Origin of the sequence: Acinetobacter sp. NIPH 284 (genome assembly GCF_000369425.1) — a bacterium.
Taxonomy (GTDB): Bacteria; Pseudomonadota; Gammaproteobacteria; order Pseudomonadales; family Moraxellaceae; genus Acinetobacter.
Map to the genome: position 1 here is coordinate 283,640 of NZ_KB850011.1, position 57,671 is coordinate 341,310.

At 37.4% G+C, this 57,671-nt stretch carries 62 protein-coding genes and 2 pseudogenes (1 of these 64 cut by a window edge); 43 read left to right on the forward strand and 21 right to left on the reverse strand.

Going from position 1 to position 57,671, the window contains the following annotated elements:
- A pseudogene (locus tag F908_RS15525) lies at window positions 1-305 on the reverse strand (IS4 family transposase); the annotation flags it as partial.
- Between the two features lie 194 nt (window positions 306-499).
- Here F908_RS15525 and F908_RS07285 point away from each other — a divergent pair.
- The 5 genes and pseudogenes from F908_RS07285 (at window position 500) to tnpC (ending at window position 4,614) form a co-directional block, all read left to right on the forward strand.
- Entirely contained in the window at window positions 500-1,420 is a 921-nt protein-coding gene (locus tag F908_RS07285) for a LysR family transcriptional regulator (RefSeq protein WP_162620833.1), read from the forward strand.
- A 194-nt stretch (window positions 1,421-1,614) separates the two neighbouring features.
- Window positions 1,615-1,862, forward strand: a pseudogene (locus tag F908_RS15530) (IS3 family transposase); the annotation flags it as partial.
- Between the two features lie 330 nt (window positions 1,863-2,192).
- Window positions 2,193-2,621, forward strand: a complete 429-nt coding sequence (tnpA, locus tag F908_RS07290; protein ID WP_005157149.1) for an IS66-like element accessory protein TnpA — start codon at window positions 2,193-2,195, stop codon at window positions 2,619-2,621.
- Window positions 2,618-2,953 carry an IS66 family insertion sequence element accessory protein TnpB gene (tnpB, locus tag F908_RS07295; RefSeq protein WP_005157151.1) on the forward strand — a complete coding sequence of 112 codons (336 nt, stop codon included), beginning with the start codon at window positions 2,618-2,620 and terminating at the stop codon, window positions 2,951-2,953. The genes tnpA and tnpB overlap by 4 nt, the downstream gene beginning before the upstream one ends.
- Before the next feature lie 74 nt (window positions 2,954-3,027).
- Entirely contained in the window at window positions 3,028-4,614 is a 1,587-nt protein-coding gene (gene tnpC / locus F908_RS07300) for an IS66 family transposase (RefSeq protein WP_005158297.1), read from the forward strand.
- Between the two features lie 24 nt (window positions 4,615-4,638).
- Here tnpC and F908_RS07305 read toward each other — a convergent pair whose 3' ends face one another.
- The 9 genes from F908_RS07305 to F908_RS07345 form a co-directional block, all read right to left on the reverse strand.
- Window positions 4,639-5,859 carry a mechanosensitive ion channel family protein gene (locus F908_RS07305; protein WP_005159840.1) on the reverse strand — a complete coding sequence of 407 codons (1,221 nt, stop codon included), beginning with the start codon at window positions 5,857-5,859 and terminating at the stop codon, window positions 4,639-4,641.
- 117 nt (window positions 5,860-5,976) lie between these two features.
- The gene (locus tag F908_RS07310) at window positions 5,977-6,516 is read right to left on the reverse strand and encodes a DUF2058 domain-containing protein (protein ID WP_005159842.1); all 540 of its coding nucleotides are present in this window, start codon (window positions 6,514-6,516) and stop codon (window positions 5,977-5,979) included.
- Between the two features lie 3 nt (window positions 6,517-6,519).
- Window positions 6,520-7,200 (reverse strand): YoaK family protein, encoded by a 681-nt coding sequence (locus F908_RS07315; RefSeq protein WP_005159845.1) that lies wholly within the window; start codon window positions 7,198-7,200, stop codon window positions 6,520-6,522.
- A gap of 9 nt (window positions 7,201-7,209) precedes the next feature.
- Window positions 7,210-8,409, reverse strand: coding sequence for a serine/threonine transporter SstT (gene sstT / locus F908_RS07320; RefSeq protein ID WP_005159847.1), 1,200 nt, complete (start codon window positions 8,407-8,409; stop codon window positions 7,210-7,212).
- A 424-nt stretch (window positions 8,410-8,833) separates the two neighbouring features.
- Complete coding sequence (locus F908_RS07325) at window positions 8,834-9,619, reverse strand: thiazole synthase (RefSeq protein ID WP_004639328.1); 786 nt, start codon at window positions 9,617-9,619, stop codon at window positions 8,834-8,836.
- Between the two features lie 23 nt (window positions 9,620-9,642).
- Window positions 9,643-9,840 (reverse strand): sulfur carrier protein ThiS, encoded by a 198-nt coding sequence (gene thiS / locus F908_RS07330; protein WP_005159852.1) that lies wholly within the window; start codon window positions 9,838-9,840, stop codon window positions 9,643-9,645.
- A gap of 9 nt (window positions 9,841-9,849) precedes the next feature.
- On the reverse strand, window positions 9,850-10,215 hold the full coding sequence (locus F908_RS07335; protein WP_005159854.1) for a DUF423 domain-containing protein: 366 nt from the start codon (window positions 10,213-10,215) through the stop codon (window positions 9,850-9,852).
- Window positions 10,216-10,322: 107 nt separating this feature from the next.
- A complete protein-coding gene (gene rpoH, locus F908_RS07340) occupies window positions 10,323-11,192 on the reverse strand; it encodes an RNA polymerase sigma factor RpoH (RefSeq protein ID WP_004662417.1) in 870 nt (289 codons plus the stop codon).
- Between the two features lie 131 nt (window positions 11,193-11,323).
- Window positions 11,324-11,563, reverse strand: coding sequence for a sulfurtransferase TusA family protein (locus F908_RS07345; protein ID WP_005159855.1), 240 nt, complete (start codon window positions 11,561-11,563; stop codon window positions 11,324-11,326).
- A 564-nt stretch (window positions 11,564-12,127) separates the two neighbouring features.
- Between F908_RS07345 and F908_RS07350 the strand changes: the two genes are divergently transcribed.
- The 3 genes from F908_RS07350 to fba all read left to right on the forward strand — a co-directional run bounded on the left by F908_RS07350 (window position 12,128) and on the right by fba (window position 14,829).
- Window positions 12,128-12,340, forward strand: coding sequence for a cold-shock protein (locus F908_RS07350; RefSeq protein WP_004653893.1), 213 nt, complete (start codon window positions 12,128-12,130; stop codon window positions 12,338-12,340).
- A gap of 100 nt (window positions 12,341-12,440) precedes the next feature.
- Entirely contained in the window at window positions 12,441-13,592 is a 1,152-nt protein-coding gene (rhlB, locus tag F908_RS07355) for an ATP-dependent RNA helicase RhlB (protein WP_005159857.1), read from the forward strand.
- A gap of 199 nt (window positions 13,593-13,791) precedes the next feature.
- Window positions 13,792-14,829: a class II fructose-bisphosphate aldolase gene (gene fba / locus F908_RS07360; RefSeq protein ID WP_004662410.1), complete on the forward strand. Its 1,038-nt coding sequence runs from the start codon at window positions 13,792-13,794 to the stop codon at window positions 14,827-14,829.
- Between the two features lie 99 nt (window positions 14,830-14,928).
- On the opposite strand, the gene F908_RS07365 is transcribed toward fba, so the two are convergent.
- The gene (locus F908_RS07365; RefSeq protein ID WP_005159859.1) at window positions 14,929-16,239 is read right to left on the reverse strand and encodes a peptidylprolyl isomerase; all 1,311 of its coding nucleotides are present in this window, start codon (window positions 16,237-16,239) and stop codon (window positions 14,929-14,931) included.
- On the reverse strand, window positions 16,239-18,704 hold the full coding sequence (locus tag F908_RS07370; RefSeq protein ID WP_005159861.1) for an LPS-assembly protein LptD: 2,466 nt from the start codon (window positions 18,702-18,704) through the stop codon (window positions 16,239-16,241). The genes F908_RS07365 and F908_RS07370 overlap by 1 nt, the downstream gene beginning before the upstream one ends.
- A gap of 118 nt (window positions 18,705-18,822) precedes the next feature.
- On the opposite strand from F908_RS07370, the gene F908_RS07375 reads away from it, so the two are divergent.
- The 28 genes from F908_RS07375 to pyrF all read left to right on the forward strand — a co-directional run bounded on the left by F908_RS07375 (window position 18,823) and on the right by pyrF (window position 41,656).
- On the forward strand, window positions 18,823-19,836 hold the full coding sequence (locus F908_RS07375) for an aminoglycoside phosphotransferase family protein (RefSeq protein ID WP_005159863.1): 1,014 nt from the start codon (window positions 18,823-18,825) through the stop codon (window positions 19,834-19,836).
- A complete protein-coding gene (gene murU, locus F908_RS07380; RefSeq protein ID WP_005159865.1) occupies window positions 19,836-20,525 on the forward strand; it encodes an N-acetylmuramate alpha-1-phosphate uridylyltransferase MurU in 690 nt (229 codons plus the stop codon). Before F908_RS07375 ends, murU begins: the two co-directional genes overlap by 1 nt.
- Before the next feature lie 176 nt (window positions 20,526-20,701).
- A complete protein-coding gene (gene rsmG / locus F908_RS07385) occupies window positions 20,702-21,337 on the forward strand; it encodes a 16S rRNA (guanine(527)-N(7))-methyltransferase RsmG (protein ID WP_005159868.1) in 636 nt (211 codons plus the stop codon).
- An 18-nt stretch (window positions 21,338-21,355) separates the two neighbouring features.
- Window positions 21,356-22,138: a ParA family protein gene (locus F908_RS07390; protein ID WP_005159877.1), complete on the forward strand. Its 783-nt coding sequence runs from the start codon at window positions 21,356-21,358 to the stop codon at window positions 22,136-22,138.
- Entirely contained in the window at window positions 22,135-23,022 is an 888-nt protein-coding gene (locus F908_RS07395) for a ParB/RepB/Spo0J family partition protein (RefSeq protein ID WP_005159879.1), read from the forward strand. The genes F908_RS07390 and F908_RS07395 overlap by 4 nt, the downstream gene beginning before the upstream one ends.
- Window positions 23,023-23,069: 47 nt before the next feature.
- The gene (locus F908_RS07400) at window positions 23,070-23,699 is read left to right on the forward strand and encodes a MotA/TolQ/ExbB proton channel family protein (RefSeq protein ID WP_005159881.1); all 630 of its coding nucleotides are present in this window, start codon (window positions 23,070-23,072) and stop codon (window positions 23,697-23,699) included.
- Between the two features lie 14 nt (window positions 23,700-23,713).
- Window positions 23,714-24,142 carry an ExbD/TolR family protein gene (locus F908_RS07405; protein ID WP_005159883.1) on the forward strand — a complete coding sequence of 143 codons (429 nt, stop codon included), beginning with the start codon at window positions 23,714-23,716 and terminating at the stop codon, window positions 24,140-24,142.
- On the forward strand, window positions 24,139-25,866 hold the full coding sequence (gene msbA / locus F908_RS07410; RefSeq protein ID WP_005159885.1) for a lipid A export permease/ATP-binding protein MsbA: 1,728 nt from the start codon (window positions 24,139-24,141) through the stop codon (window positions 25,864-25,866). The genes F908_RS07405 and msbA overlap by 4 nt, the downstream gene beginning before the upstream one ends.
- Window positions 25,867-25,868: 2 nt before the next feature.
- A complete protein-coding gene (gene lpxK, locus F908_RS07415; RefSeq protein ID WP_005159886.1) occupies window positions 25,869-26,876 on the forward strand; it encodes a tetraacyldisaccharide 4'-kinase in 1,008 nt (335 codons plus the stop codon).
- 9 nt (window positions 26,877-26,885) lie between these two features.
- Window positions 26,886-27,647: a 3-deoxy-manno-octulosonate cytidylyltransferase gene (gene kdsB, locus F908_RS07420; protein ID WP_005159889.1), complete on the forward strand. Its 762-nt coding sequence runs from the start codon at window positions 26,886-26,888 to the stop codon at window positions 27,645-27,647.
- Between the two features lie 2 nt (window positions 27,648-27,649).
- On the forward strand, window positions 27,650-28,633 hold the full coding sequence (locus tag F908_RS07425) for a DNA polymerase III, delta' subunit (RefSeq protein ID WP_005159891.1): 984 nt from the start codon (window positions 27,650-27,652) through the stop codon (window positions 28,631-28,633).
- A gap of 338 nt (window positions 28,634-28,971) precedes the next feature.
- Entirely contained in the window at window positions 28,972-29,316 is a 345-nt protein-coding gene (locus F908_RS07430; RefSeq protein WP_005159897.1) for a PilZ domain-containing protein, read from the forward strand.
- Between the two features lie 17 nt (window positions 29,317-29,333).
- Entirely contained in the window at window positions 29,334-30,107 is a 774-nt protein-coding gene (locus F908_RS07435; RefSeq protein WP_005159901.1) for a TatD family hydrolase, read from the forward strand.
- Window positions 30,108-30,147: 40 nt separating this feature from the next.
- Complete coding sequence (locus F908_RS07440; protein ID WP_034601445.1) at window positions 30,148-30,759, forward strand: TetR/AcrR family transcriptional regulator; 612 nt, start codon at window positions 30,148-30,150, stop codon at window positions 30,757-30,759.
- 8 nt (window positions 30,760-30,767) lie between these two features.
- Entirely contained in the window at window positions 30,768-31,319 is a 552-nt protein-coding gene (locus tag F908_RS07445) for a prepilin-type N-terminal cleavage/methylation domain-containing protein (RefSeq protein ID WP_005159908.1), read from the forward strand.
- Window positions 31,306-31,692, forward strand: coding sequence for a type II secretion system minor pseudopilin GspI (gspI, locus tag F908_RS07450; RefSeq protein ID WP_034602687.1), 387 nt, complete (start codon window positions 31,306-31,308; stop codon window positions 31,690-31,692). Before F908_RS07445 ends, gspI begins: the two co-directional genes overlap by 14 nt.
- Window positions 31,692-32,321: a type II secretion system minor pseudopilin GspJ gene (gene gspJ, locus F908_RS07455; RefSeq protein ID WP_034602826.1), complete on the forward strand. Its 630-nt coding sequence runs from the start codon at window positions 31,692-31,694 to the stop codon at window positions 32,319-32,321. The genes gspI and gspJ overlap by 1 nt, the downstream gene beginning before the upstream one ends.
- Window positions 32,318-33,274, forward strand: coding sequence for a type II secretion system minor pseudopilin GspK (gene gspK, locus F908_RS07460; RefSeq protein ID WP_005159915.1), 957 nt, complete (start codon window positions 32,318-32,320; stop codon window positions 33,272-33,274). Before gspJ ends, gspK begins: the two co-directional genes overlap by 4 nt.
- 110 nt (window positions 33,275-33,384) lie before the next feature.
- Window positions 33,385-33,981, forward strand: a complete 597-nt coding sequence (locus tag F908_RS07465) for a 6-pyruvoyl trahydropterin synthase family protein (RefSeq protein WP_005159917.1) — start codon at window positions 33,385-33,387, stop codon at window positions 33,979-33,981.
- A 45-nt stretch (window positions 33,982-34,026) separates the two neighbouring features.
- On the forward strand, window positions 34,027-34,740 hold the full coding sequence (gene ung, locus F908_RS07470; RefSeq protein WP_005159919.1) for a uracil-DNA glycosylase: 714 nt from the start codon (window positions 34,027-34,029) through the stop codon (window positions 34,738-34,740).
- Entirely contained in the window at window positions 34,737-35,861 is a 1,125-nt protein-coding gene (locus F908_RS07475; protein ID WP_171063574.1) for an enoyl-CoA hydratase/isomerase family protein, read from the forward strand. Before ung ends, F908_RS07475 begins: the two co-directional genes overlap by 4 nt.
- A gap of 5 nt (window positions 35,862-35,866) precedes the next feature.
- The gene (tadA, locus tag F908_RS07480; RefSeq protein WP_005159927.1) at window positions 35,867-36,391 is read left to right on the forward strand and encodes a tRNA adenosine(34) deaminase TadA; all 525 of its coding nucleotides are present in this window, start codon (window positions 35,867-35,869) and stop codon (window positions 36,389-36,391) included.
- Window positions 36,392-36,457: 66 nt separating this feature from the next.
- On the forward strand, window positions 36,458-36,898 hold the full coding sequence (locus F908_RS07485) for an SRPBCC family protein (protein ID WP_005159930.1): 441 nt from the start codon (window positions 36,458-36,460) through the stop codon (window positions 36,896-36,898).
- Between the two features lie 9 nt (window positions 36,899-36,907).
- Entirely contained in the window at window positions 36,908-37,588 is a 681-nt protein-coding gene (gene cmk / locus F908_RS07490; protein WP_005159932.1) for a (d)CMP kinase, read from the forward strand.
- Between the two features lie 115 nt (window positions 37,589-37,703).
- Complete coding sequence (gene rpsA, locus F908_RS07495; protein ID WP_005159935.1) at window positions 37,704-39,386, forward strand: 30S ribosomal protein S1; 1,683 nt, start codon at window positions 37,704-37,706, stop codon at window positions 39,384-39,386.
- Window positions 39,387-39,542: 156 nt separating this feature from the next.
- Window positions 39,543-39,845, forward strand: a complete 303-nt coding sequence (locus tag F908_RS07500) for an integration host factor subunit beta (RefSeq protein ID WP_005159938.1) — start codon at window positions 39,543-39,545, stop codon at window positions 39,843-39,845.
- Between the two features lie 18 nt (window positions 39,846-39,863).
- Window positions 39,864-40,217, forward strand: coding sequence for a lipopolysaccharide assembly protein LapA domain-containing protein (locus F908_RS07505; RefSeq protein ID WP_005159942.1), 354 nt, complete (start codon window positions 39,864-39,866; stop codon window positions 40,215-40,217).
- Between the two features lie 758 nt (window positions 40,218-40,975).
- Window positions 40,976-41,656, forward strand: a complete 681-nt coding sequence (gene pyrF / locus F908_RS07515) for an orotidine-5'-phosphate decarboxylase (RefSeq protein ID WP_005159948.1) — start codon at window positions 40,976-40,978, stop codon at window positions 41,654-41,656.
- A 22-nt stretch (window positions 41,657-41,678) separates the two neighbouring features.
- Here pyrF and F908_RS07520 read toward each other — a convergent pair whose 3' ends face one another.
- A complete protein-coding gene (locus F908_RS07520) occupies window positions 41,679-42,596 on the reverse strand; it encodes a LysO family transporter (RefSeq protein ID WP_005159951.1) in 918 nt (305 codons plus the stop codon).
- Window positions 42,597-42,643: 47 nt separating this feature from the next.
- Window positions 42,644-44,158: a flavin-containing monooxygenase gene (locus F908_RS07525; RefSeq protein WP_005159954.1), complete on the reverse strand. Its 1,515-nt coding sequence runs from the start codon at window positions 44,156-44,158 to the stop codon at window positions 42,644-42,646.
- A 155-nt stretch (window positions 44,159-44,313) separates the two neighbouring features.
- Here F908_RS07525 and F908_RS07530 point away from each other — a divergent pair, with 155 nt between their 5' ends.
- From F908_RS07530 to F908_RS07545, 4 genes are all read left to right on the forward strand, one after another.
- A complete protein-coding gene (locus F908_RS07530) occupies window positions 44,314-45,333 on the forward strand; it encodes a helix-turn-helix transcriptional regulator (protein WP_005159957.1) in 1,020 nt (339 codons plus the stop codon).
- Window positions 45,334-45,453: 120 nt separating this feature from the next.
- A complete protein-coding gene (zapE, locus tag F908_RS07535) occupies window positions 45,454-46,599 on the forward strand; it encodes a cell division protein ZapE (RefSeq protein ID WP_005159962.1) in 1,146 nt (381 codons plus the stop codon).
- A gap of 285 nt (window positions 46,600-46,884) precedes the next feature.
- Window positions 46,885-49,047, forward strand: coding sequence for a malate synthase G (locus F908_RS07540; RefSeq protein WP_005159964.1), 2,163 nt, complete (start codon window positions 46,885-46,887; stop codon window positions 49,045-49,047).
- A 61-nt stretch (window positions 49,048-49,108) separates the two neighbouring features.
- Window positions 49,109-49,777 carry an SOS response-associated peptidase gene (locus F908_RS07545; protein ID WP_005159978.1) on the forward strand — a complete coding sequence of 223 codons (669 nt, stop codon included), beginning with the start codon at window positions 49,109-49,111 and terminating at the stop codon, window positions 49,775-49,777.
- Between the two features lie 45 nt (window positions 49,778-49,822).
- On the opposite strand, the gene F908_RS07550 is transcribed toward F908_RS07545, so the two are convergent.
- A complete protein-coding gene (locus tag F908_RS07550; RefSeq protein WP_004662340.1) occupies window positions 49,823-50,287 on the reverse strand; it encodes a MarR family winged helix-turn-helix transcriptional regulator in 465 nt (154 codons plus the stop codon).
- 699 nt (window positions 50,288-50,986) lie between these two features.
- Entirely contained in the window at window positions 50,987-51,844 is an 858-nt protein-coding gene (locus F908_RS07555; protein ID WP_005159979.1) for an alpha/beta hydrolase family protein, read from the reverse strand.
- Window positions 51,845-51,977: 133 nt separating this feature from the next.
- Between F908_RS07555 and F908_RS07560 the strand changes: the two genes are divergently transcribed.
- The gene (locus F908_RS07560; RefSeq protein WP_005159981.1) at window positions 51,978-52,433 is read left to right on the forward strand and encodes a hypothetical protein; all 456 of its coding nucleotides are present in this window, start codon (window positions 51,978-51,980) and stop codon (window positions 52,431-52,433) included.
- Between the two features lie 32 nt (window positions 52,434-52,465).
- Here F908_RS07560 and F908_RS07565 read toward each other — a convergent pair whose 3' ends face one another.
- Window positions 52,466-52,708, reverse strand: coding sequence for a hypothetical protein (locus F908_RS07565; RefSeq protein ID WP_005159983.1), 243 nt, complete (start codon window positions 52,706-52,708; stop codon window positions 52,466-52,468).
- Window positions 52,709-53,110: 402 nt separating this feature from the next.
- The gene (brnQ, locus tag F908_RS07570) at window positions 53,111-54,421 is read right to left on the reverse strand and encodes a branched-chain amino acid transport system II carrier protein (RefSeq protein WP_005159986.1); all 1,311 of its coding nucleotides are present in this window, start codon (window positions 54,419-54,421) and stop codon (window positions 53,111-53,113) included.
- A gap of 351 nt (window positions 54,422-54,772) precedes the next feature.
- Here brnQ and map point away from each other — a divergent pair, with 351 nt between their 5' ends.
- Window positions 54,773-55,567 (forward strand): type I methionyl aminopeptidase, encoded by a 795-nt coding sequence (gene map / locus F908_RS07575; protein WP_005159988.1) that lies wholly within the window; start codon window positions 54,773-54,775, stop codon window positions 55,565-55,567.
- A gap of 26 nt (window positions 55,568-55,593) precedes the next feature.
- Here the strand turns inward: map and F908_RS07580 are convergent, their stop codons facing one another.
- The gene (locus F908_RS07580) at window positions 55,594-56,511 is read right to left on the reverse strand and encodes a LysR family transcriptional regulator (RefSeq protein ID WP_005159989.1); all 918 of its coding nucleotides are present in this window, start codon (window positions 56,509-56,511) and stop codon (window positions 55,594-55,596) included.
- A 54-nt stretch (window positions 56,512-56,565) separates the two neighbouring features.
- Entirely contained in the window at window positions 56,566-56,994 is a 429-nt protein-coding gene (locus F908_RS07585; protein ID WP_004662331.1) for an HD domain-containing protein, read from the reverse strand.
- An 81-nt stretch (window positions 56,995-57,075) separates the two neighbouring features.
- Here F908_RS07585 and F908_RS07590 point away from each other — a divergent pair, with 81 nt between their 5' ends.
- Window positions 57,076-57,399, forward strand: a complete 324-nt coding sequence (locus F908_RS07590) for a hypothetical protein (protein WP_005159991.1) — start codon at window positions 57,076-57,078, stop codon at window positions 57,397-57,399.
- Between the two features lie 51 nt (window positions 57,400-57,450).
- Here the strand turns inward: F908_RS07590 and grxD are convergent, their stop codons facing one another.
- A protein-coding gene (gene grxD / locus F908_RS07595; RefSeq protein ID WP_004662328.1) for a Grx4 family monothiol glutaredoxin crosses the window boundary here: on the reverse strand, window positions 57,451-57,671 show its 3' portion. 121 nt of this gene lie beyond the right edge of the window; the window shows 221 of its 342 coding nt (coding positions 122-342); its start codon lies off the right edge, out of view; it ends in the stop codon at window positions 57,451-57,453.

Sequence of the window (57,671 nt, forward strand, 5' to 3'; positions counted from 1 at the left end):
TCTCGTTTTCCCCATTTCCAGTTGGTTCTATCCAAAGTTAATTGGACTTTATCGAATGAAAATATATTGAAAATTAACTGAGAAATTTGACGATAATCGAAGTACTGATCTGCAAAGAAGCGTTGTATACGTCGATAAAATGATTGTGGTAAGCACTTGATGGGTAAGGCTTTAGATGCAGAAGAAAGATTACATGTCTGTTTTACAATTAATGCAAGCATAATCAGTGTAAAACATTTTACACGTGACTTGTTCCACTTTAGATATTTGTTTAAGATGAGATGTAACTCATTGAAATGTGTCATCATATTCGTCGTCAGAAAACAAGTATTATGCCATTATTTCAATGAGTTGTCTTTTTTTGTCGTGTACAAAGAGCCTTGAGTTAAATCGAATCGAGATGGTATGGAAGCATAAACAATAATAAAATAAAATTCATAGTGAGACACACTCATGAATAACATGATAAGATGAATTAAATTCAATTGTGGTGATCGTTGTGTTAGAACTTCGTCATTTAAAAACATTAATTGCACTACGTGAGCATGGTTCATTGGTTGCTGCTGCGACAGATCTATGCCTAACTCCTTCAGCAATTTCGCATCAATTAAAAGAACTTGATCATTGGTATGGTGTAGAAGTTGTTAATCGCCGTAGTCGTCCAGTAAGTTTTTCCAATGTCGGCGAGCGATTGCTTCGACTAGCAGATGATGTGTTGCCTCAGGTTCAGATAGCACAAACGGATATTACTCGTATCGTGCATGGACAAACGGGGAGAATTATTTTTTCATCTGAATGTCATAGTTGTTTTGACTGGCTGATGCCTTTATTAAATCAATATCGCCAGCAATATCCAGATGTCGATTTAGATTTTGCAGCGGGTTTTGAGTCTAATCCGCATGAATTATTGCAAAATGCCGAGTTTGATTTATTAATCACTGCTGATCCAATTGCACTCAAAGGGATTGAATACTTTCCGATTTTTGAATACGAGTCACGGTTAGTACTCTCAACGACACATCCATTGGTGCGTAAAGAAATAATCCTAGTTGAAGATTTGGCTGAACAAACGTTGATTACTTATCCAGTTGATAAACATCGTTTAGATATCATGGCGCATTTATTCATTCCAGCAAATATTCAACCTAAGCATATTCGAACGACTGATTTAACGCAGATGTTAATTCAGTTGGTTGCCAGTGGGCGTGGTATTGCTGCTTTACCTGATTGGGTCGTTAATGAATATGAACAAAAGGGATGGGTTGTCAGCCGTCGTTTAGACTGTGTGTCGCCGCAAGGATTGAGACGCACATTATATGCAGGCTACCGTACTGAAGATAAGGAGAAGAATTACTTTGAAGGTTTTCTGAAGCAACTTGAGAAATTTTCAAAGAAGCGTGCGATGTATTATGAAGATTGAATAACTTCGTTATCTAGGTTGTAAAGGGAGATACACATTCTGTTTGAACGGCTTATATACTCTTATTTGCATATATAGAATGATTAACCAAGATGCCAATCCATAAGTGACCCTAGCCAAAATAATGTACACATAGTCCCTCTAAAGCTAACTTCATGCTAACTTTGGAGATGTAAAAATGGCTAAATGCTTTTTTAACGAATAACTGTATTCAAAGTATGTCACGCAGCTTTGCGCAGTGCACTGCTCATGTTGGGATAATGCAGTGACAGAAAGCTTCTATCATACTCTGAAAGGTCATGTGATACATGGTAGTGTGTTTGCCACTCGAAAAGAGGCGAATGCTGTCTTGTTTGACTATATTGAGATTTATTACAATCGGGTCAAAAGGCATTCCGCAAACGGCTGGTTAACCCTAGAAGCCTTTAAACAGAAACATTAATTAGGTGTGACTTATTCAACCATAGATAAAGCGCATGTGTACTTTCTGATTCCTTATCTTAGTTTATTGCAAAAATTTTTTAGATACTCAACCGATAAGAATAAAACTGCATTATCTACACATTTTAAGGTTTCATAGAAAATTTTGGGAAATTAGGTTTAAGGCTTTAGTATTGAAAAAAGCAAAGCCTTAAAGCTTAGTTCACATTAGATTTGAGCATCTTTAACAGGTAAATAGTTTTTAAAATCGTAAGCCTCCAGTGAATCACCACTATTTTTAGTGGATCAATCCCCCGATAGTGTCCACTAACCAATAAGTGGACACCTATTTATGGATTTAAAGACAGTTATAGACAGTGCACCAACGCAAAAAAAGCCTCGCCGAACTTTCACAGCCGAATTCAAACATCAGCTTATTCAACAATGCCAGCAGCCAGACACATCAGTGGCTAACGTGGCAATGCAACATCAGATCAATGCTAATCTACTGCATAAATGGATTCGCCAGTCCGAATCAATGCCCCCTCCATTAAAAAACCTGCCTATCCCACAGACCGACTTTCTTCCTGTCATTGTTCACTCGATGCCAGTCAAACAAGAGACATCTCCATCACCTGTGCCTGAGAAGAAAGCTCCTGCTCATATCAGGATTCCACTGCATGAGGGACCAGGTTCCGAAAGAGATCAAATGATTGAAATCGAATGGCCTGTGGAATCAACAACTGAATTACTATTTCTGCTGCAAGGTTTGATCAAATGATCCGCATTGATGAAATCTGGCTCTCTACCCAACCCATGGATATGCGAGCAGGTACAGATACTGCACTTGCTCAAGTCCTGAAAGCCTTTGGTGGTGTTAAACCCCATTGCGCCTATCTGTTCTGTAATAAACGAGGCCATCGTATGAAAGTGTTGGTACATGATGGTCTAGGGATTTGGCTGTGTGCCCGACGATTGGAACAAGGGAAGTTCCACTGGGCGCAGGTTCATCAGGGTGAAACAATGAGTATCAATGCGGAACAATTACAGGCATTAATTCAAGGTTTAGCTTGGCAGAGAATTGGGCAACAGCACGTGGTCACAATGATCTAAACCAGATACCTTTATTTTACCATCCTCCAAACGACCTATTTCATCCCTAACCTGATCTCAGGCATACTGCGGTCATGAATATGCTGCCTCATTTAAGCCAACTGACCCATGAACAATTGCTGGAATTTACCCAGCAGTTGGCAATGCAGAATCAGCAACTTGTAGAAGATAAACAACAACTCGAACAATCCAATCAACACCTCGATGCCAAAGTTCAGCACCTATCTGTACTCACACAAAAATACGAGCATGAACTTGCGCTGTTTAAACGGCATAAATTTGCTCAGAAGAATGAACACCTCACTGCCAAACAAATCAGCTTGTTAGATGAAGCAGTTGAAGAAGATATCGCAGCCGTTGATTTAGAACTGGAACGACTGAATGCGGATCAACCCAAATCGGCTGAAACCAAAGCAATAAAACCGAAACGCCGACCGCTGCCAGATCATCTAGCCATCATTCGTATAGAGCATGAGCCTGCATCGACACAATGCAGTTGTGGCTGCACGCTTCGTCGTATTGGTGAAGACCTGAGCGAGAAACTCAATTTCAGACCAGCACAGTTCTACAAGGAACAGCATATCCGTGGCAAATGGGTCTGTGATCAGTGTAATACCTTGATTCAAGAACCGATGCCTGCTTATGTGATTGATAAAGGCATTGCTACACCTGAATTGCTCAGCCATGTGCTGGTTTCAAAATATGCGGATCATTTACCTTTATATCGTCAACGTCTGATCTATCAGCGTGTCGGGGTTGATCTTGCTTGCTCAACCTTATCGGAATGGGTTGGTCAATGTGGTGTACAGTTAGAACCACTAGCAGAAGCCTTAAAACAGATCATATTACAACAACAGGTGATTCATGCAGATGAAACACCAGTGACCGTGATGCAGATTGCCGAGAAGAAACCCAAGAAAGGTTATGTCTGGGCCTATGCCACCACACAGTACAACTCTATTCAGGCGGTGATCTATGACTTTCAACCGAGTCGATCAGGTCAACATGCCGAAGATTTCCTAAAAGGCTGGCAAGGTCAACTGATCTGTGATGATTACAGTGGTTATAAGGCACGTTTTGCCTCAGGTCAGATGATTGAAGTGGGTTGTATGGCCCATGCCCGTCGTAAATTCCATGAGCTGCATGTGACGGGTAAAAGTCTCATTGCCGAACAAGCTCTGCAATTGATTCAACAGCTTTACCAAATTGAGGCAGAATTACGAGAGATACCAGACTGTAGTGCCGAACAACGCCACCAGCGAAGGCAGCAGGACAGTCAACCGATCATGCGTCAACTGTATGTCTGGCTGAAAGAATATCAAGATAAAGTACCAAAGAGTTCGCCTACAGCGAAAGCAATCAATTACAGCCTAAAACGCTGGTCTGCCTTAAGCCGTTATCTGGATGATGGCAATTTGCCAATAGACAATAATTGGATAGAAAACCAGATGCGTCCGTGGGCATTAGGCAGAAAAAACTGGCTATTTGCAGGATCACTGCGTAGTGGTCAACGGGCAGCGAACATCATGACTTTAATCCAGTCAGCCAAGCTGAATGGTCTTGATCCGTATGCCTATCTCAGTGATGTGTTGAAAAGGCTGCCAACACATAAAATGAAAGATATCGAAGCGCTGCTGCCGCATAACTGGAAGCCTGCTTGAGTTCAAGTGGGCTTCACTGGATGCTTACTTAAAATCATATCCTGACGGTGCTTGATAAATTCTCAAACCAAATTCAGGAATAATTGCAATCAAATGATCGAAGATATCAGATTGAATTGCTTCGTAAGATGCCCATGCTGTCGTATTTGTAAATGCATAAATTTCTAAAGGTAGACCTTCACTAGTGGGTTGTAGTTGACGAACTAAAATAGTTTGATTCTGCGCAATACCTTGATGTTGGCGTAAATAGAACTCTACATAAGCACGGAATGTTCCCACATTGGTTAAACGACGTTGGTTGCATTCTGATTGATTGCTTAAATGATCATTAAACTTATTAATTTCATCTTGTTTTGCATCAAGATAATGGTCTAAAAGTAAAAAGTCTTTTAATTTTCGCTGTTCACTATCAGTCATAAAGTGAACACTACTTTGATCAAGAAATATTGAACGTTTAATACGACGGCAGCCTGAATTACTCATACCACGCCAGTTTCTAAATGTATCAGTGACAAGTTTGTTGGTCGGAATGGTGGTCAGTGTTTTATCGAAATTTTGTACGGTCACTGTATGCAGAGATATATCAATCACATCGCCATCCGCATTTAAAGAGGGCATCTCAATCCAGTCTCCAATGCGAACCATATCATAAGAGGCAATTTGTACACTTGCGACTAAAGAGAGGATCGTATTTTGGAAGACCAGCATGAGAACTGCTGCCATTGCACCGAAGCCTGCGAGTAAAGTAAACACATCTTTTTTAAGAAAAGTACCTAAAATCATAAGACCACAGACAACGAATAAAATCAGTTTGATCAGCTGTAAATAACCTTTGATGGGTTTATTTCTCGATTTTGGATTGCGTTGATACAATAAGTTAAAAATATTCAGTGCTTCACTAATTGATAAAGCAAGCGTGAGAAAAATAAATGCCTGCGCTCCCATTTGTATTAATGTAATTACTTTTAATGGAAGATGGGGAACTGCACTGATTCCATTCATGATGACTATCGCAGGAACGATATTTGCAAATCGACGTGTAACGCTGTGTTGGGCAAAAATTGATTGATGGGGTGACTTAAGCTTTGTAATGATATGGCGGATACCACGCACAATAATTCTTTTGGCAATAAAATTTGCTAAAGCCGCTAGAAAAATCAAAATTGCGAATGAAATGAGCATTTCTAACCAAGGGTATTGGCTTAATTCACTTCTAATTTCGCTAATAAAACTTAAATAATTCAAATCATAACACCTTACAATTTTCACTTTGTTAATTGTAAGGTGTTAAAAGATATTATGATGAGTTGATCACATTTTGAATACGATCTGTAAGATTGTATTACATTAATGAGGTGTGATTTACCACATTAAATCATCTGGAATGACATAAGCCGCGTATGGATCTTCTTCATCAGTTGCTTGATCATTTTTCTCAGTATTATTGTTAACCAGAATAAATCCTTGCATTTTCTGATCAATTTTTTCTGCAAGAGCTTTAGGGAGATAAGCATATTTATCTTGATCTTTAGCAATAAATAAAGAACCCGTCACTAACGCATTATAAACTTGTTGTGAAAGATAAACCTTTTTAATTTTCCCCTCATCAATAAATTGATAGGTAACATCACCTTCTGTTTGCAAAATTTTATGTTGCTTGATCATTTGAATAATTGAAGCTTTAAGCGCTTTTTCTTCTAAAACCTTTTGTTTTTCTAAATTCAGTGCTTGGTCTTTGGCTAATTTCTCTTGATTCACTCGATCGATTTCAGCTTTTAATGAGGCATCATCATGTTGTCCAGTGCGTTGCTCATGTTGCACCTGTTTGGTTAATTTTTTGGCTTTTTTATTGTCGACCAAACCCGCTTTGAGTAACTGAGCTTGTAATGCATTTTTAACCATAATTCAATCCGAATTCGAGTTTGATAAAGAGCGAAAGTAAATTACCCAGTAAGCTATACTCATGGTCAGACTTAAACTTGCTGGTATTAGAAAAGTTTGTAATTTTAAATAAGGATAAAGCAAACTCGCAATAAGCCCACCGATAAAAAATCCTAGAAAGATGAGCAAGTGTAAAAAAATACGCCTATTTTCAATTTTTAGACCACGAACTTTATAACCTAAGGTTAAACCAATATCCGTTAAAACGCCTGATAAATGTGTTGTACGGATAATTGCACCTTTATAGTGACTGACCATCGCATTTTGTACGCCCATGGCGACACATGCCCACAACAAACCATAACGCGGGAAGTAAGGTAACAAAAGCCAAGTTAAAAATAGAAATGCAGCAACTAAACTAAGTGGGAAACCGTAATGATGACCAAAAGAGACATTGCTATCCCCAAGAATGAGACCGCTGTAAAACGATCCAATCACGAAGCATAAAACTACTAAACTGAGATAAATAAAATGCTCTGGTTGCCATTGTAGCAAACTCATTGCCAGCATGCTGACGTTGCCAGTCATGTGTGAAACTGATTGATGTAGAACAGTAAATAGCCCCAATACGTTAACCATACCAGCATTTAGTGCGAGTAAAAAAGCACCAAGTTGAATCCAGTTTGGTAAACGCTGTAAGGGCATAACAATCTACTAGTTTTTTCGGTTTCGGAAATCTACAGCAGCAGTAAATAAAACGTCAGTTGACGAATTCAGCGCAGTTTCAGTCGAATCCTGTAATACACTGATAATCATACCAATCGCAACTACTTGCATCGCAATTTCAGATGATATACCAAATAAACTACAAGCAACAGGGATAAGCAGTAATGACCCACCTGCAACACCTGATGCACCACATGCTGAAACGGTCGCAACGACTGAAAGGATAATCATCGTGCTTAAATCAACATGAATATCTAATGTATGAACAGTAGCAAGCGTTAATACTGTAATTGTAACCGCTGCACCTGCCATGTTGACTGTTGCTCCAAGTGGAATAGATACACTTGCGGTTGCTTCGTTTACACCTAAGCGTCGTGCTAAATCTAGATTCACAGGAATATTGGCAGCAGAACTACGCGTGAAAAATGCTGTGATTCCACTTTCTTTTAAACATTTGAACACTAATGGGTAAGGGTTTGCTCGCATCGTCAATGCGACTAGGATTGGATTAATCACTAATGCAACAAAAAGCATTGTTCCAATTAGTACAATTAACAAATGTGCATAGCTAGATAAGGTTGCTAAACCTGCATCCGCAAAAGTGACTGCGACTAAGCCAAAAATTCCCACGGGGGCAAAACCAATCACGGTGTGAATAATTTTATTCACTGCATCAGCTACATCAGTAAGCACTTGTTTCGTAGTCTCAGAACTATGACGTAATGCTAAACCTAAGCCGATTGCCCAGGCCAAAATACCAATAAAGTTTGCTTCACTAATCGCTTGTACAGGATTGGCAATAAAGCTTAATAATAAGTTCTTTAAAATTTCAGCCAAACTACCGGGTGCTTGTAGAGCTGGTTGAGTTGATAAATTAAGAAATAGCTGACTTGGGAAGGCAATACTTGCTACAACAGCACTAAATGCTGCGAGTAGCATTCCAACCACATACAAAATCATAACAGGTTTTAAGTTTGAGTTTTGCCCAACTTTGAAATTAGCAATCGAAGCAAGCACTAAAACAAAAACAAGAATCGGGGCAACCGACTTTAATGCTTTAATAAACAATTCACCTAATAAACTCAAATAAGGTGTAAAGTTAGGAAAAAGCAAAGCTACGCCAATCCCTAAAAAAATAGCAATAATAATTTTGCTGACTAAGCTCAAGCGAGACAATACATTAAACATATAAAAGCCTTATAAACCTATATGTGGTTTAAGGTTAAACAAGCGCCGTATTCTATACCTAAGCACTGTATTTTTTTAAATTTTTTTGATGAACGAATTACTTTAAAAATACCATAAAAATTAAAATAATGTTTTTAAAAGTATTTTATTTAAAAATACAGAATCTTTTTGTGTAAAAAAAGATCTTATCTCTATGGTTTTACTAAAAAACTATAAGTAAAAAGTCAGTATTCTTCTATCTAGTGCTTAAAATTTAGATTGATAACTTATTGATAATTCTAGGAACAATAAATCATTTTATCTCAAAAATTATTGTACAAATGAGTGGTTTTTAAAGAATTTGGTCTTATCCATATAATTATTGCATTAAGCAAATAGTGATTAATACAAATCGAGAAGGGACTTATTTAGTCCCTTCTTTCTCTTACTTGAAAAAATATCCTGTTTCAGGTGAGCTTGCATTGGCCATACGCTTACGTGGCATACGACCTGCTAAAAATGCTTCACGACCTGCTTCAACCGCTTTCTTCATCGCTGAAGCCATTAAAATTGGATTTTGAGCAGCCGCAATCGCTGTATTCATTAATACGCCGTCGCAACCCAATTCCATTGCAATTGCAGCATCACTGGCAGTACCCACACCTGCATCCACTAAAACAGGGACTTTGGCATTTTCTTTGATGATGGAAATAGTATGTGGATTCAAAATACCAAGACCAGAACCGATCAAGCTACCTAAAGGCATGATGGCAACACAGCCCATACTTTCAAGTTCTTGCGCAACAATAGGGTCGTCTGAGGTATAGACCATGATTTCAAAGCCATCATCAATCAAGGTTTGCGCCGCTTTAAGTGTTGCAGTGACATTTGGATATAAAGTTTTTTCATCACCAAGGACTTCTAACTTCACCAAATTGTGACCATCAAGCAGTTCACGAGCTAGCATACAAGTCCGAATTGCGCTATCTGCATCAAAGCAACCTGCGGTATTTGGCAGGATTGTGTATTTCTCAGGTGGAATCACAGAAAGTAGATTTGGTTGATCGGCATGCTGACCGATGTTGACACGACGAATGGCCACTGTGACAATTTCAGCACCACTGGCTTGAATGGCTAAATCAGTTTCATTGAGATCTTTATATTTACCAGTTCCGACCAATAAACGGGATTGGAAAGTACGAGAACCAATAATTAAAGGGGAATCTTGCATGGGCTTACTCCATTTTTAGCCGATTAGCCGCCACCAACAGCTTGAATAATTTCAATACGATCTTCAGGAGCAATTGTCGTTTGCTCAAGTCTACTTTTCGGAATAATCTGTTGGTTCTTCTCTACAGCAAAACGTTTGCCTTCTAAGGCTAAATTCTGAATCAATTGCTGTAGGTTTTCACAAGACGTGTCGATTGACTCGCCATTTAAATAGATGTGCATGATTAATCCTTATTTCGCATGCTTGATTGCTTGCCATGCGAGTAACAGCCAGCCCGCTATCATAAACGCACCGCCAATCGGTGTAATCGCACCTAAAATACGCGGTAGTCCGAGCGCCATAATGTACAACGAACCGCAGAAAAAGATGATACCAATTTGGATCAAAATAAAAGGAATTTTTATTGGAAATGTTGCTGTGGTTTTATGCAGGACGCCTAAGATAAGCAAACCAATTGCATGATAGAAAAAGTATTGAGTTGCTGTACCCCACCAAGCGAGTTGTTCTAGGGTTGCAAAAGATTTGAGTCCATGAGCACCAAAAGCACCCAACATAACTGCAAGTGCAAGATTAAGCGCCGAGATAGCTATCCACATAATGATAATGGAACTGGAAATTTGATGAACAAACTTAACATATTCGGGTGCTTAAACAAAGCCAGATAAAACAAAAGGGCATTAAAGCCCTTGTGTTTGATTCGATTTTAGCTTGCAGACATGGCAGTTTTGATTTTTTCCATTGCATTCTTTTCAAGCTGTCTAATACGTTCTGCTGAAACGTTATATTCTGCAGCCAGTTCATGCAAAGTCGATTTATCATCATCTAACCAACGACGTTGCAAGATATTACGAGAGCGATCATCAAGCTGTTCCATTGCCTCGTGCAAGGCAGAACTACTTTGCTCTTCATAATCTTCTTCTTCAATCAGTCGAGCTGGGTCGTATCGATTATCTTCAAGATAAAGTGCAGGAGCTGTATGTGGGGTATCGTCATCATCATCACCTTGAGCTTCAAAAGCAGCATCATAAGCGGTTAGGCGACCTTCCATTTCGAGCACTTGCTCTGGTGTTACATTCAAATCATTGGCAATTGATTTCGCTTCTTCTAATGTGAGTCGTTTGCTTGATTTTTTAAGACTACGTAAATTAAAGAATAATTTACGTTGTGCTTTGGTCGTTGCGATTTTGACAATACGCCAGTTACGAATCACATATTCATGAATTTCAGCTTTAATCCAGTGCACTGCAAAAGAGACTAAGCGAACACCCATATTGGGATCGAAGCGTTTGACCGCTTTCATTAATCCAAGGTTACCTTCTTGAATCAGATCGCCTTGTGGCAATCCGTAACCTGCATAGCTACGTGCAATATGTACGACAAAACGTAGGTGTGACATTACCAATAGTTTGGCAGCATCAAGATCTTGGTCATAATAATAACGTTCAGCAAGTTCTTTTTCTTGCTCGGCCGTTAGAATTGGAATTTGATTGACAGTACTGATATATGCACCAAGATTTACACCTGGCGCAGACAATGACAGGGGCATCAATTGATTGCTGCTGTCAGTAGTCATGGAGTCTCCTTATAGGATGGTATTTAAGTCAACAATTTCATCTTAATGCGAATGTTCTTCATCACTAAGAAAATTTGAGTATAAAAATGTAAAGTTATCTAGTTTATCTTTAGCTAGAGTTTATCAAAGAATTACATAGATTCAATTAAATAGTGAAACTCATTCTCTGAAATTTTTTGTGTCTGGCATTGAAGTTGCTGGATTTGGCAATATCGTGTTACATCAATTTCACTATGTGGATCAGATGATTTCAATAAATACTGTTTAGATCCTTCAGCTTTTTTTAAAGCACGTTTCAACATCAATAGTGGCATTGGACAGGGTTGCCCAAGTGCATCAATCACTTCAGGGCATGCGGATATTTGTGTCATAAAGTTTTAATAAATTGAGTTTGATATGATTTTAACAAACTTATATGGTGATTACTGAGGATTTACTCTGAATTATTTGGGAAGTTATATTAATTCGGTTTTTCTCTTTTGAGCTTTTAATCTTAAAAATGGTTGTGAATGTTTTTTAAACCTAATAACTAGCTCAATAGCGTTGAATGCAAATGAATCGCTTTGATTTTCTTTTCTGATTAATTTTATCTAAAATTGTTTCTCGTTTTATGGCAATAAAGCAGTGCATTTTTATACTAAAAAAAGCACTTAAAAACTGCTAAATTATTGAAAAAAACAGATAGAAACATTGGAAATAACTCAAAATAAATCTATTAATTATCATGAACCCATGTTAAGCTCGATGCGTTTTAGGATGTATGCTATACGATAAGATCGTTAAAAAAACCTATAACAAATGGATGTAACCGGAAATTGTTGATAGTTTTACAGAATGATTACAAGCTTTGAAATTATAAATATTTTAAAACCTTGTTGGCTCTGCTGTTTGCAACACCGGAAGGTCCTTATCTTTCAATATCTGAGGATTGACTTATGACAGCTCGTGAACAAGGCGTAGTAAAGTGGTTTAATGACACTAAAGGCTTTGGTTTTATTCAACGTAATGGTGGTGATGACGTATTTGTTCATTTCCGCGCAATTATGGGTGACGGTCACCGTTCTTTACGTGACGGCCAACGCGTTGAATTCAGCGTAGTTCAAGGACAAAAAGGTTTCCAAGCTGAAAACGTTCAGCCTTTAGACTAATTTGTTGCTTTAACGCAATATAAAAACGCTCCAATGTTATTTGGGGCGTTTTTGTTTATAATGCCACTTTCTTTTGATCATTGATGGTTCGAGAGCATATATGACATCTGGTTTTGAAACCTTAAATTTACATCCGCAGTTGAAGAAGGCAATTGATGCTTTGGGTTTTACACAAATGACCCCAATTCAACAAAAGGTTTTGAAATATACATTAGCAGGGCATGATGCCATTGGTCGAGCGCAAACTGGTACAGGTAAAACAGCAGCCTTTTTGATTAGTGTGATCAATGATCTATTAAATAATCCGCTACAAGAAAAACGTTTTCGTGGCGAACCACGTGCGCTGATTCTGGCTCCTACACGTGAGTTAGCACTACAGATTGAGAGTGATGCACAAGCTTTAACAAAATTTTCAAACTTACATCTTGTCACTCTACTTGGTGGTGTGGATTTTGATAAGCAAAAGAAAATGTTGGATAGTAATTTTGTTGATATTATCGTTGCAACGCCTGGTCGTTTAATTGATTTTGTCGAGCAAAAAGAAGTTTGGTTGGATAAGATCGAATTCCTTGTGATTGATGAAGCCGATCGTTTATTAGATATGGGTTTTATTCCATCGGTAAAACGGATTGTGCGTTATTCACCCTTCAAAGAACAACGTCAAACTTTAATGTTTTCTGCAACTTTTAGCTACGATGTGCTTAATCTTGCTCGTCAGTGGTTATTTGAACCTGTAACGGTTGAAATTGAGCCTGAGCAAAAAACCAATAATGATGTGGAGCAGCGTGTTTATGTGGTTGCGAAACAAGATAAGTACAAATTATTGCAAGAAATTTTGCGTGATGAACCAATTGATAAAGTTATGATTTTCGCAAATCGTCGAGATCAGGTCCGTCGTTTATATGATCACTTAAAGCGTGATGGTTATAAAGTCGGTATGTTATCTGGTGAGATCGCTCAGGATAAACGCTTGAAAATGCTCGACCAGTTCAAACAAGGTAAGCACAACATTATGATCGCAACAGACGTTGCTGGTCGTGGTATTCACGTTGACGGCGTATCGCATGTGGTGAATTTTACTTTGCCAGAGCAGTCTGATGATTATGTTCATCGAATTGGTCGTACAGGTCGTGCTGGTGCTCAAGGTGTTAGTATTAGTTTCTTATCGGAAGATGATGCTTTCTATTTGCCAGAAATTGAAAAAGCGATTGGTAAAAAGTTACCTTTAACGCGTTTAGATGGATATTGTTAAGCCTAAACAAGATTTTTTGATATTCACATAACATTTAAAAAGACTAAATTTTTTCTTAATTTAGTCTTTTTTTATTTTGAAAGGCTTTCATTTGCTAAATTATACAAAAGATTCATGATTTTTGCGGAAATCCATTGATTAGTTGCTGAATTGAAGTAAATCAACATGTAGAATATGGCGCATTACCTGGGAGGATATTATGGCACTCATCTCAATGCGCCAGCTCTTGGATCACGCTGCAGAACATAACTACGGCGTACCAGCGTTTAACGTAAACAATTTAGAACAAATGCGTGCAATTATGCTCGCTGCTGATGCAACGAATTCACCTGTTATTGTGCAAGCTTCGGCAGGTGCACGTAAATATGCAGGTGCACCTTTCTTACGTCATTTGATTTTGGCAGCTATTGAAGAATGGCCACATATTCCTGTGGTAATGCACCAAGATCACGGGACGAGTCCTGATGTCTGTCAACGTTCTATTCAATTGGGCTTTAGCTCTGTGATGATGGATGGTTCATTGGGTGCTGATGGTAAGACTCCAACATCATATGACTATAATGTTGATGTTACTCGTCGTGTTGTCGCAATGGCACATGCGTGTGGTGTTTCAGTTGAAGGTGAGATTGGTTGCTTAGGTAGCCTTGAAACTGGTATGGCTGGTGAAGAAGATGGTGTTGGTGCTGAAGGTGTGTTGGATCATTCTCAATTACTCACTTCTGTTGAAGAAGCAACTCAATTTGTCGCTGATACGAATGTAGATGCTTTGGCAATTGCTGTTGGTACTTCACATGGTGCGTACAAGTTTACTCGTCCACCTACAGGCGATATCTTGGCAATTGATCGCATTAAAGAAATTCATGCTGCGTTACCAAATACGCATCTTGTAATGCATGGTTCAAGCTCTGTACCACAAGAGTGGTTGGCTGTGATTAACCAGTATGGTGGTGATATCAAGGAAACTTACGGTGTTCCTGTTGAGCAGCTAGTGGAAGCAATCAAACATGGCGTACGTAAGATTAATATTGACACCGATTTGCGTTTAGCATCTACAGGTGCGATGCGTCGTATGATGGCTGAAAAACCAAGCGAATTTGATCCGCGTAAATTCTTTGGTGAAACAGTTGAAGCGATGAAGCAAATCTGTGTAGATCGTTATAATTCATTTGGTACATCAGGTAATGCAGATAAGATCCGCCCAATTTCTTTAGAGAAAATGGTTGATCGTTACAAATAATTGATTTGTAATCTAAAAAATAGCGGCAATTGCCGCTATTTTTATTTTGAATATAGTTAAAATAAAACTGCCTACGATAACCGGCAGTTTTAACTTGGATTATTTCGGTGCTTTCGTGTCTAGATTTGCATCTTTAATTTCAACATAAGCATTAGCCCGAAGTTCACGCATCCAACCGTCTACTTCAGTATCAAACAAACGCTCACCTAAAATTTGACGAGCCATACGTTCTTGCACTTCTTTAGTCATATCTTGTTGGCGAGTATCAGTCACTTGTAAAATGTGCCAACCAAATTGGCTCTGGAAAGGTTTACTGATTTGCCCAACTGGTGTTTCTTTCATGACTTGTTCAAACTCTGGCACCATAACACCAGGACTTACCCAGCCTAAACTGCCACCATCACGTGCTGAACCAGTATCATTTGAATAGGTTGCAGCGAGGGTTGCAAAATCTTCGCCCGCCTTCGCACGATTATAAAGACTATCAATCATTTGTTTTGCACGATCTAAGCTGACAACTTCAGATGGTTGAATCAAAATATGTCGAGTTTTATATTGTGATACAAGTGCTTTTTGATCATTTTGTTTGCGTTCTAAAAGTTTTAAAACATGAACGCCATCGCGGACATTGATCAGTTCTGTGGTCTGACCAGTTTGTAATGGTGTTATACGTGCTGCAAGTTCAGTAGGAATGTCTGATAGTGCTCTGAATCCCATATCAGCACCATCAACCTTGATTGCACTGGTTGCAAGCTTGACACTAATCGCTTTAGGATCATCACTAGTTGCAAGTGCTTGTTTGACTTCTTGTGCAACTTTTTTAACTTCTTCGCTATTTTCACCAGAAATACGCATGTGAATCACATGGACTTGTGTGCCAAGTGCAGCTTGGCCTTCTGGTGAATTTAAAAAATTTTCAACATCATGATCACTGATTTTAATACGAGACATGACTTGTTGTTGGCGTAAACGACCAATTGCTAAATCTTCCGCGATCCTATTACGTAAATTTTCATAAGTATCTGGTGCAATCGCATCCAATTTTTGTTGGAATGCTTCTAGTGTATTGGCACCTGATTGATTTGCAATTTTTAAGACAGCAGTATTTAAACTTTTTTCATCAGCTTTGATGCCAAAACGTTTTACCTGTTCTAATTGGGCCTGACGGATAATGAGCTGATCAAGCACTTGCATTTGTAAATACTGTTGGGGTGGCACAGTTTTATTTTGTGCTTTTAACTGATGTTCTGTTTCTGCAATCCCTTGTTCTAAATCACTTTTAAGAATGACACTACTATCAACTATTGCAACAACCTCATCCGTAGGTTGCGCAAAGCTTTGCATTGATGAAGAAATAAGTGTAGCGAGAACAGTCGCTTTAAAGATATGTTGGAAAGATTTTATCTTCATTAACGTTGTGTCCAAGATTGATTAATTTTGTTGAAACCTAAAACTCTATTTTCAAGAAGAGAGGCGAGCTTATTGTTGAGTGCACCTAAACCTTTAAGTGTTACCTCAGCCATAACAGCGCGTTTTCTATGAACATCTGGTGAGTTTGGATCATCTAAATCATTATAGTAAGATCTGCCATAAACTGAAATTGCCCAGCAGCAAGATTCATAATTCACACCAAGTAAGTATTCTCGCATTAAACTATTATCTAAGTCGTATTGAGCATGACCCATAATACGCCAATTATCTTTTATTGGTTGTATAAACGATGCAACAGCTTGGTCGTATGAACTTTGACGATCTGGAATATTGTTACGATAGAAATAACCTACATTGTATAAGTTGCCTTTTTCTCCAGCATAGTAGGCTTGGAAATCACGTTGAGCATTGTCGCCATTTGACATCCACGCAGAATTTGCAGCTATGGTAAAGTTTTGATTCAATTGACTTGAAACACTTACAATTGGACCCGTACGGCGCTGTGTATCGAACTCATCTGGTTGTTGATTTAATGTTACACGTCGATCACTAAAATAATAGCTTTGCCCAATACTTGCTTTAATACGTTCCAAGCCCTCTGTGTCTAGTAGGCTATAAGTTACACCCAGAGACAAGAAGTTATTGTCATCTAAACGGTCGTGTCCATAGAATCGATACGGGTTGAAAAGTTGATCGTAATTAATTGATGCTGTGGTGGAATCAAAGTTAGGATAATCATCTTGTTTTTTATAAGGAGAATAGGCATAAAACGCACGAGGAGAAATACTCTGCAAATATTTACCTTCTTTTTCGAAAGTAACACCTGTTGCAAAACTAAATTGAGGTACCGCAACGGATTTTTCTAAATCATCTGATGTTGAAAGACCGCGACCCTCTTTAGAGTCTTGATCGTAAAAAGTATTAATGCTTCTAACAGATATTTCTGGAATAGCATAAAACCACGATGGAGTTAGGTAGTTATAGCGAACGGCAAATTGGTTATAAATACGTGTACCACTTGACTCTAATGCAGAACCATCATTGATCGATTTCTTAAAATAAGCAGTGTCATTATTAAACTCATATTGTAAGCCTTGAGGATTCCCGCCTACATAATTTAATAAAAACTGTGGAAGTCGTGCATAAGGCTTATCTGCATCTTTGATATTTTGATCTAGCGTTTGAAAGTCTTCAACCTTTAATTGGGCCTTAAGTCCAGGAATACCATTGCGATAATTAAGTTCCCATGCGCGACGTAAGTTAAGATCTGTTCGTGTGTTTGGGTTATTATTGAAGTCTGCAAAGTAGTCTTTATCGGAAGCGTAGTTGTACTCTAAGTTGGTTGACCATTGGTTATTGATTTTCCAATCATGAAGAAAATGCAAATCACTTCGATCTTTATCTTCGTAATGATTGTCGTTTGGTAAATATCCACCCCAAATATGACCAGAGCCAAAATTTTCAGTCATATAGCGGAATTCGGCATCTAATTTTGCGCCGCGTTTGCTCATATAACTTGGTGTGAGGGTAAGATCATAATTTGGTGCAAGATTTAAGTAAACAGGTGTAGTCAGTTGAACGCCACCTTCGTTACTATAACCAAAATTTGGACTTAATAAACCAGTGGTACGACGGTCATCAATTGGAAAGTTGAAATATGGTACGGCTAAAACAGGCACGTCTTTTACATACAGTTTTGTTCCGCGAGTTACGCCACGACCTGTTGCTTGGTCAAGTTCAATTTGTTTAGCTTGAATTTTCCAAGCTGGTTTTTGTTCAGGAGGGCAAGCGGTATAACTTGCATCTTTTAAAACAACTAAATTTTCATTCTGTCGTTTAATCTGGCTTGCATGTCCGTGGGCATGTTGCTGTTCAGAAATATAAAAACTATTGTTCAAATCACCTGTTTGAGTTTTTAAATTATAATTTATTGCATCACTTTGAGTGAGTAGGCCTGATTGAGCAAGCTGTACTCGACCTTGAGCGGAGGCGTGCGTCTGGGTTGAGTCAATCGTAACTTGATCTGCACGAATTGTGCGACCTTCTTGATCAATCACGACATTACCTTGTAGAACAGAATCGCCAGTTGGGTTGTAATGCCCATAATCAGCGGTAATCACGGAGGTCGTTGTATTGGAATTGCTTGCCTTTGTTTCGGGATTAATTGGTGTGACCCATGTTCCCTGACAAAAAGAAGAGCTTAAATAACGATTGTCTCGTAATTGTGCCTCTGGTGCAGATTTGTCGACATAATATTGCTGAAAAAATTTTTCACCAGGATAACTGTCTTGATCTTGGTTTTTTTGGATAGTGGCTTTCAGCTGTTTATTGTCAAGCGTAGAGACAGCATCAGCTGGAGCTGCGAAACCTGATTGGATCGAGCCGCCACACAAGAGTGTCAAAATAGCTGTTGCTAAAGGATTAAATTTAAACTGATGTTTCATTGTCTCATTAACCAGTACGCTAATTCACAATTAATTATTGTCGCATCATAGAGAAAAAGTTGATAAGTGGCTACACTTAAGCTTTCAAAATCTCAGCTAGTTTTAGATTTTATTGCAAATGAATACACAACGTGAACAATTGATACAAACTTGGCTCCAAGCCACTCTCCAATCTGATCAATTCGAGATCAATTATTTGGCTGGAGATGCAAGCTTTCGCCGTTATGCGCGAATTAAGTTACAAAACAAAACATATATGCTGATGGATGCACCACCTGAAAAAGAAGATTGTGCACCATTTGTAAGTATTGATGAGTTTTTTGACAAAAATGGTGTGCGTGTTCCGCATATCGTTGCTAAAGACCTGACTTTGGGGTTGTTACTATTGGAAGATTTTGGTGATGTTGTACTTTCAACGTTATTAACAGATGAAACTGTTGACCAATACTATGCACAAAGCTTTGAACAGTTGATTGAATTACAACAAATCGACGGTCTTGAACAACTACCCGCATACTCTTATGAAAAATTAATGACTGAGATGCGTTTGCTGACAGAGTGGATGTTGCCTTCATTAGATATTCAGCCTACAGAGCAGCAGTTAGAAACAATTGAACAAGCTTTTGACTTTTTAGCTGTTGAGGCGACGCATCAGCCACAAGTGATTGTGCATCGTGATTTTCATAGTCGTAATTTGATGAAAATAGAAAACGAGCAAGCATTAGGAGTGATCGACTTCCAAGATGCAGTCATTGGTGCAGATACCTATGATCTGATCTCGATTACACGTGATGCTTATGTACAGTGGAATGCTGAGCGTGTCTACGAATGGTTTGAGGTGTTCTATAACTTATTACCAGCTGTAGCGAAAGAAAACCGTAGTTTCGAGCAATTCAAGCGAGATGCAGATTTGATGGCGATTCAACGCCATCTGAAAATTCTAGGTATCTTTGTCCGTCTGTTTGAGCGTGATGGTAAATCTGGGTACTTAAAAGACTTACCACGAGTAATGTGGTATTTGCTTGAAGAAAGCCAAGGCTATGATGAGCTGAATGAATTTATGCAGTTTATTCGTGATGTGGTCATGCCTAAATTTATTGCGAAATATGGCGATTACGAGGTTGCAGCATAATGAAAGCGATGATTCTTGCTGCAGGGCTAGGGAATCGCATGCGTCCTCTGACCTTACATACACCTAAACCTTTGCTTGAAGTAGGTGGAAAGCCACTGATTGTTTGGCATATTGAAAAGTTGCAAAAGATTGGTGTTACAGAGATTGTCATTAATACCGCTTGGTTGGGTGAAAAACTGGCAACTACTTTAGGAGATGGCTCAAAATTCGGTGTGACGATTTTGTGGTCTCATGAAGGAGAAGGGCTTGAAACCGCAGGTGGTATTATCAATGCTTTACCATTACTGGGTGATGAACCTTTTATTTTGGTGAATGGTGATGTTTGGACCACGATGGATTTTTCGTCATTGTTAAATGTGCATTTGGGAGATAAGCAAGCACACTTAGTATTGGTTGAAAATCCACCGCAGCACCAGAAAGGTGATTTTATCTTGTCTAATAATTTGGCCCACACTTTTGAGCAGGGACAAATAGGTGAAGCCTTAACTTATAGTGGTGTTGCAGTATTAGCTCCGCAGATGTTTAATGGTTTGGAAAATGGTAAAAGACCTCTAGCGCCATTATTAAAGCAAGCGATGCAACAACAACAAGTGTCAGCTGAAAAATTACAAGGGATTTGGGTGGATGTTGGCACACCTGAACGTTTGGAACAGCTAGATCAACAAATTAAGCAAAATAAGTTTTCGTAATAGGTTATTGTCTTATTTACCTTAAATTTGTCTAAGGAACGACAAAAAACTGAATAGATTGTGCAGTTTATCAGGTTTGAAAATGTTTAACTGCATAATCGTTCAACAAGTCCTACTGTGCCTTGCATCAGAAATCGGTATACTGCACGGCAAGTTTATCGAGATGTCGCACTGTTATGCATCCTTTTTTTCAAGAATTAAAGCAAGGTAGTCAAGCGTTAGGTTTAAACCTAAGTGAGGAAACGCTAACACTCTTATTGAAATATCAAGATGCTCTCGTGCTATGGAATAAAGCATATAACCTGACAGCGATTCGTGACCCGAAAGAAATGCTGGTTAAACATTTATTAGATAGCTTAAGTATTTTAAATGATTTGCCACAAGGACGTTTATTAGATGTTGGCACGGGTGGTGGAATGCCGGGCATGATCATTGCATTATGTCAACCAGAGCGCTCGTGTGTATTATTAGATTCAAATGGAAAAAAAATTCGTTTTCTTAAGCAATTTATTGCCGATTTAAAATTGGATAATGTTGTTGCAGTTCAAACACGTGTAGAAAATGAAGACACTATTGATGAACTTGGTCAGTTTGATGTCATTACTAGTCGTGCATTTGCTTCATTAACTGATTTTGTAGATGCAGCGCAACCCTATATGCATGAGCAGAGTATTATTGCTGCAATGAAAGGTTTGGTTCCAACTGATGAAATGGAACAGATCAAAGAACAGTATTCATGCAAAGTGATTGAGTTGCGTGTGCCGCGATTAGATGAACAACGTCATTTACTTTTACTTCAACGAATTCAATAAAAAATATTAAGGGTAATCATGGCTCAAATTATTGCGATTGCAAACCAAAAAGGTGGCGTGGGAAAAACCACAACAGCCGTTAATCTTGCTGCTTCTTTGGCGATTTTGAAGAAACGTGTCTTATTGGTTGATATGGATTCTCAAGGTAATGCCACTATGGGGTCTGGCGTTCAAAAGAATGACTTACTTTACTCGATTACCGATGTGTTGTTGGGTGAAGTGCCAATTGAAACAGCAATTCAGAAAGCTGACGTTGGTTATAAAGTTTTAGGTGCAAATCGTGAACTTGCTGGCGTTGAGTTAGCAATTGCCGAGCAAGAAGGGCGAGAGTTTATTCTCAAAAATGCGTTACAAGAAGTAGATTCAGCATTTGATTATATTATTGTAGATTGTGCACCAAGCCTAAGTTTGATAACTGTGAATGCTTTGGCTGCGGTCAATGGTGTAATTATTCCGATGCAGTGTGAATATTATGCTTTGGAAGGTTTGGCAGATTTGACACAAACAATTGATCGTATACAAAAAGCCCTGAATCCAAACTTGGAAATTGTAGGGGTGTTACGTACGATGTATGATGCTCGTAACGCTTTAACCCGTGACGTGTCTGCTGAGTTAGAGCAATATTTTGGTAAAAAGTTATACGAAACGGTGATCCCTCGGAATATTCGTTTGGCTGAAGCGCCAGCACATGGCTTACCAGTGATTTATTTCGAAAAAAGCTCAAAAGGTGCAGTTGCATATTTGAATTTAGCTGCAGAAATGTTGAAGAAAAGTAAAGTGAAAAAAGGAAGTGCTGTATGAGCATCAAAAAACGCGGATTGGCTAAAGGTCGTGGTTTAGATGCACTATTGGGTTCAATTCAAAAAGAGAAATTGCAACTTGAAGCACAGGCTTTGGATCATGGTCAACTCAAGCAAATTGATGTCAATTTACTGAAACGTGGCGAATATCAGCCACGTCGTTTTATTCAAGAACAAGATTTACAGGAACTTGCTTCATCAATTGAGAAGCATGGCGTAATGCAACCGATTGTGATTCGTCCAGTGGATGATGAAGAACACCCTTATGAGATTATTGCAGGTGAACGCCGTTGGCGTGCTGCCCAATTAGCAGGTTTGGCTGAAATTCCAGCAATTGTACGTGACTTAAATGACCAAGTTGCAATCGCATTGGCGTTAATTGAAAACATTCAGCGACAAGATCTCAATCCAATTGATCAAGCGGTAGCTTTGCAGCGTTTCCATGATGAATTTGGTTTAAGTCATCAAGAAATCGCGGATACAGTAGGTAAGGCTCGTACTACGGTGAGTAACCTATTGCGGTTATTAAGTTTGGCTGATCCAATTAAGGACTTAATGCAACAAGGTCAACTTGATATGGGACATGCTCGTGCCATTCTGACCCTAAAAGCAAAAGAGCAAATGGATGTTGCTAAAATCGTAATTGAAAAAGCATTATCAGTGCGTCAGACTGAACAGTTAGTACGTGAGTGGAGTGAACCAAAGCCTGCAAAGGAAAAGGTGCAGGTTTCTCCTGATATTGAACAATTGACTCAGAAACTATCGGAACGTTTTGGAGCAAATGTTAAAATTGACCATAACCAAAAAGGTAAAGGAAAAATGGTCATTCATTATCACTCATTGGATGAGTTGGATGGAATTTTAAATATTTGTTTACCTAACTAATATTTAAGGTGCGTCCTTTTATATTTTAAATATTATTGGGGAATAATATGTGGGAACTTGTGAAAGCGGGTGGTTGGTTAATGCTACCGCTTATTCTCTCATCAATTTTTACGGTTGCTATTACAATTGAGCGATATATTCGCTTAAGACGGTCACAAGTTTTACCTCAAGCATTACTGGTTCAAGGCTCAAATGTGGATAATGTTATTTCACATTTAGAGCAAGAAGACGTTGTAAAAAGTCCGTTAGGTCGTATTTTAAAAGCTGGTTATGATCATCAAGATCAAGGTGAGCAGTTTGCGCGTGCACAAATGGAAGCAACAGCTTCCCAAGAAATCAGCTATCTAGAAAAAAATATTAACTTTTTAGGTACATTGAGCGCGATTGCACCCTTACTTGGTTTGTTAGGAACAGTACTTGGTATTATTGAATCGTTTTTAGTGATTGATATCGGTTCTGCTGGAAATGCAAGCATGATGATGCCTGGTATTTCTAAAGCATTGATTACTACGGCTGTAGGTATGCTGATAGCGATTCCAGCAATGATTGCTTATCGTTATTTTCAACGTGTAGTACATGAATATATTGCTGAGTTAGAACAACAATCAACATTATTTCATGCTGCACTTTTCTACAAAAAAGCACCTCATGTGCAAGAAAATCGCCGTGCAAGCTGAGCATAGGTGACATTATGAAATTTAAACGTTCTCAAGTTGAAGATATTCATATCAATTTGACGCCAATGATTGACTGTATGTTATTCATTTTGGTGTTTTTATTATTATCTACCACATTTAGTCAGCAAAGCCGTATAAATCTTACTTTACCAGATGCTCAAGGTGTTCCGCCTAAACAATTCGATCACAAAATTGAAATCATGGTAGACTCCACGGGACATTATTCTGTGAATGGTCAAGCATTATCGACCAAAGATAGTGCCGATCTCAGTACTGCGATTAAACAGGCTGCACAGGATCGTCGTGATTTTATGTTTATTATTGCAGCTGATGCAAAAGCAAAACATGAAGATGTGATTCGTGTAATGGATGTGGCAGGTCAACTCGGCTTTGTTAATGTCAATATTAGCACCAAAGTTCCAACTAGAGGTTTTACTGAGTGAATCAGGATTTTAAGGTTTATGTCCGTTTAATATCATATTTAAAATCTTATTGGGGCGTTGCCTTATTCGTCTTACTTGGTTTTGGAATCAACGCTGCGACAGAGGTTTCTGTCGCAAAGTTATTGAAATATATTATTGATGCAATCCAAAATGGTAGTCGCGAAAATTTAGATTGGTTCCCGGTCTTAATTGTCTTACTTATGTTTTTCCGTGGCCTTGGTTTGTTCTTAGGTGGATACTTTTCAGCAGTTATTTCACGTAGTTTGGTATTTAGTATTCGTCAAGAAGTTTATGCTAAATTACTGCGCTTACCTGCGCAATATTATCTTGATAACAGTGCAGGTCATATCAGTGCAAAATTGATGTATAACGTCGAACAACTCACAGCAGCATCATCTGAATCTCTACAAACATTAGTTAAAGATGGTTTAATTGTTATTGGTTTGTTGAGTTATTTACTCTATACCAACTGGCGTTTGACTCTATGTATCGTGGTTTTCATGCCTTTCATTGGGATATTGGTCAGAATCGCATCTAAGAAAATGCGTAAGTTGTCAATTCAAGTGCAAAACACGATGGGCGATGTGAACCATGTGGTACAAGAAACGATTAATGGAAACTCGGTGGTTAAGAGTTTTACGGGTGAGGTTTTTGAGCAGCAACGTTTTTACAAATCTTCTGAGGAAAACCTTCGTCGTGGCCTAAAAATGGTTGTGGTGCAGAATATTAATAGCCCGATCATACAATTACTATTGTCTATGGCAATGGCAATTATTTTATGGTTAGCGCTTCGCCCACAGGTTTTAGGTGACACCTCAGCAGGAGAGTTTGTTTCCTACATTACTGCGGCAGGTCTGATCTCTAAACCAGTGAAGAATTTAACTGATATTAATGAGAAACTTCAGCGTGGTTTAGCAGCTGCACATTCGGTATTTGAACTACTTGACATGCCAGAAGAAGAAAATAATGGTCAGCTTAAGCCAGTTTTGAAAGGCAATATTAAATTTGATCATGCTAATCTGCGTTATACAGATGGTACGCATGCAATTAAGGACTTTTGTCTAAATATTGAAGCAGGTCAGACCATTGCTTTGGTTGGTCGATCTGGTGCAGGGAAAACCTCATTAGTGAATATGCTGCCGCGTTTTCAAGAATTAAGTGAAGGGGAAATTTATTTTGATGATATTCCTGTACAAGAGATAGAGCTTTCTTATCTTCGCTCACAAATTGCGACAGTCAATCAACAGGTTGTGCTATTCAATCGTTCAGTGCGTGACAATATTGCTTATGGTCAGCTTCAAGACTCAAGTGATGAACAGGTTATTGCAGCTGCAAAAGCTGCTTATGCGCATGACTTTATTGTGAATTTGCCACAGGGTTACGACACAATACTTGGTGCGCAAGGTTTAAATCTTTCAGGCGGTCAGCGTCAACGTATCGCGATTGCCAGAGCAATCTTAAAAGATTCTCCAATCTTAATCTTAGATGAAGCAACCAGTGCGCTTGATAATGAGTCTGAATACTTCATCCAACAAGCTTTTGATGAAGCGATGCAAGGTCGTACGACGATAGTAATTGCGCACCGTTTATCTACAGTTGAAAATGCAGATCTTATTGTGGTAATGGACAAAGGACAAATTATCGAGCAGGGCACACATACTGAGTTGCTAAATAAACATGGCGTGTATTATCAATTGCATCAACGTAATTTTGAGGAAAATTAATAATGTCTATTGCGCAACACGTACAAGATGCTTGGAATAAAAAAGCGTCGTGGTTGATCGTGTTGCGTCCTTTATCATTATTGTATCGCTTAATTTTTAAATTAAATAAAACCTTATATACGGTTGGTCTTAAGAAAAAATACACTGCCCCAATTCCTGTGATGATTATTGGTAATATTACGGTTGGAGGAAGTGGGAAAACACCTTTATTAATTCAGCTCGTTAAATATTTACAGCAACAAGGTGTTCGCGTTGGTGTAATTAGTCGAGGATATGGTGGCAAAGGACCTTTTCCAGTTTTGGTGAATGCTTTGTCTGAACCAGATTTTGCTGGTGATGAGCCATGCTTAATTGTTCAATCTACTCATGTACCCATGGCGGTTGGGCCAAATCGTCAAGCATCAATTGAATTATTATTGAAATCTGAAAAACTCGATTTAATTATTAGCGATGATGGTTTGCAGCATTGGGCATTAGCACGTCAAATTGAATGGATTGTTCTAGATCAAAATCGTGGTTTAGGGAATGAGAAGTTGTTGCCCGAAGGGTACCTACGTGAGCCTAAATCGCGCTTGAATAGAAGTACGGTTATTGAACATACTAAAATTGCCCAATCACAAAGGAATATGCATTTAGTGATTGGTCAGCCATATCTGTTAAATTTAAATACAGATTTAAATGTGTTTGATCCAAATCAGTATTTTAATGTGGTTGTTGGTATTGGTTTCCCACAACGATTTTATCAAACTTTAAATCAATTGAATGTGAAACAATATCAAACACATGAGTTTGCTGATCATTATGATTATCAGATCGATGATCTCACCTTCAATAATCAAGATGCAATTATTACCACAGAAAAAGATGCGGTAAAGCTTAAGGTTTTATTGAAACAATACCCAGAATTTAATATTCCGATTTGGGTTGTGCCTGTTGAAGCGGTTTTATCTGCAGACTGTTATGATTTATTGAAACAACAATTGCAACAAGTCGGTATCCAATTTTCTTAGAGTTCTAACATGAAACATATTGTCATTCCTGCTCGTTTTGCGAGTTCACGTTTACCTGCAAAACCACTTTTGCTTATTCATGGTCGCCCAATGATTTTACGTGTCGTAGATCAAGCGAAGAAAGTTGCAGGTTTTGATGATTTATGTGTTGCGACTGATGATGAGCGTATTGCAGAAGTGTGTCGTTCGGAAGGAATTGATGTGGTTTTAACCAGTGCCGATCATCCGTCAGGCACAGATCGTTTGAGTGAAGTTGCTCGTCTAAAAGGCTGGGCAGAAAACGATATTATTGTCAATGTACAGGGTGATGAACCATTACTTCCTGCTCAATTGGTTCAACAAGTTACTCAGCTTTTAGTTGATCAACCGCATTGCTCAATGTCTACTTTATGCGAGCCTATTCACGCATTAGATGAATTTCAGCGCGATTGTATCGTCAAAGTTGTGATGAGTAATCGTAAAGAAGCATTATATTTTAGTCGAGCAACTATTCCTTATGATCGTGATGGCGCAAAATTACAGCAGCCAAAGCTGCATGATCGTGCTTTTCGTCATCTGGGTTTATATGCATATCGTGTGAAATTGTTGCAAGAATATGTGTTATGGGAACAAGGCGATCTTGAAAAATTAGAAAGTCTTGAACAATTACGCGTATTAGAAAATGGTCATCGTATTGCGATCGATATTGCTGAAGCCAATCTGCCTCCGGGTGTAGATACACAAGCTGATCTAGAGCGTTTAAATGCGCTACCAGTAAGTTTATTTGAATAATTATGATGAGTATGCAGTCAACAACCGTTTATCCTTGGCACAAGCAGACATGGGCGTTGTTGACAACGCGTTTTCCCGATATAGGTCATGGTTTACTTTTTTATGGTAAACATGGCTGCGCGAAACATCAATTTACTGAGCGTTTTGTGGCATGGGTATTATGTTTAAACAAACAAGCCGAACAAGCTTGTGGTGAATGTACAAGTTGTCTTTGGTTGAAGTCTAATACACATCCTCGCTATGTCCATATCACCACAGATGAAGAAAATAAAAAGCAAAATGCCAAGATAAAAATCGAAAAGATTCGTGATTTATTACCATTTGTTCAACAGACTGGTGATGGATGGCGAGTCGTTGTGATTGAGCCAGCGGAGGCTTTGAATATAGCATCCGCAAATGCATTGCTAAAGACTTTAGAGGAACCTGGAGAAAGGGTTATTCTGATTCTATTGGCCGATCATTACTTGAAATTACCAGCAACGATTCGAAGCCGTTTGCAGCATTTCGCTTTAGACCGTCTAGATACCCAAGATGCACAAAACTTTATTCAGCAGCAAATAGCGAATATTTCAGCTGAACACATTGATTTGTTGCTTAATCTCGCAAATGGCATGCCATTGACTGCCGTTGAAATTAATCAGAGCGATTGGTTGCATAAAAGAGATTTATTCTTGAAAGATTGGTTTAAGTTGGTCTCAGAAAAAAATATGCCTTTAAGTTATTCAAGCAAGTGGTCGAAAGAGTTGAGTTTCTCTGAATTTATGACAATGTTTGAATATTTATTGACCGATTTAGTCGCTATAAAATTAAATCAATCTTTGAGAAATAAAGACTTAGATTTAACACAGCTTGCACAGCTTTATGACTTAGAAAGCTTATTTCAAATTTATTCTGACCTGCAACAGAAAAAATTGATGGTTGAGCAAAATGTACAAACACAGTTGATACTAGATCAGTTGTTTATTCAATTGATGCATGTGGTTTAGATAGGGTATTAAAATCTTTTATGTTGATTGAATGCTTGATTTTGTAATAGCCAAAAAGCATTTGCTTTCGTTATGGTGATCACCTCTGAAATCGTGATTCATCGAAGGCTATATTTGTTTAAATAAAAACCATTTTTGTTTGTTTTCGAACAGTTTTCCTCAAACATTATTTGTTGTTTGTCGGATTGTTTCCTATAATTAAAATGGCAGTAATTATAGTTTTTTAAATTGACGGTAGAAAATATTGAATTTGAGAGGCATGTAAATATGCTTAAAAATTTACTAATGCTATGAAAATATAGATATTTCAAACTATTTGTATTTGACAGGGGAATGTTATGCAACCACAAATGATGGGCGGAATTATACAGGTCAATATTCCTGATAAAGCAACTTTGCAATCAAGTTATATGCCTTTTGTGCAAGGTGGCGGTTTATTTGTTTCCACGAAACAAGCCGTAAAAATGGGACAGGAAGTTTTTGTGTTAGCGACTTTACCAGAGCAGTCACAAAAAATCCCATTAACGGGTAAGGTAATTTGGATTTCGCATAAACAAACACATTTTAAACCACAAGGTTTTGCAATTCAGCTTGCTGGTGAAAAAGGTGTGTATTACAAAAATGAGGCTGAGAGATTGTTGGCTGGTTCAAAAGCGATGGATCGTCCAAGTTTTACGATGTAAGTTGATAGGAAATAAGCGTGTTTGTTGATACCCATTGTCATTTAACGATGTTAGATCTGAGTCCTTACGATGGGAGTTTAGATCAAGCGCTTGCCCAAGCTCGCCTTGCAGGTGTTTCAAAATTTATGGGCATCTCAGTTGATTTGGATGATCATATTAAATTGGCTGAAATCGCTTCTCGACATGATGACGTGGGTTATTCTGTAGGTGTTCATCCATGCGAGGATGATCATAATATGGCGCGAGCAACAACAGACTACCTCGTAGAGCTAGCACAGTCTGATAAGGTATGGGCATTAGGGGAAACAGGTTTAGATTATTATCACAGTACAGATTTTATTGCAGAACAGAAACGATGTTTTGCCCGTCATATTCATGCATCAAAAATTGTAAAAAAACCTGTGGTTGTGCATACACGATCAGCCAAACACGATACCGTCGATATTATAAGAGCAGAGCAGTCCACACATGGTATTTTGCATTGTTTCACCGAAGATTGGGAAACAGCGAAGTCTGTTTTAGATTGTGGTTACTATATTTCTTTTTCTGGTATTGTTTCATTCAAAAATGCACAAGAATTACGTGATGTAGCTAAACAAGTGCCGCTTGATCGGTTGTTAATTGAAACGGATAGCCCATATTTAGCACCTATGCCTTATCGGGGTAAAACCAATGAGCCTAAATATGTGCCTTATGTTGCAAAGGCGTTAGCGGATGTATATAACAAGTCAGTTGAAGAAATAGGTATGATTACCACACAGAATTTTGAGAATCTTCTTCGTTTGAAGTAAACGGTTTAGTTGTATTAGCAAAGAGAGTTATCACGTGAAAATGGATCGCCAAGCTCAGTTTAGAGCACGAGAAGCCTTAATTTTTCAGATCGCTGAGCAACTCCTATTAGAAAATGGTGAAGCAGGCATGACTTTGGACGCTTTAGCGGCGGAATTAGATCTTGCTAAAGGCACATTATATAAGCACTTTCAGAGCAAAGATGAATTGTATATGTTGCTGATTATTCGTAATGAACGAATGCTGCTTGAAATGATTCAGGATACAGAGAAAGCTTTCCCTGAGCATCTAGCTTTTTTCATGCTACACCATTTACATCATCCTGAACGTACTGCTTTATTTCATCAAATTGAAGAACGCCTCTCTACGACGGGTCAAGGTATTCAGTTATTATTTAGCGAATTGTATAAAGTTCGTCGTCAACGTTTACGTATTATCATTCGTATGACAGAAAGTTATTTATTAGATATAAATAGCACGATGACAACGCGTGATTATTTGGCTTCGATTTGGTCTCTGACTTATGGTGCAGCAGTTATTCTGAATTCGAGCTTTTATCAGCGTTATTTAGGTTCACGTGATAGTTTACGTGTGGCTTATATTGATCAAGCTTTAGGTTTGCCAAAACAAATTGAATATTTAGCGAATGGCTGATAAATAAAATGAAATCACCACATAGATTACAACAAGGTTTTACCCTCATTGAGATCATGGTGGTGATTGTAATCATGACGATTATGACATCTTTGGTTGTTCTGAATATTGGTGGTGTAGATCAACGTCGAGCGATGCAAGCCAGAGAAATGTTTATACTTGATTTAAAAAAGATTAATAAAGAATCAACGGATCAAGCTAAAGTTTTTGCCTTAAATACTCAAAATGCGACTGACGTTGCACCATTTCGCTATAATTTGTTTGAATATCATGATCAGAGCCATGAGCAAATTCAGCAAGCTGATCGGACTTGGCAGCCATATAAAGAGTTTAAACTTCGAGAGCTACCGACTAGCGTATCTTTTAGTATTCAAACTTTAAATGCTGAAGAATATCGAAAAGCGAGAAATGAGGACTTATTAGGTGGTAAAGCACCGCAACTCATATGGTTTGGCAATGGTGAAGTTAAGCCTGTCCGTATTCAATTTTATTATGAGCAACAGCCAATTGGACATGAGTTTGAAATAGATCATTTGGGTAAAATAAATGAAGAAGATTAAAGCATTTACCCTGTTGGAAGTAATGGTTGCTTTAGCGATATTTGCTGTCGCTGCAATTGCATTAACAAAAATTGCCATGCAATATACACAATCTACATCGAGTGCGATTTTGCGAACAAAAGCACAGTTCGTTGCAATGAATGAGATTGCAATGATGGAAATGAATCAAGAATGGTTAGATGGAACGCAATCGAAACAGGTGACTTCTCAAGGTGAGACTTGGCAGATTGATAAAAAAGCACAGGCTACAATTAGCCCCAAAATACAACGTATCGAATTACAAGTAAGTTTATTTAATACTGAGCATGGTAAAGTTGAAGCGGGCATCACCAATATGGTGTTTTTTAATTATCCAGCAAAAGCTAAAACATGATGAAAATTAAAAAGGGTTTTACCCTTGTTGAATTGCTGGTTGCAATTGCTATTTTTGCCGTACTTTCAATGCTTGGTTGGAAAGTTTTTGATTATTTATTAAAAGTCAAAGATCGTAATGCAGAGCATGAAACACATTTATTTGCGTTACAAGATGCCTATCAGCAGATTCTAAGAGATAGTCTGCAAATTATTCCATTAACGGCAAATGATGGTCGACAATTACAAGCCGCTTTGGTGCTAAATGATCGTGGTTTTATGTTTAGTAAAGCAGGAGTGTCCGATCCGTTGAAACAAGGTTTGTCACCTTATGAACGTATTGAATATCGCTACGATTCAACACAGAAAAAAGTTTATCGACTCAAATATTCAAATCTAAATATTCCAAATCGGGTACAACCCATCTCAAGTACCTTATTAGAAAATGTAGATCAATTTAAAGTGGTCGTCATGAATCCACAGGAACTGACACAATGGCCTGAAAATATTGGTGATCCTAATAATATTAATGAGTTAAAAAAATTACCATTAGGCATAAAAATACAGCTTAGTGTTGCAGGTACGGATTACGAGTGGATTTATAGTCTAGTGAATGCAAATCAATTGTTGGGAAATAACTCACCACCATGAAAAACTATTCATCTCAGCGTGGCGTAGCTTTATTAACGATTTTAGTCATGGTTGCTTTAGCAACGATTTTGGCTGCAACAATTGCAAAACGGCAAACCAATACCGCTGAAAATACGGGCTATTTGATGCGTCAGGATCAATCGTTATTGTACGCAAAAAGTGCAGAAGCTTTTTTTTCAGAGTTACTCATTCAAGATAGCGATAATGGTGGTAGTATTGATCATTTACAGGAAAACTGGGCAAAGCCGATGCCATCATTTCCCGTAGAAGATGGATCAGTCTCAGGAAAACTACTAGATGAGTCAGGAAAGTTTAATCTAAATAATTTGGTTAAGGCTGATGGCAATCAAGTTGATGATTCTGCTCGACGTTGGTTTGAAAAGTTATTGCAACGTGTAGGTCTGCCTGCTGAACTCAGTCAAGCTGTGATTGATTGGCAAGACACAAATGATGAAGTGACTGGCGCAATGGGTGCGGAGAGTAGCTATTACCAAGGACTAAATCCTGCATATTTAACGCCGAATACCAAGTTTCATAGTATAGAAGAATTAAAACTTGTACGAGGTTTTGAAGGCAAAAACTACGATTTGATCAAACCTTATGTCACGGCATTACCTGAACAGACGAAGGTGAATATGAATACAGCACCTGCATTACTATTAGCCAGTATTGATCCTAAAGTAGATGTCAAAGCTATCGAACAACAATTAAAAATCAAGGAAACTGAGTTAACGCATTTTAATAATGTAGATGATTTATGGAAATTAAGTGCTTTTTCTGGGATTGATGAGCAGAGTAAAACCGATGCTGCGTCTTTATTAGATAGTAAATCAAATTATTTTACGGCTCAAATTGAAGTGATGCTAAGCGAGCGTAAGCGCCAATTTAACAGCTTAATGATGAGAAAAGATAAACAAGTGATTGTGTATTCAAGAAGTCTTGCACCATTCTAGTCTTTGTATAGATTGGATTATTGAATAGTCACAAGGCTTAAAATCAATCCCACCGATGATTTTTTTGCTTTATAATAAAATCTGTTTGCAGATATAGATCAGCTTGGTGCATGTTAATTCGTAAATTATTTAAGTTTGAAAATGCTCATATTGTACGTAATTGTACATCAGATCGCTGTAAGCGTTCGATTCACGGGCATAGTTATAAAGTTGAATTACTGTTAAAAGCCTCAAAATTAGATCATGGGCAAATGGTCTATGATTTTGGTCTATTAAAAGGTGTGATTAAAGAGCTTTTTGACAGTTTTGATCACGCAATTTGTTATTGGCAAAAAGATGATCCTGAATATATTCAAGCGTGTAAAACTTTTAGTGCACGTTGGGTTGCCTTGCCAGTTTCACCATCAGCTGAACAGTTTTCAAGGATTTTCTTTTATCTAGCGCAACAGGTGCTCGCTTCAACCACAACACAGAATGGTGAGGGTGATGTTGAGGTCTATTCAGTGATCGTGCATGAAACTGATACAGGTTACGCACAAAGTTTTTTAGAAGATATTGAAAATGAGCAAATGGGTTTACTTAGCCTAGACCAAATTATTTTTTCAGAGCAAGTACAAGTTGAGTGGAGTGATCCTCAAATGTATGAAAATCTGAAAAATGGAATTAAATTCCAAAATCCAAATGTAGAGTTACAAGTTAACATTTAGGTCAGCAAGATTTAAATGTTGGAGTCGTTATTTCAAGGAATGTTGATGCAATTTACTGAACAGCAGCAGAAAAAACTTAATAAAGTTCAGTTGGATGAGTCCTGGAAAATCTCTTTGTCAGAATTTCTACTCAGTCAGAAAATGGATCATTTAAGAGAGTTTCTACAGCAACAAATCCTTGCTCAGAAAACGATTTATCCACCTAGCAAGCAAATTTTCAATGCATTGAATACAACCCCATTACAGGATGTAAAAGTCGTGATATTGGGTCAAGATCCATATCATGGCCCTAATCAAGCTAATGGTCTAAGCTTTTCTGTACAAAGAGGGGTTGCATTACCACCATCTTTGCGTAATATTTTTCATGAATTGCATACTGATCTCACAGTCCCGATTTCACGTCATGGGGATTTAAGTAAATGGGCTGCTCAAGGGGTATTGCTATTAAACAGTGTACTCACTGTTGAAGCAGGACAGCCAACTTCTCATCAAAAACAAGGCTGGGAAGAATTTACTGATGCTGTAATTGATGTGTTAAATGAACAGCGTGAGCATGTTGTGTTTATCTTATGGGGTGCTTATGCACAACGTAAAGGACAGCGCATTGATCGAAATAAACATCTAGTGTTAACAGCAGCTCATCCATCACCGCTTGCTGCAAACAGAGGTGGTTTTTTTGGCTGTAAAGTATTTTCTAAAACAAATCATTATTTGAAACAACATGGCATTGAGCCAATAGACTGGCAACTGGACGCATAATGACTTCTCCCGATTTAAATAGTTATCACCCAGATTTAATCATCGAAAACGCTAAAAATGGTTGGCGTATTGTTCGTTTAAACCGACCAAAATCTTTACATGCACTTGATGAGTCAATTGTGAGCGCTTTATTGAAAATATTTGAATATTTTCATGAAGATGACAGTGTTAAAGCAATTTGGTTTGATTCAACCACACCGAAAGCATTTTGCGCAGGTGGTGATGTTCGTAAACTCCGTCAACTTGTCATTAATAATGAAGTAGATACGGCAAATAAGTTTTTTGAACAAGAATATGCGCTTGATTTATTGCTTCATAACTATGCTAAGCCAATTGTAGTTTGGGGTGAAGGTTATGTCATGGGTGGTGGTTTAGGCCTATTCATGGCTGCGCCATTTCGTCTAGTTACACCTTATTCACGTCTTGCAATGCCTGAAATCAATATTGGTCTCTATCCTGATGTAGGGGGGAGTCGTTTCCTTGCTGATCGTGGTCAAATTGGGCTGTTTACAGGTTTAACGGGTTCAATCATGACTTCAGCTGGTGCTTTTAGCATTGGTTGGGCAACTCATATTTGTGAGGCACAGCGAGATAATGTTCTTCAAAAAGTTTTGAATGTGGATTGGAATCATTATCCTGCGGGTGCTTTCCGTGCAATCGATGATACTTTAAATAGTCTACATCGCCCTGTATCATCAGGTCCGTTACAAAATTCAATCGATGTGATTCATAGCGTATGTCGTGGTCAAAGTTTTGAGTATGACTATCAAGCGATTATTGGTTTGAGTGATGCAAGTAGTGATTGGTTACGTCAGGCAAGTGAGAATCTGCAAAAAGGTTCTCCAAGTACTGCTGCGATTACATGGTTGCTATGGCAATGGGGTAAGCAAGGACATGCTTGGGATGAAGTTTTTGCACTAGAATCACAAATCTCTGATTGGAAAATCCGCCATCCAGATTTTGTTGAGGGTGTCCGTGCACGTTTAGTTGATAAAGACTTATCACCAGAATGGAAAGCAGCGGAAAAGATTACATTGAAAGATATTTTATCTGATTGTGCTCCAGTAACTACAATTGATAGTTGGAATGCTTTATTAAGACAATATGGTGTTATTGCTTAAAATCGATGAGTATAGACGTCACAACTTCAGAAAACTTTAATGATGAATATTGGATGCAGCTTGCTTATGAGCAAGCTGCACTAGCTGCTTCGCAGGGTGAAATTCCTGTTGGAGCGGTGATAGTGAGTCAAGAGAAAGTTATTGGTGCTGGTTATAATGCACCAATTAAACAATCTGATCCTACCGCTCATGCTGAAATTCAAGCTTTACGTGCAGCCTGTCAATCATTGAATAACTATCGTTTACCAGATGATGCCATATTATATGTGACGCTTGAACCTTGTACGATGTGTGTTGGCGCACTCATTCATGCTCGTGTCAAAAAAGTAGTGTTTGCCACGACAGAGCCTAAGGCTGGTTCGTTGGTCAGTGCTCGACAATTATTAGAAAATGGCTATTACAATCATAAATTCGTATTTGAACAAGGTTGTATGCAAGCTGAATGTTCATTGCAATTAAGTGAATTTTTTAAACAAAGACGAGAAGAAAAAAAGAAAACTCGGCTATTAAAAACGTCCTTAAATGATTAAAAATGTCTCATTAGTTGTGGCAAACTATGCCTCCGAAGATTTTAGCTAAATCAAAAAGGCAAAGTTATGCGTAACGCAATCACCATACAAAAAGAATTCAACGCACCAATTTCTGAAGTTTTTGACTTATTGTCAAAGCACGCAACTTATAGTAAAGCATTTGCTCCTTTACAAGTTGTACGTGTAAAAGATTCTGCTGATCCTCAGCGTCCAGATGGAATCGGTTCAATTCGCCGTATGGGCTTTGGACCAATCAAGCCTCTTCAAGAAGAAATTACATTACTAGAAGAGAATAAGCGTATCGAATATAAATTGATTAATAATCCTTTGGTTAAACACCATCTCGGGCAAATTGATTTTAAAGAAATCACACCGTTTATTACTTTAGTGACTTACAAGATTGAATTTACAGCAAAAGCGCCTTTTGTAAGTAAATTAGTTCTTGCACAACTCAAAGCAGCGATTACACTAGGTTTTTCAAAATTAGCGAAGTCAGTTGCTTCATAAGAGACGGGAATGACAGTTCATATTATTACGATTGATGGTCCTAGTGGTTCTGGTAAAGGGACCTTGGCAGCCAAAATAGCTGCTTATTATGGTTTTAATCTATTAGACTCTGGTGCTTTATATCGTTTACTCGGGCTGTCATTATTTCAACGTGGCTTACTTGATCAAATCGACTCTAATTTAGGTCAATGCGTTGAATACGCAACGAATTTAGATATTGAATTTAAAACGACTGAGGCTGCGACCCTTGTTTTACTAGAAGGTGTAGATGTCACAAATACCATTCGTACTGAACAGGTCGGAGAATATGCCTCTAAAGTTGCAACTGTTCCTGAATTAAGAAAAGCATTATTTGCGCGCCAACGTGCATTTATTCAAGCCCCTGGTTTGGTAGCTGATGGACGAGATATGGCGACGTCAATTTTTCCAGAGGCTCAAGCTAAAATATACTTAACAGCATCGGCTGAATCTCGAGCAGAGCGTAGAGTAAAACAGTTGCAGGGTATGGGTCTTGATGCTAAAATAAGCGACATTTTATCTAACATACAGGCTAGAGATAAAAGAGATATGGAGCGAGCTGTTGCTCCGCTCAAGCCAGCTGAAGACGCGTATATCATTGATAGTTCTACAATAGGCATCAATGAAGTATTTCAGTTAATGGTGAACTATATCGATAGCCGTATTCAATAGATAGACCATTTTATTTTCAGTTGAAGCATTGCTTGATCAGATTTTTTGGACAATGTAACAACTTAACTAAACCGGCCTTGTCTGATCCAAGACCGCGGACTTTATCAGGTATATCATGACCGAATCTTTTGCAGCCCTCTTTGAAGAAAGTGAATTAAACCTCAACGTTGAAAAGGGTGCAGTCATCCAAGGTACTGTTGTTAGTATCGATTCTGACTGGGTTACTGTTGACACTGGCCTTAAATCTGAAGGCGTAGTTGACCGTGCTGAATTTTTAAATGAACAACGTGAACTTGAAGTTCAAGTTGGCGATACTGTTGACGTAGTTGTTGAAGCGCTTGACAACGGTATGGGTCAAACAGTTTTATCACGTGAAAAAGCGAAACGTGCTGAAACTTGGACTAAACTTGAGAAAATCTTTGAAGACGGCGAAATCGTTACTGGTGTTATCTCTGGTAAGGTTAAAGGTGGTTTCACTGTTGACATTGGTCCTGTACGTGCATTCTTACCAGGTTCTTTAGTTGACACTCGTCCTATCCGTGACACAACTCACCTTGAAGGTAAAGAGTTAGAGTTCAAAGTAATCAAACTTGATGCTAAGCGTAACAACGTTGTAGTTTCTCGTCGTGCAGTTATGGAAGCTGAATCTTCAGCTGACCGTGAAGCATTACTTGCTCAACTTGAAGAAGGTCAAACAGTTACAGGTACTATCAAGAACCTTACTGATTACGGCGCGTTCGTTGACCTTGGCGGTATCGATGGTCTTCTACATATCACAGATATGGCTTGGAAGCGTATCAAGCACCCTTCAGAAGTTGTTGAAGTTGGTCAAGAAGTTACTGTTAAAGTACTTAAATTTGACCGCGAGCGTAACCGCGTATCTTTAGGTCTTAAGCAATTAGGCGAAGATCCATGGTTAGCGATCATGAGCCGTTACCCTAAAGGTTCTATCGTTAAAGCACGTGTAACTAATTTAACTGACTACGGTTGCTTTGCAGAAATCGCTGAAGGCGTTGAAGGCTTAGTACACGTTTCAGAAATGGACCACACAAACAAAAACATCCACCCATCTAAAGTTGTTCAGATCGGTGATGAAGTTGATGTTATGGTTCTTGAAGTTGACGAAGAACGTCGTCGTATTTCATTGGGTATCAAACAAACTCGTGCTAACCCATGGGAAGAGTTTGCTAAAGCAAATGAAAAAGGCGAAAAAGTTTCTGGTACGATCAAGTCAATCACTGATTTCGGTATCTTCATCGGTTTATCTGGTGGTATCGACGGTTTAGTACATTTATCTGACATTTCTTGGAACGAACAAGGCGAAGAAGCTATCCGTCGTTACAAGAAAGGTGACACAGTTGAAGCAGTTATCTTATCTGTAGACGCTGAAGGTAACCGTATCAGCCTTGGTATCAAGCAATTAAACAGCGATCCATTCAATGATTTCTTAGCTGCGAACGAGCGCGGTGCTTTAGTTAAAGGTACTGTAACTGCTGTTGATGCTAAAGGTGCTACAGTTAAATTAGCTGATGACATCGAAGCAACGCTTAAAGCTTCTGAAATCAACCGTGACCGCGTTGAAGATGCAACTAAATTCTTAGAAGTTGGCCAAGAAGTTGAAGCGAAGATCATCAACGTTGATCGTAAATCTCGCTCTATCAACTTGTCTATCAAAGCGAAAGACGAAGCTGAAGAGAAAGAAGCTGTGAACAATGCTCGTCAAGCAGCAGCAGCTCAAGTTTCAGAAGCTAATGGTCCTAAGACTATTGGTGATTTGATTAAAGCTCAAATGAAGTAATTTGTTAAAAGGTACATTTCTTGTAACAGAGATGTACCTTTTTATACAAAAATACTGCAAACGGTAGCGTAGTATCGATGTACTGCGCTACCGTTTTGTATTTAAACAGGTTATTATTAAAATATTGAAAAGTAGCAATAATTAAAGAGGTCAACGATGACTACTGACGCACTTAACAAATCTGATTTGATTGAACGGATTGCCCTTAAAAACCCTCATTTGGCAGAACCGTTGGTCGAAGATGCAGTTAAAATTATGATTGATCAAATGATTGAAGCACTTTCGAGTGGCGATCGTATTGAGATTCGTGGTTTTGGCAGTTTTGCATTACATCATCGTGAGCCACGTTTAGGGCGTAATCCTAAAACTGGTAAATCAGTTGATGTTGCAGCAAAAGCTGTACCGCATTTCAAACCAGGTAAAGCACTTCGTGATGCAGTAAACGAGACTTTTGATTAATAAAAAATTGAGGTGTTCATGCGTTATATTCTTATAGCATTACTCATCGCCATTTTTGGTTATTCACTTGCTCTAGTTTTACAAAATCCAGCAGAATTAGAAGTAAACCTATTGTTTACTCAAGTTCCTGCAATGCGTTTAGGTTTATTGCTTTTATTGACTTTGGCATTAGGTGTCGTGGTCGGTTTGCTTCTAGGTGTTCAAGTATTTCGTGTTTTCCAAACGAATTGGGAAATTAAACGATTACGTAAAGATATTGACCACCTCAGAAAAGAGCAGATCCAACTTGCTCAGCAAGCAGCCGCAGAAGCTGCTGCAAGCGTAAGACATGAAAAAACTGTTTTAGATGTTTATCCGAATGATAAGATTTAATAGTTGAATTGCTATTTAGTATTGAAAATGGCTATTTCACAATTGAAGTAGCCCTTTTAGTTTTTGATTAAAAAACACTTAATTAATTTTAATTTCATTTTTCAAGTTCAATTCAAGCTGATCCATAAATTGATTAAAAGCATTAAAACTTTTTTCTACTACGATTAATGCAGTTTCATTCATTTCTCGCGTTATAGGCATGTTTTCAAAAACGTTTGATTCGAGACCAAGTCTATTAATTCGTAAGATAGTTTACGGCTAGGTGACATGTCATCACACCAAATAAATCTAAGGGTGTTGGTAAGTTCTTCTTTATTGTTGAGCTCGAGTGTTTTTAGGTCATGCAAATACCAAGGCCAATGATTAGCATCCTCTTTACAGTGAACATTGATTGCTTCTTCATATTCATTCTGTGGAAAATTAAAGGGCTGTACATATTTATTTAAATCCGCAAAGCTCATTATAAAGTGAGTAAGATTGGGCAAGAGTTTTAAGCGTTGTTGTATGGGTATTTCTTGATTTTTCAAAATCTTAAAAAATGATGGTGACTAAATTGATGCCTTTTTATGCCTATTGCAGTTTTAATCGTTTTTAATTTATTTTAAGATTAAAATTTAATAAAATTTTACTATTTGGTATGTTTTAGTTCTGTTGTTGCAACTTAAATGTAAGAAGTAAAAATGTGTTGAATGAAATTTTACACTTAAATTAAAACCTATTTATAATAGCGACTTTGAATCAACTGGGAAGAAACGCTCTTGAGTATCATTGTTGCACTAGATGCAAAAAGCGAATATGACGCTTTAACGATTGTGGATCAGCTTGATCCTGCTTTATGTCGTGTCAAAGTGGGCAAGGAACTTTTTACTCATGAAGGTCCAAGTGTTGTTAAAACTTTACAAGATAAAGGCTTTGAAGTTTTCCTTGATTTAAAATTTCATGATATTCCGAATACAACTGCTCAAGCTGTTTGTGCTGCGGCAGATCTAGGTGTGTGGATGGTCAATGTTCATGCGTCTGGCGGTCGAAAAATGATGGAAACTTGTGTTGAAAGACTCAAAGCAGGCAATTATCAAACACAACTAATTGCAGTTACTGTGTTAACTTCTATGGGGCGTGAAGATCTACGTGATATTGGTTTAGACATCGAACCGGTAGAGCATGTCAAACGTTTAGCTAAATTGACTCAAGAAAGTGGTTTGGATGGCGTAGTTTGCTCAGCACAAGAAGCTAAGATTCTTCGTGAAATGTTGAATGCTGATTTTGCATTAGTTACCCCGGGCATTCGTCCAGAAGGTTCAAATGCAGATGACCAAAAACGTATCGTTACACCTAAACAAGCTATGCTTGATGGTTCGACGCATTTAGTGATTGGTCGCCCGATTACAAAGGCTGAACGTCCAACAGAAATGTTGAAGTCAATTTTGGCGTCTATCTAAGTTTATTTAGTGTATAAATACCTTAGAACTTGAGATTTAAGAATAGGCTGATTAATAAAGGTGCAAGAAGCGATAAAATTAATCCGCTCATCATTGCATGTGGTACGTAATGCGTGCCACATGACTGTTTAACCATTGCAAGGGTGACATCCATTGAGGTTGCTCCAGCACTCGAAATCGCTGAACGTGGAAAACGCCAGCCTAGAAAATACATAAGAAGAATGGCGAAAATTTCTCGGAAGAGGTCGGTTAATAAGGCAATGCCACCAAGTCGTGCTGAATGTAATTCAGTGAATAGAATGCCAGACATTGAGTACCATCCATATCCCTGAGCTAAAGCCATTATTTCATTTAAGTTAAAGTGATTAGATAAGATTAAATAATTCACGATTGCTGCTAAGCATGAACCAACAAAGGCTGCAGCGGGAACCAATAGTACTTTCCAACTTAACCAACTACGATCAAATTGCGTAAAAGCAAGCTCAATGCCAATCAAAAAGATAAATATGAGTAATAAATACCAACTATTAAATGCAATTTGTAGATTAGATTGAGTGACTAGTATTCCAAGTAAAATCCCTAAACCTAATGCTAGAAATGCTTTAGCGATATTTTTGAGTGCATTGATAAAGAGGTGTAATGAAATTTTTCCTTGTATGCTTTGACGATCAATCAGTTTGTAAGTAATCAGACAGATAAAGAAAGAACCAACTGATGTAGTAAATGCAATTAATAATGCAGGTGGTAATATTGCTGCTGGATCTGAGATATGATTCAAAGCTTGAGTCAGTTCAAAGGCAACACTCATTAATAATAAATAAGAAAAATAGGGTAAAATTTTAAATACAAATTGTTTAATTCGCTGTGATAGTTTTGGGGCGAGAAAATAGCCTAAGCTTATTGCGATAAAAATTTGGAAGATAAGAACAAAAGATTGCATAAAAAAAGCAGGTTACGAATAACCTGCTTATTATGAAGAATTATTGATTAGGCTGCATTGTTTTTTGCATTTGTTGCTGTATGAATAAAATTATAGTCAGCGACATTTACTTTACGTGTTTCTAACCAATATTTCCAAGTATATGTTGGCCATAATGAGAAGTTTTTACCATCGGCTGCTTGATACCAACTACTGCATCCACCTGCTTGCCAAACTGTTCCTTTGAGTTGTTTCTGCACACGCTCATTAAATTGATCTTGTACCTGTTGTTTAATCTCAACAGCTTGAGAACCTGTTTTATCTACGGTTTGAATCAATTGCAAAATATAATTCACTTGAGATTCAATCATAAAAATAATAGAGTTATGACCTAAAATCGTATTTGGACCTAATAGTTGGAATAGATTAGGGAAGTTTTTCGTACTAACACCATAGTAGCTTTCTGCACCATCTTTCCAAGCTTGCTTAAGTTCGATTCCATTACGACCAACACAATCGAAATGCTTTAAGTAAATACGTGGGTCAGTAATGAATCCCGTACCATAAATCAAACAGTCAATTTGGCGTTCTTTACCGTCTTTGGTAATAATGCCGTTAGCTGTAATTTCCTGAACGCCATCAGTAATTAATTCAACATTTTTACGGTTGAACGTTGGGAAGTACTTATTTGAAATCAAAATACGCTTACAACCCATCACGAAGTCTGGTGTAAGTTTTTTAGCGAGCTCTTTGTCTTTGACTTGAAAGCGGATAAATGCTTCTGCAAGCTTTTGACCATATTTCATGATCTGTGGTTGTACGATAGGTACGACACGTGATTCGTTGCTCCAATACAAACGAGTACGATGAATTTGACGATAAATATTTGAAGCTTTAAATAAAGATTTGCTTAATTGTGAATATTTACGTTCATCACGTGGAATGACCCATGCGGCAGTACGTTGGAATACATAAAGCTGTTTCACTTTTTGTGCAATCTCGGGGATATATTGAATTGCACTACCACCAGTACCAATAGAAGCAACAGATTTACCTTCTAAGCTGTATTGATGATCCCATTGTGAAGAATGGAAGACTTTACCTTTAAACTTTTCAATTCCTTTTAAGTGAGGAATTTGTGGAACGTGTAGGGGACCAGAAGCAAAAATAACAAATTGAGCTTCAATGGATGGTTGATCTTTAAAATCTAATGACCAAACATTACGATTTTCATCAAACTCAGCATGAGTAACTTCATGATTGAATTTGCAATAATCTTTTAATCTATATTGCTGAGTAATATCTTGGATATATTCAAAAATTTCATCAGCTTCAGCGTAACGTTTTGACCAATCTGTTTTGGGAGCAAACGAAAGTGAATACATGTGTGATTGAACATCACAGGCAGCACCCGGGTATTGATTTTCACGCCATGTGCCACCAACGTCATTGGTTTTTTCTAAAATTACAAAATCATTCATTTGACTTTGTAATAGTCGAATAGACATTGCTAAACCACCAAAACCTGCACCAATAATTGCAACTTTAGTTTTTTGAATAGCATTTTGGGGTACATCACGCATAGTCCACGCCCTACACATCTAAATTTTATGCAAGTTTAAAGGTTTTGTAGAGATTAAATATGATTGTATAGACGCAAAACCTGATCATTTCGGCAATTCATTTATTCGTATTTTTATAGTACAACGTTAAAGTCTTAGGAATTACATTCGGAATTATGAAGAGATCTATCCTCGGATTGATGTATTTAATTCAAGGCATGCGTCATGTGGGCATTGATGTTGATGCTCGTTTAGCAGACATGGGAATACAAGCCGAAGCTTTAGATCCGAGTTCAATTATTCCAGATGAAATTGAATGGGATATTTTACAGTATATTAGTCAAGATATTTCTCCTGAACAAGGCTTAATCATTGGTCAACATTATGCGCTTGCAGGGTATGGCCCATTCTTGATGCTGCTTGTTACAAGCGATACTTTACATAAAGCTCTGTTAAATGGTGTGCGATTTCAGCAATTGACACATCTGTTTGGTTCATTACAACTAAATATTAAAAAAGATCACATCCATTTTCATTATCAACCAATTGATTTAAATACACATTTAGGATTGTTTCGTGCTCAATGTGAAATCTCAGGTACTTATAAGTTCTTACAAGATATTTTTAAAATGATGGGGCTTGAAATCCCTAATATTCGTATTGAATTACCTTTTAAAGCACCTAAAGAATTAGAATTAATAGTGGCTTATCAAGACTATTATGGTCAGGATGTAAAATTTGAATGTCAGCATGCCTCTTTTATTCTAGAAAATACTGACATTTTAAATATAAAAATACCATCTGCTGATGTTCTTACTTACCGTGTCTATGAAGAAAAATGCCTACAAGATCTGAAGAAATTAGAACGAAGTAGCCGTGCAAAGTTGACCATTTTAGAATATGTCGAGGAATATCTTGAAATGCAAAATGGTGTAATACCTACAATGTCTGAAACAGCATGTGCATTAAAGATTCCTGAGAGGACTCTAAGACATAAATTGCAGCAAATACAAACAAGTTATAAGGAAATACGCGAAAGGCTCATTAAGCAGAAAGCATTAAAGTTTATTGAAAATAGTGCATATTCAATTGGGCAAGTTGCGGAAATGTTAGGTTATTCTGAACCTGCTGCATTTAATCATGCGTTTAAACGATGGTTTGGTCAAAGTCCAAGACAATATAATCGTAATCATTAAAATGATTAAAAAATGGTACATTATGATGTTTAAACTCCATGATAATTAAGCCTAAAATCTAATGCCTTTGGACTTAATGTTCGATATAATTTTCACCAATTAAAATTGTAATAACACCTTATGTTAAATTCTAAACCAGACTCACATAGCACTTCATTTATGCCGATCTCACCTGCGGAGCGTTATGCTCAAGCAATCGAATCAGGTCAATTTATGCCAGATGAAGCTCAAGCTCAGGCAGTGCAAGAGTTAGATCGAGTATGGAAAGAGTTGCTTACTCGTTATAAAGCCTCAAAGAAAGCGTTTAGACGTTTCCGTCGTCAAACCTATCCAAAAGGGGTATATATGTGGGGTGGCGTAGGGCGTGGGAAAACATGGTTGATGGATCAATTTTATGAGTCAGTTCCATTTCGCCGCAAAACACGCATGCATTTTCACCATTTTATGCAACATGTCCATAAAGAATTGAATAAGCTTTCAGGTCAACGTAATCCATTAGATTCTGTTGCTGATCAGATTTATAAAAATGCGGTTGTCATTTGTTTTGATGAGTTTTTTGTATCAAATGTGACCGATGCAATGATTATTAGTGATTTATTTCAAAAGTTATTTGAACGTGGCGTCACGTTGATTGCAACGTCTAATATTGCACCAGAAGGTCTCTATAAAAATGGTATCCATCGTGACCGTTTTCTTCCTACAATTGAATTGGTTCAAAAAAACTGTACGGTTCTGAATGTAGATGCTGGTGTTGATTATCGTTTGCGTGTTTTGAAGCAGGCTCAATTATTCAAACATCCATTGAGTAATGATGCTCAATCATGGATGTATGAGCGTTTTCAAGCGCTGACACAGACACAAACGCTCTTTAATACACCTATCATGATTAACAATCGTATTGTAGAAACGCTTGGGCATACAGAAGATGTATTATGGTGTGAATTCTCTGAGTTATGTTTTAAACCACGTAGTCCAGCTGATTTCATTGAAATTGCTAATATTTACAACACGGTACTGGTAAGTAACGTGCCGCATTTAACTGATTTTCTCTCAGAAGGAACCCGTCGCTTTATTTATTTAGTGGATGAGTTTTATGATCGTGGTGTGAAATTACTTTTAACTTCAGAAGATTCAATTATTGATCTTTATGAAGGTCAAAAATTAGCATTTGAAATTGAACGAACACGTTCACGTTTATTAGAAATGCAATCCGATGATTATCTGCATTCAGAGCATCGTCAAATTCAGGTTTCAAAAACTTCATAAATTATAAAGGCATTCTCAGGAATGTCTTTTTTATAAATTCATATAGAGAAAGCTTTATTCTTAATTGAATTTTGTTATAACTAAATGAGTTTTAAAAAGTGAGTATGTCGCAGAATAGAAGTAGCTAGATCAAAACTTGGTTTTGGTGTTTATAAAAATTATATTTGTCAATACTTAGACTAAGAAAATGCTTACTATTTAGCAATGTGATATTACTATTCAGGCTAGTATAAATCGGTATACTAGGTTTCTTGTTATAAAAAGTTAGCATCATCAGGAAAGACAATGACTGTACGTATTCAACAAGGCAAGCTAGCGATTGCTAAAGAACTTTACGATTTCATCGAAAATGAAGCTTTACCAGGCTCTGGTTTAGACAGTGAAACTTACTGGAAAAATTTCGAGCAAGTCGTTGTCGATCTTAGCCCAAAGAATAAAGCACTATTAGCTAAGCGTGATGAAATTCAAGCTAAGATTGATGAATGGCATCGTAATAATCAATTTGAGTTAAATGCGTATAAAGCATTTTTAACTGAGATTGGTTACTTAGTACCAGAAGTTGCTGATTTCCAAGTAACGACTGAAAATGTAGATGAAGAAATTGCATTATTAGCTGGTCCTCAGCTTGTTGTGCCAGTACGTAATGCACGCTATTGCTTAAATGCTGCGAATGCACGTTGGGGTTCATTATATGATGCACTTTACGGTACTGATGTAATTTCTGAAGAAAATGGTGCAGAGAAAGGTAAGGGATACAACCCAGTCCGTGGCGATAAAGTAATTGCTTTCGCTAAAGATTTTCTTAATCAAACATTCCCACTTGCTCAAGGCTCTCATGCCGATGCAACTAAATATGCAGTTGATCACAATCGTTTAGTTGTAACTTTAAAAGATGGTTCAACAACCTCTTTGGCTCATGAAGTTCAATTTGTTGGCTTTAATGGCGATGCTGCAAACCCAACTGAAATCGTTTTATTAAATAATGGCTTGCACGTTATTATTGATATCGATGCAAATAGCCCAATCGGTAAAACTGATGCGGCTGGCGTTAAAGATTTAACTCTAGAAGCTGCTATTACAACGATCCAAGATTTAGAAGACTCAGTTGCAGCTGTTGATGCAGAAGAGAAAGTTGAAGGCTATCGTAACTGGTTAGGTTTAATGAAGGGTGACTTGCAAGAGTCAATCGAGAAAAATGGTAAAACCATTACTCGTGCATTAAACAAAGACCGTACAGTTCAGAACTTAATTGGCGGTACTACAACGCTACATGGTCGTTCATTAATGCTTCTTCGTAACGTTGGTCATTTAATGACTAACCCTGCGATCCTTGTAGATGGCCAAGAAGTATTTGAAGGTATTATGGATGCATTAGTTACTCCATTACTTACAATTACAGATATTCGTGGCGAAAACGAAAATAAGAACTCTCGTAAAGGTTCTATGTATATCGTTAAACCAAAAATGCATGGTCCAGAAGAAGTTGCATTTGCAGTTGAATTATTTGAGCGTGCAGAACAAGCACTCGGTTTACCTGCAAAAACTCTCAAAATCGGTATCATGGATGAAGAACGTCGTACTTCAGTTAATTTGAAAAACTGTATCGCAGCTGCAAAAGACCGTACAATTTTCATTAACACTGGTTTTATGGATCGTACGGGTGATGAAATCCATACGTCTATGGAAGCAGCGCCAATGGTACGTAAAGAAGCTGTTAAAGCTCAGAAATGGATTGCTGCTTACGAAAATCGTAACGTTGCAATTGGTTTGGCTTGTGGTTTACAAGGTAAAGCGCAAATTGGTAAAGGCATGTGGCCAAAACCAGATAGCATGAAAGATATGTTGGCGACTAAGACAGCGCATCCAAATGCGGGTGCTTCTTGTGCATGGGTTCCATCACCTACAGGTGCTGTACTTCATGCAATGCATTATCATCAAATTAATGTAAAAGCACGTCAAGACGAATTGGCTGCTGAAGATATGTTGACTTTGGATGATTTGTTAACGCCTCCTTTTGCACCAGAAACAAACTGGACTGCTGAAGAGTTGAATAACGAACTTGAAAATAACTGTCAAGGTATCTTGGGTTATGTTGTACGTTGGGTTGATCTAGGTGTAGGTTGTTCTAAAGTGCCAGACATCAACAACGTTGGTTTGATGGAAGACCGTGCAACTTTACGTATTTCTTCTCAGCATGTTGCAAACTGGTTGCGTCACGGTATCGTAACGAAAGAACAAGTTGAAGAAGTGCTTAAACGTATGGCTGTGATTGTTGATCAGCAAAATGCCAATGATCCGCTTTATACGCCAATGGCACCAAATTTTGATGGTATTGCATTCCAAGCTGCCGCTGATTTGATCTTCAAAGGTGCTGAGCAACCTTCTGGTTATACAGAGCCATTGTTACACGCTGCACGTTTAAAACTTAAAGGTTATACAGGTGATTAATTTCATCTAAAATAAAAGCCTCCTCGGAGGCTTTTTTATTAAGTAAGGTGCTTGTGATTTTATGTGTGCTAACTACAAACCAGTAACACTTGAGCAATTACAACAACTTGAACTACCACTTGTTCCTTTTAACTATCTCGATGAGATTTATCCAAGTTATAAAACACCGTTATTATTTAAATCTGAACATGGATTGGAGTGGCGAGAAGTATTATTTGGTTTAGTGCCGAAATGGGCAGAGGATATTAACAGCTCTAAACGTGCTTATAATGCTAGACATGAGACCATTTTTGAGAAACCAAGCTTTCAGGAGGCAGCTTATAAATGCAAGTTCGGTGTAATTCCAGTCACTGAGTTTTATGAAAGTAAATATACTGGAAATAAACCTCAACGATGGGGTGTAAGGCGTAAAGATGGCAGAGCCTTTTTTATTGCTGCACTTTATGAAATTTGTAAAATCAATAATCAAATTATTCGTTCAGCAGCGATGCTCACAATGAACGCAGTCGACCATCCGATGATGAAAGAATTTCATGAACCTGGCGATATAAAAAGATCAGTTGTCATCATTCCACATGATCGTCTTGATGATTGGTTGAGTTTAAAACAACCACATCAAATGATTCAATTTATGCAAGGGTTTCCAGTCGAAGAGTTTGAATGTTCACATGTACCTAAGGCAAAAATAGCAAAACAAACACCTCAGTTAAATATGTTTGATCTTTTCTAAATAAAAAAGGTTTCTAATAAGAAACCTTTTTTTATATTTTATCAATCAACGAGCAAGATTTTTAAACATATGTTTTAAAATTTCCATCGTCTTTTCAATTTGCAACGGTGTTAATCCATCAAATGATTGTTCTAATATTACAGAGGTTAGATCATTAATTTTAGTAATCATTTCTGTACCCTTATCAGTAAGATAAACGCGGGTAATACGACCATCTTCTTTACATGAATAAGTTTCAATATATCCCTCATCTTTAAGGCGATATACGATTTTTGTGGTTGTAGACATTTTAGAAATCACCATGTCTGAAAGTTCAGACACGCTTGCATGTGGTTTGACATTCAATGCAATTAAAATACGACGGCGAGAGTTGTCTAAACCATACTTCTTAAGTACGTTATCGATATTTTGAACGTACTGTGCATTTACTTGAGAAATCCAGAAATAAGGAAAGTCTTCTAAGTTAAATGTTTCTGATGTAGGTAAAAAACGCGCATATTTTTTAGGCATTAAGTTATTTCCTATGCTTGTTACACAGAGTTGTTAGATGCAACTCCTAAATTCCATGAAATGTCTACAATTTATACGCTAGAAAAATGATGAAATCTAATTTTTCTAACATTCCATTTATAACAAATCTTCCTAAAAATGGTTGTATAACCATCTTTGCTTAGGATAGGGGTATCATCATGTAAACTATATAAAACTGTTATTAATGATGGTCTTACCTATCCATCTTACCCCAATTGTATTTCTACAGTGCTGCATTGTAGCTTATTTGTAGAACAAATGTATTGTAGAAAATAAATACAAATTATGACGTGACTTTTTTATAAAAGATTCTGTCTAAAATGTCATATAGCTTTAAAATTGTTACATTTGTAAAATAAAATAATCGAAAAAACAAATTAAATACATATATTTGAATTTAACATTTGGTTAAAAATTAAAATCCATAGTGCTGCTAAAAAGTTGAATAAATACATTCTTTATCACATTTAATCATTATTAGTTAATTAATTTGCTTAAAAAGAATACAAATGTAGCTTTATTATTTAATTTTATATTGTTAAAAAATAATTCATTGTAAAAAACTTCTACTTAGTTATGTCATTTATCGTTTATGTAAATAATTGTAAATTAAAAAGGCGCATCTAAATAGGATTACAAACTTAGATACGCAAAAGGGTAAAGCTGTGAGTTTAGGGATTACATTCTCAGTTCTTTTTCTAATACGGGCCATAATTTCTGATGTGATTTTTTGAACATCAGCATATGTCCAATTTGTTTGTAACCATATTGTTGTGGTTTCAATTCAATCAAATTGGTTTGGGCATTAGGATAAAGTCTGAGTAAATCTTTAACATTTGCCTGTGTTGCGATTTCATCATCACTTGCCCAAATTGATGTAATCGGACAGACAATCTCTTGGTGATAATCAGCAAAAATACTTTTACCAATTGCATTCATGACATAACCAGGTTGACTACAAAATTCAGCCCATTGTTTTGCTACATTTTTAGGTAAATTTTCACCCATACCAATAAATTGTGTTGCACCGTATCCTTTAATAGCACTGGATATTGGAAAAATGACATTAAACATTAATGGAGCAAGAAGTTTAGTTTTTCCTTTTAAGCCTTTTACATGACCCGTTGAACCAGCGATTGCGACAACTTTAGCAACTTTTTGATGGTTAGGGTTGATTCCAAGTAATTGACCACCGGCACTATGTCCCAAAATAATCACTTGTTTAGCTTGAGCACGATTCAAGAGTGTTTCGATGGCTGCGGGAATATCTAATAAACCCCAATCATTGATACTGGCATTCGAATTTTTCAGTGCCTCATGTAAAGATTGACCTATTCCTCTAAAGTCAAAACTTAAGACCTTGTAGCCTTGTTGATTTAACCATTCAGCAAATGAGTGATAAAAACCTTTGGTAATACCTGTTGCTGGACAAATTAGAATCGGAAATGGTTTGGTGGCATCACTTGCTGGATAATACTGTGCTGCAAGTTGGTAACCATCTTTACAACTGATCCAAAATGATTCAAATGTAGTCATTTGAGAAATACTCTTGTCTAGACATATTTCCAGTTTATACAAGTTCTAAAAAGAAACTCGTTTAAAAAATGACTTAAAAGTCAAATTTTATGTAATATAGCTATTTTTGGAAAAACAATTTGGGGAAAAGGGAATGTTAATTTTAACCAGTGCAACCAAATTGGCGATCATTTTTAGTGGAATATTTCTTTGGGTAGGGATGTTAACTGGCGTTTGGAAGTATTATCAAATTAGAAATACAGAGCTTGCACGTGCACATTATTATGTCGATATTGCACATCGCAGTAGTTTGCTTTATGCCGCTGCGAGTTTAATCTTGGCTGCATTAAGTTATTTTACAAGTTTATCGGATAGTTTGAGTCTATTTTGCGTTGTGGCGAATTTATTCTTTTTCTCAATGTCGATTTTGGTCTATATCATTCATGGAATGTTAAAAGATACAACGAATCAGTTTAAGCAACCGCATAAGTTGGGACAGTGGTCGATTCCAAGATGGTGTATGACATTTTTAATGTTGAGTTTAATAATGGTCGAATTAGGTGCTACAGCAGTATTACTATTAGGAACAATCTTAAAATTTACCAGTTAGAAAAATGGATGATTACTCATCCATTTCTTATATTAAAAATTCTTTTGGCGCTCAGCACTTATCTGTCGAAACTTTCGATCGATAATCCCCCACGTACAAAAGGCTAAAGAGACGATTAAAGCGTATGCAAAATATTCAGGTTTTAAATTACCCTTAATAGTGCCTTGCAATAACAGCGTCGCCATTAATGCAAATGTCGTAATTGCATATACGATGGAATCATTGGTCTTTAGAGTGTCAATGAAGACTTGCTTGTTGAAATGTAATGAGAACATCTCCATCCCTCCTTGAGTAGTGATGACAAAAGCTAATCGTTTTTGTCAGAATTAAGATTAAAGTTGTACTTTGATTTTTTCAGTATTTCAATAGCTAACTTCACTATTTTTTAAATAAATTTATGGATGTATTGATTTCTATATAGATTGAACATTTTTTGGGTGTATTAAGGTTATTTTTATTATGAATAGTGGTGTTGGTTTTTTACAATTTGAAAAAGTTGCTGAAAAGATGTTTTTGTGATTCAGATCAAATACAGTGTGAATAATACGGGTAGAGGTAGATACAAATAAGATAAAAAATAATTTGTCGTAAACAAAAAATGTAAGTTGGATAAAAGAACATTTTTTGTATAGCTAAAATTATATTTGGGTAAAACATTATTTTAACGACAAATCATTTTAATTTTGAGAAGCAGTACTGCTAGAGAATCGATCTACAGCAATTGCGATAACGAGTACGACCAATGAAGGCAATAACCAAGCAAGGTTCTGTTCATTCAACGGTAAATTATTAATGAATTGAGGGAGTTGTTCAGAGAATCCAGCCGCTTTGAGTGCCTCAATAATGCCAAAAAGAAAAGCAACAGCAGTAACAGAGCTCACGACAGTTGAAGGTTTATTCCAATATTTCCAGAAGAAACTCATCATAATCACAACAATCGCTGGTGGATAAATTGCACTCAACACTGGAACAGAGAACGCAATTAGTTTTGTTAAGCCTAAATTAGAAATTAATAATGAAAATCCAATTAAGATAAAAACTAATAATTTATACGGTAAGCCTGTTAATTCAGTGAAATATTCTGCACATGCACAGGTAAGGCCAATTGCAGTTACCATACAGGCAAGAAAAATCAAACCAGCTAAAAACAACGAACCTAGATCACCAAAGGCGTGTTGTACATAAGCATGCAGAATTACTGCACCATTCGCTGCATTCGCCGCAACTTCATGGCTACCTAATCCAAGTTTAAATAGGCTGATATATACTAGGGTTAAACCTACACCAGCAATTAAACTCGCGATAATCGCATATTTGGTGATCAGCTTTGAATCTGTCACGCCACGAGACTGAATCGCTTGAATAATCACAATACCGAATACTAAGGCACCCAAAGTATCCATCGTTAAATAGCCGTTTACGAAGCCTTCAGAAACAGGACGAGTCACATACTTATGGATTGGTGGAGAAATATAGCCAGTAGGGATAAGGATTGCTGCAATACCAAGAACCGCTAGAGCAGCAATTTTTAAAGGAGCTAAGACGTGACCTACTGTATCTAATAATTTATTCGGGTAAAGCGAGATCACAGTGACAAGTGTAAAATAAATAACACTATAAATCAGTAGACTGCTATTTGATGTACCAAAATATGGAGCAAATCCTATTTCATAAGAAACAGTTGCAGTACGTGGTGTGGCAAATAATGGTCCGACAGACAAATAACAGACAATCGTGAGGAGTAAGCTAAAAAAGCGTCCAAGTGGCGAGCTGATAATTTCAATAGAGCCTTGCATACGAGACAAAGCCATAATGGTAATTACAGGTAGACCGACTGCGGTAATTAAGAATCCAAAAGCAGCGAGCCAAACATGCTCACCTGCTTGTTGCGCAACGATAGGGGGGAAAATAATATTGCCAGCACCAATGAAAAGTGCAAAGGTCATGAAACCGAGAGCAATAATATCTCCTGTACGAAGATGGTTCATAAAAGGGAGGTATAAAATAAAAGTGCGGATTCTAGAACAAATTTGTAGTCATTTGAAACTAATTTTATGTGAAATTTGGTTTATTTTTGTCTAATAAGAACTGATTAAAATCATATAATTAGCATTGGTAAACTTAATTTATTGAAAAGATTTTAAAAGTAAAAAATATAGCCCTTTATACTTTTTTACTATGATGCCGATTGAAATTAAATGTAAAATAATAGCAACCGTTCAATCTTAAAACGATTGAAGATTTTTGTACGACAGCGTACAACTGTTGAAATACGAGATGCAGTACAAAAATGAATCTGCATGTTGCATTAACCTATATTTAAATAAGGAAAATCTCGAATGAGAGCTTCTACTGTGACGATTAAATCTGAGCAAGATATTGAGAAATTACGTATCTCAGGACGTTTAGCGGCACAAGTATTAGAAATGATTGGTGATTATATTAAGCCCGGCGTTTCAACTGAATATTTAGACGATATTTGCAACGACTATATCGTAAATACTTTGCAGGTGATTCCAGCCAATGTGGGATATCATGGTTTTACCAAGACGACATGTATTTCAGTCAATGAAGAAGTGTGCCATGCAATTCCTTCCGCAAAGAAAATTTTGCAAGAAGGCGATATATTAAATATCGATGTTGCTGTAATCAAAGATGGTTATTTTGGGGATACCAGCCGCATGTATTTTGTGGGCGAGCCGAGCCCAGAAGCCAAGAAACTGGTGGAAACAACTTATGAAGCCATGCTTGCAGGGATTCATACGGTAAAACCAGGTGCGACACTCGGTGATATTGGTTATGCAATTCAATCCGTTGCGCAACGTGAAGGTTATAGTATTGTCCGAGAATATTGTGGTCATGGTATTGGTCGAATCTATCATGAACAGCCGAATATTTTGCATTATGGTCAAAAAGGACAGGGCATGATCTTGAAAAAGGGTATGGTATTTACGATTGAACCGATGGTGAATGCTGGTAAACGCCATGTGAAAGAACTGAATGACGGATGGACTGTGGTGACACAAGATAAGTCCTTATCAGCGCAATGGGAACATATGGTTGTTGTTACTGATGATGGTTTTGAGTTGTTAACACCTTGGCCAAATGGAACAGGACACTATCCAGCGGTGTAATGTATTTAAAAAAGACCTTGAATGATTCAAGCTCTTTTTTTATTCGTTGATTCTGTTAATTGTTCTACTAAATAATCGATAAAGACTCGTACAGCGGGTAATAGACCTCTACGTGACGGATAAACGGCATGGAAAATACCATGTGGGGCAGTCCATTCAGGTAAAACTTTGACCAATTGCCCTGATTTTGTGAAATCTTGTGCAATACTATCTGGTAATAAAGCAATTCCACAATTTTGACTTGCCAATTCCGCAAGCATCAACAAATTCGAACCCATAATGACAGGATTTACTTTAATTTTCTTTTGTTGATTTTCAGGTCCAAATAATAAAAAGTGTTGATCTAGATGTTCTTCGGACATACTGATAATACGATGCTCAGATAATTGTTCTGGCGTTGTTAAATGACCGAATTCATTTAAATAAGCTTGACTAGCAAATAGACGTTGCTCAATTGCTGTAAACTGACGCAAAACTAAATTAGGGTCATCGTCTAGCTTAGAGCGAACACGTAAGGCGAGATCAACGCCTTCGTTAATTACATCAATTCTGCGATTGCTTACCATCATTTGAACCCGAACTTCAGGGTACTTCTTTAAAAAGCTCGGTAATATTTTCGCCATTTGATTTTGTGCAATATCAACTGGAACACTGACTTTAATTACACCGCGTGGTTCGCTACTTAAGTGATTGACAACATCATGTGCAGCTTGGGCTGCATTCATCATCACTTGAGCATGACGATAAACATCCATACCAATATCGGTAACGGCAAAGTGTCGTGAACTACGTTGAATTAAGCGTACACCCAGCTGTTCTTCGAGATTATAAACTCTGCGACTTAATTTGGATTTAGGAATATCAGTTGCTCTTTCAGCCGCACTAAAACCACCATGTTCGACAACAAGGGCAAAGCAATAAAAATCATCTAAATCCGTTAGCATTACGCTATAAACTCCAGCTTTTGTGATTAGGGTGAATCATTATAAAAGAGATTATTAAACATTTTGGAGTAATAATAAATCTCGAACCTGTTGGTATTCTTTCAAACGCTCAAAATCTTTGACTGTTGGTGATTGAATGCGAGATAAGTCCATATTGTCATTGATATCTGCTAATTTAACAACACGTGCGATTGGATTTTGTCGCGCTCGTTGAGCTGCTTCTAGACGAGTTTCTCCTTGTTTTTTAGTGAGTGCGACGATTGCGTCAATGATATGCTCTTGAAAACCGAATTGGTATAAATCTTCAATCGTTGTTTCTGTATCTTCTAAAATATCATGTAAAACGGCCACAATTTTATGTTCAATTGTAGGAACATTTAACATGACTCTTAATGGATGCAATATATAAGGGGCATTTGCTTTATCTACTTGCCCTTCATGTTGTTTTGCAGCTAGTGAAATCGCTTGTTCAAGTGTTGCCATAATTTAAATCCCTGTTATTCGGATAGATTCACAGATCGTATTCTTTTAAACTAAATCCAAATTTTCTATGCTTTAAAAATTATGACATACCAACTTATAAACGTGATCGATGCGACTCAAAACATTGCATGTCCATATTGTCATCAAGCTGTTTTAGATTGGGAACAAGAACAGTATGTTCAGCCGTGTGAGCATACTTTATTCATGGCTATGGATTTAGGTTTTGAATTTATTGCTGATCGTTTTGAAGAAGTTCTACCACAGTCGGTTGATGAAATTCATGAAGATCCAAGTATGAATATTTATAAGACCATTATTCAGGTGAACTATCCAAATCTACAAATTTACAAAGCCGATTTAGGGGTAGAAGGTATGTTTCGGTATGTTGGTTTTAGCTTAAACTAAAACTCATTGCAATAAAAAAGCCAATCATTTGATTGGCTTTCATTTTTTAGCTTATGCTTCAGGAGCAGGGCTATACTGTTCAACTAATGGCTTTAACTCACCATTTTGGAACATTTCAAGCATGATATCGCTACCACCAATGAGCTCGCCGTTTACCCATAATTGTGGGAAAGTAGGCCAGTTAGCAATTTGAGGTAATGTTGTACGAATATCTTGATTTTCCAAGATATTTACATAGGCAAATGGGCGACCAATTTGGCTAAGTGCTTCAA

What these genes read in the sequence shown, in the direction of transcription:
- tnpA (WP_005157149.1), top strand. Translation starts at nt 2,193, where the DNA reads ATGGATTTAAAGACAGTTATAGACAGTGCACCAACGCAAAAAAAGCCT.
- tnpB (WP_005157151.1), top strand. Translation starts at nt 2,618, where the DNA reads ATGATCCGCATTGATGAAATCTGGCTCTCTACCCAACCCATGGATATG.
- tnpC (WP_005158297.1), top strand. Translation starts at nt 3,028, where the DNA reads ATGAATATGCTGCCTCATTTAAGCCAACTGACCCATGAACAATTGCTG.
- F908_RS07310 (WP_005159842.1), bottom strand. Translation starts at nt 6,516, where the DNA reads ATGGTTAAAAATGCATTACAAGCTCAGTTACTCAAAGCGGGTTTGGTC.
- F908_RS07315 (WP_005159845.1), bottom strand. Translation starts at nt 7,200, where the DNA reads ATGCCCTTACAGCGTTTACCAAACTGGATTCAACTTGGTGCTTTTTTA.
- sstT (WP_005159847.1), bottom strand. Translation starts at nt 8,409, where the DNA reads ATGTTTAATGTATTGTCTCGCTTGAGCTTAGTCAGCAAAATTATTATT.
- F908_RS07325 (WP_004639328.1), bottom strand. Translation starts at nt 9,619, where the DNA reads ATGCAAGATTCCCCTTTAATTATTGGTTCTCGTACTTTCCAATCCCGT.
- thiS (WP_005159852.1), bottom strand. Translation starts at nt 9,840, where the DNA reads ATGCACATCTATTTAAATGGCGAGTCAATCGACACGTCTTGTGAAAAC.
- F908_RS07335 (WP_005159854.1), bottom strand. Translation starts at nt 10,215, where the DNA reads ATGTGGATAGCTATCTCGGCGCTTAATCTTGCACTTGCAGTTATGTTG.
- rpoH (WP_004662417.1), bottom strand. Translation starts at nt 11,192, where the DNA reads ATGACTACTGACAGCAGCAATCAATTGATGCCCCTGTCATTGTCTGCG.
- F908_RS07345 (WP_005159855.1), bottom strand. Translation starts at nt 11,563, where the DNA reads ATGACACAAATATCCGCATGCCCTGAAGTGATTGATGCACTTGGGCAA.
- F908_RS07350 (WP_004653893.1), top strand. Translation starts at nt 12,128, where the DNA reads ATGACAGCTCGTGAACAAGGCGTAGTAAAGTGGTTTAATGACACTAAA.
- rhlB (WP_005159857.1), top strand. Translation starts at nt 12,441, where the DNA reads ATGACATCTGGTTTTGAAACCTTAAATTTACATCCGCAGTTGAAGAAG.
- fba (WP_004662410.1), top strand. Translation starts at nt 13,792, where the DNA reads ATGGCACTCATCTCAATGCGCCAGCTCTTGGATCACGCTGCAGAACAT.
- F908_RS07365 (WP_005159859.1), bottom strand. Translation starts at nt 16,239, where the DNA reads ATGAAGATAAAATCTTTCCAACATATCTTTAAAGCGACTGTTCTCGCT.
- F908_RS07370 (WP_005159861.1), bottom strand. Translation starts at nt 18,704, where the DNA reads ATGAAACATCAGTTTAAATTTAATCCTTTAGCAACAGCTATTTTGACA.
- F908_RS07375 (WP_005159863.1), top strand. Translation starts at nt 18,823, where the DNA reads ATGAATACACAACGTGAACAATTGATACAAACTTGGCTCCAAGCCACT.
- murU (WP_005159865.1), top strand. Translation starts at nt 19,836, where the DNA reads ATGAAAGCGATGATTCTTGCTGCAGGGCTAGGGAATCGCATGCGTCCT.
- rsmG (WP_005159868.1), top strand. Translation starts at nt 20,702, where the DNA reads ATGCATCCTTTTTTTCAAGAATTAAAGCAAGGTAGTCAAGCGTTAGGT.
- F908_RS07390 (WP_005159877.1), top strand. Translation starts at nt 21,356, where the DNA reads ATGGCTCAAATTATTGCGATTGCAAACCAAAAAGGTGGCGTGGGAAAA.
- F908_RS07395 (WP_005159879.1), top strand. Translation starts at nt 22,135, where the DNA reads ATGAGCATCAAAAAACGCGGATTGGCTAAAGGTCGTGGTTTAGATGCA.
- F908_RS07400 (WP_005159881.1), top strand. Translation starts at nt 23,070, where the DNA reads ATGTGGGAACTTGTGAAAGCGGGTGGTTGGTTAATGCTACCGCTTATT.
- F908_RS07405 (WP_005159883.1), top strand. Translation starts at nt 23,714, where the DNA reads ATGAAATTTAAACGTTCTCAAGTTGAAGATATTCATATCAATTTGACG.
- lpxK (WP_005159886.1), top strand. Translation starts at nt 25,869, where the DNA reads ATGTCTATTGCGCAACACGTACAAGATGCTTGGAATAAAAAAGCGTCG.
- kdsB (WP_005159889.1), top strand. Translation starts at nt 26,886, where the DNA reads ATGAAACATATTGTCATTCCTGCTCGTTTTGCGAGTTCACGTTTACCT.
- F908_RS07425 (WP_005159891.1), top strand. Translation starts at nt 27,650, where the DNA reads ATGATGAGTATGCAGTCAACAACCGTTTATCCTTGGCACAAGCAGACA.
- F908_RS07430 (WP_005159897.1), top strand. Translation starts at nt 28,972, where the DNA reads ATGCAACCACAAATGATGGGCGGAATTATACAGGTCAATATTCCTGAT.
- F908_RS07440 (WP_034601445.1), top strand. Translation starts at nt 30,148, where the DNA reads ATGGATCGCCAAGCTCAGTTTAGAGCACGAGAAGCCTTAATTTTTCAG.
- F908_RS07445 (WP_005159908.1), top strand. Translation starts at nt 30,768, where the DNA reads ATGAAATCACCACATAGATTACAACAAGGTTTTACCCTCATTGAGATC.
- gspI (WP_034602687.1), top strand. Translation starts at nt 31,306, where the DNA reads ATGAAGAAGATTAAAGCATTTACCCTGTTGGAAGTAATGGTTGCTTTA.
- gspJ (WP_034602826.1), top strand. Translation starts at nt 31,692, where the DNA reads ATGAAAATTAAAAAGGGTTTTACCCTTGTTGAATTGCTGGTTGCAATT.
- gspK (WP_005159915.1), top strand. Translation starts at nt 32,318, where the DNA reads ATGAAAAACTATTCATCTCAGCGTGGCGTAGCTTTATTAACGATTTTA.
- F908_RS07465 (WP_005159917.1), top strand. Translation starts at nt 33,385, where the DNA reads ATGTTAATTCGTAAATTATTTAAGTTTGAAAATGCTCATATTGTACGT.
- ung (WP_005159919.1), top strand. Translation starts at nt 34,027, where the DNA reads ATGCAATTTACTGAACAGCAGCAGAAAAAACTTAATAAAGTTCAGTTG.
- tadA (WP_005159927.1), top strand. Translation starts at nt 35,867, where the DNA reads ATGAGTATAGACGTCACAACTTCAGAAAACTTTAATGATGAATATTGG.
- F908_RS07485 (WP_005159930.1), top strand. Translation starts at nt 36,458, where the DNA reads ATGCGTAACGCAATCACCATACAAAAAGAATTCAACGCACCAATTTCT.
- cmk (WP_005159932.1), top strand. Translation starts at nt 36,908, where the DNA reads ATGACAGTTCATATTATTACGATTGATGGTCCTAGTGGTTCTGGTAAA.
- rpsA (WP_005159935.1), top strand. Translation starts at nt 37,704, where the DNA reads ATGACCGAATCTTTTGCAGCCCTCTTTGAAGAAAGTGAATTAAACCTC.
- F908_RS07500 (WP_005159938.1), top strand. Translation starts at nt 39,543, where the DNA reads ATGACTACTGACGCACTTAACAAATCTGATTTGATTGAACGGATTGCC.
- F908_RS07505 (WP_005159942.1), top strand. Translation starts at nt 39,864, where the DNA reads ATGCGTTATATTCTTATAGCATTACTCATCGCCATTTTTGGTTATTCA.
- F908_RS07520 (WP_005159951.1), bottom strand. Translation starts at nt 42,596, where the DNA reads ATGCAATCTTTTGTTCTTATCTTCCAAATTTTTATCGCAATAAGCTTA.
- F908_RS07525 (WP_005159954.1), bottom strand. Translation starts at nt 44,158, where the DNA reads ATGCGTGATGTACCCCAAAATGCTATTCAAAAAACTAAAGTTGCAATT.
- F908_RS07530 (WP_005159957.1), top strand. Translation starts at nt 44,314, where the DNA reads ATGAAGAGATCTATCCTCGGATTGATGTATTTAATTCAAGGCATGCGT.
- zapE (WP_005159962.1), top strand. Translation starts at nt 45,454, where the DNA reads ATGTTAAATTCTAAACCAGACTCACATAGCACTTCATTTATGCCGATC.
- F908_RS07540 (WP_005159964.1), top strand. Translation starts at nt 46,885, where the DNA reads ATGACTGTACGTATTCAACAAGGCAAGCTAGCGATTGCTAAAGAACTT.
- F908_RS07545 (WP_005159978.1), top strand. Translation starts at nt 49,109, where the DNA reads ATGTGTGCTAACTACAAACCAGTAACACTTGAGCAATTACAACAACTT.
- F908_RS07550 (WP_004662340.1), bottom strand. Translation starts at nt 50,287, where the DNA reads ATGCCTAAAAAATATGCGCGTTTTTTACCTACATCAGAAACATTTAAC.
- F908_RS07555 (WP_005159979.1), bottom strand. Translation starts at nt 51,844, where the DNA reads ATGACTACATTTGAATCATTTTGGATCAGTTGTAAAGATGGTTACCAA.
- F908_RS07560 (WP_005159981.1), top strand. Translation starts at nt 51,978, where the DNA reads ATGTTAATTTTAACCAGTGCAACCAAATTGGCGATCATTTTTAGTGGA.
- F908_RS07565 (WP_005159983.1), bottom strand. Translation starts at nt 52,708, where the DNA reads ATGTTCTCATTACATTTCAACAAGCAAGTCTTCATTGACACTCTAAAG.
- brnQ (WP_005159986.1), bottom strand. Translation starts at nt 54,421, where the DNA reads ATGAACCATCTTCGTACAGGAGATATTATTGCTCTCGGTTTCATGACC.
- map (WP_005159988.1), top strand. Translation starts at nt 54,773, where the DNA reads ATGAGAGCTTCTACTGTGACGATTAAATCTGAGCAAGATATTGAGAAA.
- F908_RS07580 (WP_005159989.1), bottom strand. Translation starts at nt 56,511, where the DNA reads ATGCTAACGGATTTAGATGATTTTTATTGCTTTGCCCTTGTTGTCGAA.
- F908_RS07585 (WP_004662331.1), bottom strand. Translation starts at nt 56,994, where the DNA reads ATGGCAACACTTGAACAAGCGATTTCACTAGCTGCAAAACAACATGAA.
- F908_RS07590 (WP_005159991.1), top strand. Translation starts at nt 57,076, where the DNA reads ATGACATACCAACTTATAAACGTGATCGATGCGACTCAAAACATTGCA.